Annotated in this window: 52 protein-coding genes (2 of these 52 cut by a window edge); 47 read left to right on the top strand and 5 right to left on the bottom strand. The window is 46.9% G+C overall.

Annotated elements, in window-relative coordinates:
- Both TES5_RS06260 and TES5_RS06255 read right to left on the bottom strand, forming a co-directional pair.
- Positions 1–212, bottom strand: the 5' portion of a protein-coding gene (locus TES5_RS06260) for an HAD family hydrolase (protein ID WP_068561001.1). Its footprint begins 445 nt before the window's first position; only the first 212 of its 657 coding nucleotides appear in the window; it begins with the start codon at positions 210–212; the stop codon falls past the left edge of the window.
- A 100-nt stretch (positions 213–312) separates the two neighbouring features.
- Positions 313–2,268 carry an ABC-F family ATP-binding cassette domain-containing protein gene (locus TES5_RS06255; RefSeq protein ID WP_068561000.1) on the bottom strand — a complete coding sequence of 652 codons (1,956 nt, stop codon included), beginning with the start codon at positions 2,266–2,268 and terminating at the stop codon, positions 313–315.
- A 349-nt stretch (positions 2,269–2,617) separates the two neighbouring features.
- Between TES5_RS06255 and TES5_RS06250 the strand changes: the two genes are divergently transcribed.
- Positions 2,618–3,250 carry a redox-sensing transcriptional repressor Rex gene (locus TES5_RS06250; RefSeq protein WP_068560999.1) on the top strand — a complete coding sequence of 211 codons (633 nt, stop codon included), beginning with the start codon at positions 2,618–2,620 and terminating at the stop codon, positions 3,248–3,250.
- Positions 3,251–3,319: 69 nt separating this feature from the next.
- Here the strand turns inward: TES5_RS06250 and TES5_RS06245 are convergent, their stop codons facing one another.
- On the bottom strand, positions 3,320–3,526 hold the full coding sequence (locus TES5_RS06245; protein WP_068560998.1) for a DUF4305 domain-containing protein: 207 nt from the start codon (positions 3,524–3,526) through the stop codon (positions 3,320–3,322).
- A gap of 41 nt (positions 3,527–3,567) precedes the next feature.
- The gene (locus tag TES5_RS06240; RefSeq protein WP_068560997.1) at positions 3,568–4,245 is read right to left on the bottom strand and encodes a CPBP family intramembrane glutamic endopeptidase; all 678 of its coding nucleotides are present in this window, start codon (positions 4,243–4,245) and stop codon (positions 3,568–3,570) included.
- Positions 4,246–4,437: 192 nt separating this feature from the next.
- On the opposite strand from TES5_RS06240, the gene groES reads away from it, so the two are divergent.
- The 15 genes from groES to TES5_RS06165 all read left to right on the top strand — a co-directional run bounded on the left by groES (position 4,438) and on the right by TES5_RS06165 (position 23,006).
- The gene (gene groES, locus TES5_RS06235; RefSeq protein ID WP_068560996.1) at positions 4,438–4,722 is read left to right on the top strand and encodes a co-chaperone GroES; all 285 of its coding nucleotides are present in this window, start codon (positions 4,438–4,440) and stop codon (positions 4,720–4,722) included.
- Between the two features lie 28 nt (positions 4,723–4,750).
- Positions 4,751–6,364, top strand: coding sequence for a chaperonin GroEL (groL, locus tag TES5_RS06230; protein WP_068560995.1), 1,614 nt, complete (start codon positions 4,751–4,753; stop codon positions 6,362–6,364).
- Between the two features lie 518 nt (positions 6,365–6,882).
- A complete protein-coding gene (locus TES5_RS06225) occupies positions 6,883–7,164 on the top strand; it encodes a metal-sensitive transcriptional regulator (protein ID WP_068560994.1) in 282 nt (93 codons plus the stop codon).
- A gap of 8 nt (positions 7,165–7,172) precedes the next feature.
- Positions 7,173–8,498, top strand: coding sequence for an MATE family efflux transporter (locus tag TES5_RS06220; RefSeq protein ID WP_068560993.1), 1,326 nt, complete (start codon positions 7,173–7,175; stop codon positions 8,496–8,498).
- A gap of 600 nt (positions 8,499–9,098) precedes the next feature.
- Positions 9,099–10,013 carry a group II intron reverse transcriptase/maturase gene (gene ltrA / locus TES5_RS06215; RefSeq protein ID WP_232309303.1) on the top strand — a complete coding sequence of 305 codons (915 nt, stop codon included), beginning with the start codon at positions 9,099–9,101 and terminating at the stop codon, positions 10,011–10,013.
- Positions 9,944–10,390, top strand: a complete 447-nt coding sequence (locus TES5_RS15530) for a group II intron maturase-specific domain-containing protein (RefSeq protein WP_232309302.1) — start codon at positions 9,944–9,946, stop codon at positions 10,388–10,390. The genes ltrA and TES5_RS15530 overlap by 70 nt, the downstream gene beginning before the upstream one ends.
- A 232-nt stretch (positions 10,391–10,622) precedes the next feature.
- Positions 10,623–11,372, top strand: coding sequence for a DeoR/GlpR family DNA-binding transcription regulator (locus TES5_RS06205; RefSeq protein ID WP_068560991.1), 750 nt, complete (start codon positions 10,623–10,625; stop codon positions 11,370–11,372).
- On the top strand, positions 11,372–12,286 hold the full coding sequence (gene pfkB / locus TES5_RS06200) for a 1-phosphofructokinase (protein ID WP_068560990.1): 915 nt from the start codon (positions 11,372–11,374) through the stop codon (positions 12,284–12,286). The genes TES5_RS06205 and pfkB overlap by 1 nt, the downstream gene beginning before the upstream one ends.
- A gap of 18 nt (positions 12,287–12,304) precedes the next feature.
- On the top strand, positions 12,305–14,206 hold the full coding sequence (locus TES5_RS06195) for a PTS fructose transporter subunit IIABC (RefSeq protein ID WP_068560989.1): 1,902 nt from the start codon (positions 12,305–12,307) through the stop codon (positions 14,204–14,206).
- A 238-nt stretch (positions 14,207–14,444) separates the two neighbouring features.
- Positions 14,445–15,704 (top strand): argininosuccinate synthase, encoded by a 1,260-nt coding sequence (locus TES5_RS06190; RefSeq protein WP_068560988.1) that lies wholly within the window; start codon positions 14,445–14,447, stop codon positions 15,702–15,704.
- A gap of 233 nt (positions 15,705–15,937) precedes the next feature.
- Positions 15,938–17,332 (top strand): sugar transferase, encoded by a 1,395-nt coding sequence (locus TES5_RS06185; RefSeq protein WP_068560987.1) that lies wholly within the window; start codon positions 15,938–15,940, stop codon positions 17,330–17,332.
- A gap of 239 nt (positions 17,333–17,571) precedes the next feature.
- A complete protein-coding gene (locus tag TES5_RS06180; protein WP_068560986.1) occupies positions 17,572–19,056 on the top strand; it encodes a nicotinate phosphoribosyltransferase in 1,485 nt (494 codons plus the stop codon).
- Positions 19,057–19,085: 29 nt separating this feature from the next.
- Positions 19,086–19,919, top strand: a complete 834-nt coding sequence (gene nadE, locus TES5_RS06175) for an ammonia-dependent NAD(+) synthetase (RefSeq protein WP_068560985.1) — start codon at positions 19,086–19,088, stop codon at positions 19,917–19,919.
- Positions 19,920–19,944: 25 nt separating this feature from the next.
- Positions 19,945–21,834, top strand: coding sequence for an LTA synthase family protein (locus TES5_RS06170; protein WP_232309300.1), 1,890 nt, complete (start codon positions 19,945–19,947; stop codon positions 21,832–21,834).
- 74 nt (positions 21,835–21,908) lie between these two features.
- Positions 21,909–23,006: a glycosyltransferase family 4 protein gene (locus TES5_RS06165; protein ID WP_232309298.1), complete on the top strand. Its 1,098-nt coding sequence runs from the start codon at positions 21,909–21,911 to the stop codon at positions 23,004–23,006.
- Between the two features lie 56 nt (positions 23,007–23,062).
- Here the strand turns inward: TES5_RS06165 and TES5_RS06160 are convergent, their stop codons facing one another.
- Positions 23,063–23,734: a YigZ family protein gene (locus tag TES5_RS06160; RefSeq protein WP_068560984.1), complete on the bottom strand. Its 672-nt coding sequence runs from the start codon at positions 23,732–23,734 to the stop codon at positions 23,063–23,065.
- Positions 23,735–23,895: 161 nt separating this feature from the next.
- Here TES5_RS06160 and TES5_RS06155 point away from each other — a divergent pair, with 161 nt between their 5' ends.
- From TES5_RS06155 to TES5_RS06000, 31 genes are all read left to right on the top strand, one after another.
- Positions 23,896–25,389 (top strand): UDP-N-acetylmuramoyl-L-alanyl-D-glutamate--2,6-diaminopimelate ligase, encoded by a 1,494-nt coding sequence (locus TES5_RS06155; protein ID WP_068561059.1) that lies wholly within the window; start codon positions 23,896–23,898, stop codon positions 25,387–25,389.
- A 7-nt stretch (positions 25,390–25,396) separates the two neighbouring features.
- On the top strand, positions 25,397–26,263 hold the full coding sequence (locus TES5_RS06150) for a DegV family protein (protein ID WP_068560983.1): 867 nt from the start codon (positions 25,397–25,399) through the stop codon (positions 26,261–26,263).
- Between the two features lie 320 nt (positions 26,264–26,583).
- On the top strand, positions 26,584–27,183 hold the full coding sequence (gene thpR / locus TES5_RS06145) for an RNA 2',3'-cyclic phosphodiesterase (RefSeq protein WP_068560982.1): 600 nt from the start codon (positions 26,584–26,586) through the stop codon (positions 27,181–27,183).
- Between the two features lie 80 nt (positions 27,184–27,263).
- Positions 27,264–28,634 (top strand): ATP-dependent helicase ComFA, encoded by a 1,371-nt coding sequence (locus TES5_RS06140; RefSeq protein WP_068560981.1) that lies wholly within the window; start codon positions 27,264–27,266, stop codon positions 28,632–28,634.
- Positions 28,606–29,298 (top strand): ComF family protein, encoded by a 693-nt coding sequence (locus TES5_RS06135; RefSeq protein WP_068560980.1) that lies wholly within the window; start codon positions 28,606–28,608, stop codon positions 29,296–29,298. The genes TES5_RS06140 and TES5_RS06135 overlap by 29 nt, the downstream gene beginning before the upstream one ends.
- Positions 29,299–29,424: 126 nt before the next feature.
- Positions 29,425–29,982 (top strand): ribosome hibernation-promoting factor, HPF/YfiA family, encoded by a 558-nt coding sequence (gene hpf, locus TES5_RS06130; RefSeq protein ID WP_068560979.1) that lies wholly within the window; start codon positions 29,425–29,427, stop codon positions 29,980–29,982.
- A gap of 302 nt (positions 29,983–30,284) precedes the next feature.
- Positions 30,285–32,828, top strand: coding sequence for a preprotein translocase subunit SecA (gene secA / locus TES5_RS06125; RefSeq protein ID WP_083546441.1), 2,544 nt, complete (start codon positions 30,285–30,287; stop codon positions 32,826–32,828).
- A gap of 162 nt (positions 32,829–32,990) precedes the next feature.
- A protein-coding gene (gene prfB / locus TES5_RS06120) for a peptide chain release factor 2 (protein WP_178137794.1) occupies positions 32,991–34,107 on the top strand; the annotation gives its coding sequence in 2 pieces (ribosomal slippage) (positions 32,991–33,062 and positions 33,064–34,107; 1,116 coding nt in all).
- A 182-nt stretch (positions 34,108–34,289) separates the two neighbouring features.
- Positions 34,290–34,976 carry a cell division ATP-binding protein FtsE gene (ftsE, locus tag TES5_RS06115; RefSeq protein WP_068561058.1) on the top strand — a complete coding sequence of 229 codons (687 nt, stop codon included), beginning with the start codon at positions 34,290–34,292 and terminating at the stop codon, positions 34,974–34,976.
- Entirely contained in the window at positions 34,966–35,853 is an 888-nt protein-coding gene (gene ftsX, locus TES5_RS06110; protein ID WP_068560977.1) for a permease-like cell division protein FtsX, read from the top strand. The genes ftsE and ftsX overlap by 11 nt, the downstream gene beginning before the upstream one ends.
- Before the next feature lie 354 nt (positions 35,854–36,207).
- Positions 36,208–36,939 (top strand): response regulator transcription factor, encoded by a 732-nt coding sequence (locus tag TES5_RS06100; protein ID WP_068560975.1) that lies wholly within the window; start codon positions 36,208–36,210, stop codon positions 36,937–36,939.
- Complete coding sequence (pnpS, locus tag TES5_RS06095) at positions 36,936–38,696, top strand: two-component system histidine kinase PnpS (protein ID WP_068560974.1); 1,761 nt, start codon at positions 36,936–36,938, stop codon at positions 38,694–38,696. The genes TES5_RS06100 and pnpS overlap by 4 nt, the downstream gene beginning before the upstream one ends.
- A gap of 218 nt (positions 38,697–38,914) precedes the next feature.
- Entirely contained in the window at positions 38,915–39,880 is a 966-nt protein-coding gene (locus TES5_RS06090) for a PstS family phosphate ABC transporter substrate-binding protein (RefSeq protein ID WP_198143298.1), read from the top strand.
- Positions 39,881–39,966: 86 nt separating this feature from the next.
- Positions 39,967–40,896, top strand: a complete 930-nt coding sequence (gene pstC, locus TES5_RS06085; protein WP_068560973.1) for a phosphate ABC transporter permease subunit PstC — start codon at positions 39,967–39,969, stop codon at positions 40,894–40,896.
- Positions 40,896–41,768 (top strand): phosphate ABC transporter permease PstA, encoded by an 873-nt coding sequence (gene pstA, locus TES5_RS06080; protein ID WP_068560970.1) that lies wholly within the window; start codon positions 40,896–40,898, stop codon positions 41,766–41,768. Before pstC (TES5_RS06085) ends, pstA (TES5_RS06080) begins: the two co-directional genes overlap by 1 nt.
- A 50-nt stretch (positions 41,769–41,818) precedes the next feature.
- Positions 41,819–42,568, top strand: coding sequence for a phosphate ABC transporter ATP-binding protein PstB (gene pstB / locus TES5_RS06075; protein ID WP_083546448.1), 750 nt, complete (start codon positions 41,819–41,821; stop codon positions 42,566–42,568).
- A gap of 66 nt (positions 42,569–42,634) precedes the next feature.
- Positions 42,635–43,309 carry a phosphate signaling complex protein PhoU gene (gene phoU / locus TES5_RS06070; protein ID WP_068560967.1) on the top strand — a complete coding sequence of 225 codons (675 nt, stop codon included), beginning with the start codon at positions 42,635–42,637 and terminating at the stop codon, positions 43,307–43,309.
- 595 nt (positions 43,310–43,904) lie between these two features.
- The gene (locus TES5_RS06065; protein WP_068560965.1) at positions 43,905–44,765 is read left to right on the top strand and encodes a phosphate ABC transporter substrate-binding protein PstS family protein; all 861 of its coding nucleotides are present in this window, start codon (positions 43,905–43,907) and stop codon (positions 44,763–44,765) included.
- Between the two features lie 98 nt (positions 44,766–44,863).
- The gene (pstC, locus tag TES5_RS06060; protein WP_068561056.1) at positions 44,864–45,781 is read left to right on the top strand and encodes a phosphate ABC transporter permease subunit PstC; all 918 of its coding nucleotides are present in this window, start codon (positions 44,864–44,866) and stop codon (positions 45,779–45,781) included.
- Between the two features lie 2 nt (positions 45,782–45,783).
- Positions 45,784–46,668, top strand: coding sequence for a phosphate ABC transporter permease PstA (gene pstA / locus TES5_RS06055; RefSeq protein WP_068561055.1), 885 nt, complete (start codon positions 45,784–45,786; stop codon positions 46,666–46,668).
- 33 nt (positions 46,669–46,701) lie between these two features.
- On the top strand, positions 46,702–47,508 hold the full coding sequence (gene pstB, locus TES5_RS06050) for a phosphate ABC transporter ATP-binding protein PstB (RefSeq protein WP_068560963.1): 807 nt from the start codon (positions 46,702–46,704) through the stop codon (positions 47,506–47,508).
- Positions 47,509–47,520: 12 nt separating this feature from the next.
- Positions 47,521–48,285: a phosphate ABC transporter ATP-binding protein PstB gene (gene pstB, locus TES5_RS06045; protein WP_068560961.1), complete on the top strand. Its 765-nt coding sequence runs from the start codon at positions 47,521–47,523 to the stop codon at positions 48,283–48,285.
- A gap of 43 nt (positions 48,286–48,328) precedes the next feature.
- On the top strand, positions 48,329–48,997 hold the full coding sequence (gene phoU, locus TES5_RS06040; RefSeq protein ID WP_068560959.1) for a phosphate signaling complex protein PhoU: 669 nt from the start codon (positions 48,329–48,331) through the stop codon (positions 48,995–48,997).
- Between the two features lie 184 nt (positions 48,998–49,181).
- The gene (locus TES5_RS06035; RefSeq protein WP_068561054.1) at positions 49,182–49,529 is read left to right on the top strand and encodes an ArsR/SmtB family transcription factor; all 348 of its coding nucleotides are present in this window, start codon (positions 49,182–49,184) and stop codon (positions 49,527–49,529) included.
- 105 nt (positions 49,530–49,634) lie between these two features.
- Positions 49,635–52,484 (top strand): excinuclease ABC subunit UvrA, encoded by a 2,850-nt coding sequence (uvrA, locus tag TES5_RS06030; RefSeq protein WP_068560957.1) that lies wholly within the window; start codon positions 49,635–49,637, stop codon positions 52,482–52,484.
- Positions 52,485–52,833: 349 nt separating this feature from the next.
- Complete coding sequence (gene liaX, locus TES5_RS06025; RefSeq protein ID WP_068560955.1) at positions 52,834–54,345, top strand: daptomycin-sensing surface protein LiaX; 1,512 nt, start codon at positions 52,834–52,836, stop codon at positions 54,343–54,345.
- A gap of 41 nt (positions 54,346–54,386) precedes the next feature.
- Complete coding sequence (locus TES5_RS06020) at positions 54,387–54,704, top strand: PspC domain-containing protein (protein ID WP_068560953.1); 318 nt, start codon at positions 54,387–54,389, stop codon at positions 54,702–54,704.
- Complete coding sequence (locus TES5_RS06015) at positions 54,704–55,048, top strand: phage holin family protein (RefSeq protein ID WP_068560951.1); 345 nt, start codon at positions 54,704–54,706, stop codon at positions 55,046–55,048. The genes TES5_RS06020 and TES5_RS06015 overlap by 1 nt, the downstream gene beginning before the upstream one ends.
- Positions 55,049–55,274: 226 nt before the next feature.
- Positions 55,275–56,213: an HPr(Ser) kinase/phosphatase gene (gene hprK, locus TES5_RS06010; protein WP_068560949.1), complete on the top strand. Its 939-nt coding sequence runs from the start codon at positions 55,275–55,277 to the stop codon at positions 56,211–56,213.
- A gap of 20 nt (positions 56,214–56,233) precedes the next feature.
- A complete protein-coding gene (gene lgt, locus TES5_RS06005) occupies positions 56,234–57,070 on the top strand; it encodes a prolipoprotein diacylglyceryl transferase (protein ID WP_068560946.1) in 837 nt (278 codons plus the stop codon).
- A 7-nt stretch (positions 57,071–57,077) separates the two neighbouring features.
- On the top strand, positions 57,078–57,671 hold the 5' portion of the coding sequence (locus TES5_RS06000) for an HAD-IA family hydrolase (RefSeq protein WP_068560944.1). Its footprint extends 57 nt past the window's final position; only the first 594 of its 651 coding nucleotides appear in the window; the start codon lies at positions 57,078–57,080; its stop codon lies beyond the right edge, outside the window.

The raw sequence follows: 57,671 nt of genomic DNA, 5'->3' as shown, positions 1-57,671 counted from the left end.
CGTTCCACCAATTCTCCTACCGGGGCATCCAGATTGAATTCATTTTTCATTGTTTCCCACATGTATTCGTGCGTGGTCCCTTGGTAGCGGAAATGATACTCCAACTCGGTGTCCACTCCGAATTCCTTCAATAGCATACTTTCTGATCGCAAAAAGTATGGTTCCGTATCGATGATGACACCATCCATATCAAATAAAACGGCTTCCAACATATTCGTACCTCCATATTCCTATTATGCGTACTTGTTCCAGTGCAACTTAGCAAAAGTTCCGGCATTCCTCAACTAAGACAGGAAACGCTTATCGGCTTCACTATTCACTCAGTTCCTCGAGAGCGGTTGTCTGATCTTCCCAATCCTGCATCAGCTCGTCCTGCCGTGCCTGTAGGGCGAGCAACTGCTGGTTGAACTGTTGGACTTTTTCATGGTCACCGTAGACTTCCGGTTCGGTCAATTGCAGCTCGATCGCAGCGATGGCCTCCTCGACGGTCGCCAATTCATCCTCCAAAGCCTCCACCTGCCGTGCCAGTTTTCTTTCCAATTTCAGTTTTTCCTTGGAAGAAACGTAATCCCCTTTGGCTTTCGAAAGAGGCTCAACGGCAGTGTTTGTTTCCGTGGCGTTTTCGGCCTGCTGCAGAGCTGCCAACGCCGCTTCTTGCTGTTTCTTTTCAATATAGTAATCGTAGTCCCCGAGGTATAATTTACTGCCCTCAGCGGAAAGTTCGACAATGCTTGTCGCAATCCGGTTGATGAAATAGCGGTCGTGGGATACGAAAAGCAGGGTGCCGTCATAATCGATCAAGGCATTTTCAAGCACTTCCTTGCTGTCGATGTCCAAATGGTTTGTGGGTTCATCGAGGACAAGGAAATTTTTTTGGTCCAGTGCCAGCTTGCAGAGCGAAAGCCTTGCCTTCTCGCCGCCGCTCAATGCCGGAATCGTTTTTTCGACATCGGCGCCGGAGAACAGGAAGCTCCCCAGGATACTGCGCACATCTTTTTCGTTCAGCGTGGGGTGAAGATCCCAGATTTCGGCGAGAACGCTCTTGTTTTTGGAAAGGTTGCCTAATTCCTGGTCATAATAACCGAGATCGACATTGGCGCCGAGCTGGACTCTGCCTTTCAAAAGTGGAATCTCGGAAATGATCGACTTCAGCAAAGTGGACTTGCCGATCCCGTTCGGCCCGACGATCGCAATCGCCTGCTGTTTGCGGATATCGAGATTGATCGGATCAGCCAAGATCTTATCGGCATAGCCGACAGCCCCGTTTTCCAGCGTCAAGACGACATTTCCGCTTTCTTTTGCGATATCGAAAGAGAAGCGAGCGGAACGCTCATCGCCTTTCGGTCTGTCCATCCGCTCCATTTTTTCCAGACGTTTGCGGCGGCTTTGCGCCATTTTGGTCGTGGAAGCGCGCGCCAGATTGCGGGCGACATAATCCTCCAGTTTGGATATTTCATCCTGTTGCTTCTCGTAAGCCTTCAATTCCTGCTCCAGGCGGGCGGCTTTCTCGGTCAGATAATAGGAGTAGTTGCCTTTGTAGTGCTGGATCTTGTGGCGGCTGATTTCATACACCTCCGTGGCGACTTTGTCCAGGAAGTATCGGTCATGGGAAACGATCAAAAGCGAACCGTTGTAACCGATCAGATAATTTTCCAGCCAAGCCAGCGTATCGATGTCCAGATGGTTGGTGGGCTCATCCAAAATGAGCAGGTCGTTCTTTTCAAGCAGGATTTTGGCCAAGGCAAGCCTGGTTTTCTGGCCGCCTGACAATTGGGAAATCGGACGATCGTAATCTCCTTCGTAGAACTGGAATCCGTGAAGCACCGAACGGATCTCGGATTCATAGCCGTACGCGTTCTTTTCGTGCAAAGTATGCTGGAGCTGGTCATAGCGTTCCAGAGCTTTTTGGTAGGCTTCTTCATCCTCGAGCAAGTCCGGATCCCCCAAAGCGACGGCGGCTTGTTCAGCTTCCTTACTTAATTGGATGAGCGGGGCAAAAATGGTCAACATTTCCTGCCAAATCGTGTTGGATGAATCGACCGCGCTATGCTGATCCAGGTAGCCGATCGTTACGTCCTTGCTCTTTGAAACAGAGCCGGCATCCGTTGCTTCGATGCCTGCCAAAATCTTCAGCAAGGTCGATTTGCCGGCTCCGTTTCGGCCGACGAGTGCAATACGCGAATGGTCTTGAACAGTAATTTGAATATTGTCGAATAAGACGCTAGCCCCAAAAAGGCGCGCCAAATTTTGTCCTTGCAGTAAAATCATATGTAGTGTCCTCTTTCTAAGCAAATGCTGGCATTTATCCCTTCCATTTTATCACAGCATGCAATGATTCGATAGGGACAAGCAAAGTTATTGCTATATTCACGTATTTGTACATGTGAAAAAATGTTGGCGACTCCGCTTACATTTGTTACAGTATTTCACATGTTGTTCAAAAAAGGCTTCACAATCAAGTCCGATTTCGAACAAATTAGTAGATTTTTCACAATCAGGTGATATAATAGGCAGTATGAAATGAAAGCTTAAGTATGTGAACATACTTTTTAAAGTTTGTCGGAATCGCACAAACACTATGGGTTACGAAATGAAAGAGGAAAGAAGAGGAGAAAAAATGTCGACGAATGATATTCCAAAAGCTACGGCAAGGAGGTTGCCGATTTACCACCGCTATTTGCGCTTTTTGCATAATGCTGGTAAAAAACGTGTTTCATCCACTGAGCTCAGTGAAGCAGTAAAAGTGGATAGTGCTACTATCCGTAGGGATTTTTCATATTTTGGCGCACTGGGTAAAAGAGGATACGGCTATGATGTCGAGTATTTGTTGGATTTCTTCAGCAAAACCTTGAATCAGGACCGTTTGACGAACGTTGCTTTGATCGGTGTGGGTAATTTGGGTCATGCCTTGTTGAACTACAACTTCCACGTAAGCAACAATGTGCGCATCAGTGCAGCATTTGATGTCAATGAAGGCATTGTTGGTAAAATCCTCAGTGGTGTACCGGTGTACCCCATGACGGATATGGTGGAGCAGTTGCGTATCCAACAGATTGATGTAGCCATTCTGACCGTTCCCCAAGAAGTTGCGCAGGATGCAACGAACCGTTTGACCGAAGCGGGCGTTCGCGGCATCATGAACTTTACCCCGATCCGTCTTTCCGTTCCGGAAAATGTCCGCGTTCAGAATGTGGATTTGACGAATGAATTGCAGACGTTGATTTATTTCTTGGACAATGATATCGGCTGAGCAAAGTCGGCAGTTGATGATAAGAAAACGCAAAAAGAAGGATGAGGCCGCCTCATCCTTCTTTTTTTCCTAGTTTTTATCGATGCTGTCTTTGATTTTCAAGTAGGCGTTGAACATGCGAACGCCTTTTACGACATCACTTGTTGCGAACAGCACGCTGATGATGGCCATGAATCCCCACCCCGCAGTATTCACTGCGTCGACTGCCAGCGAAATGAAGAGGATTGCAAAAACAAAACGGATGATTACTTGAATTAATAGATTTTTTAAAGTCATGTTATTCCTTTCTTTTTCCTAAATAGCGGACTTCACGTGCCTTACGAAATGAGTTGGGAGAGAATCGGCAAAGCGGATACGGCATTCATCAACGCATGCGCAATCATCGGAGTGGCTATGTTTCTTGTTCTGTAATAAAGGAAAGAAAACCATAGTCCCAAAGAGCCATAAACCAAATAGTGCCCATCATTATGCGCAATCGCAAAAAGCAAAGCACTGATAGTGGCTGCGCCGACGATCCCGATTGCATCAACCAGATGTGTGACAATCGCTTTACGGAATACAAATTCCTCCATCACAGGTGCAAAGATGATAATGTTAAAAATAAAGAATGGATAGCGGTTTGTCAAGTCCAGCAATACTTCCGTATTTTCGGAAATCACGGGCATCTTGAACAAAAGATACTCCACGTTCATCGCGACGATCTGAATCAGGATAGCTCCCAAGAAGCCAAATATTCCGATCGCGAGCGTTTTTCCGATTGGGGCGGCTGGTTGCTCTGTAAGGCTGTTTTGTGGTGTCCATTTTTTTCTGCTATTCCATGCTACCATAAGGACAGTCCCTAGGAAAGCGAAGAATAGCGAGAGATTCATAGCCGCTGCGATACGATCCGCTTCCGGAATGAAAAAAAGTATAACGACCGGCAGAAGCTGAGAAGCGAGATAGATGAGAATGATCTGTATGGCTAACGTTGACCTGGAACGTATTTTTTTATTCATATAATAGTACCTTTCTGAGAGAACTGACGTCTTACGCTTGATAAACAGTATAGCATAATAGCGTAAAAAAATAGAATCAGAAAAAATCGGCTTCCCTCTTGCAAATTAATTGGAGATTGATTAATATAGAAATGTAACTTAGCACTCTGAGTTGATGAGTGCTAAAATGAACTTATTTTTGGAGGGATCATCTTGTTAAAACCATTAGGAAACCGTGTTATTGTAGAAGTTGCCAAAGAAGAGGAAAAATCTGTAGGCGGCATCGTTTTACCGTCGTCCGCTAAAGAAAAATCCCAAACCGGTACCGTTATTGCTGTAGGAGCAGGCCGCGTGACGGATAACGGCGTAACCATCGAAATGACCGTAAAGGCGGGGGATACTGTCCTTTTCGAAAAGTATGCAGGCACAGAAGTCAAATATGCAGGCACAGAATACTTAGTGATCAAAGAAAGCGACATCGTAGCAATCCTGGACTAAAAATAAAATTCATGAGGTGAATCGATAAATGGCTAAAGACATTAAATTTTCAGAAGACGCAAGAGCAGCAATGCTTCGTGGTGTGGATATCTTAGCAGATACCGTAAAAGTGACATTAGGACCTAAAGGCCGCAACGTTGTTTTAGAAAAAGCGTACGGTTCTCCATTGATCACGAATGACGGAGTGACAATCGCCAAAGAAATCGAATTGGAAGACCGTTTCGAAAATATGGGAGCGAAATTGGTTTCCGAAGTTGCTTCCAAAACAAACGACATTGCTGGTGACGGTACAACGACTGCCACTGTTTTGACACAAGCGATCGTTCGTGAAGGTTTGAAGAACGTTACAGCAGGCGCAAATCCGGTAGGCATCCGTCGCGGTATCGAATTGGCTACTCAAGCAGCCGTAAAAGGCTTGGCAGAAATTTCCCAAACCGTAAATTCAAAAGAGTCGATCGCTCAGGTAGCTGCTGTATCGTCCGGATCGAAAGAAATCGGCGAATTGATTGCGGAAGCAATGGAGAAAGTCGGCAACGACGGAGTCATCACGATCGAAGAGTCAAAAGGGATCGAAACCGAGTTGGATGTTGTTGAAGGGATGCAATTCGACCGCGGTTACCTATCGCAATACATGGTCACCAACAACGACAAAATGGAAGCAGAATTGGAAGCACCTTATATCCTGATCACGGATCGTAAATTGTCCAATATCCAAGACATCTTGCCTTTATTGGAACAAATCCTGCAACAAGGTCGCCCATTGTTGATCGTTGCTGATGATGTTGACGGCGAAGCGTTGCCTACATTAGTATTGAACAAATTGCGCGGAACATTCAATGTAGCGGCAGTCAAAGCACCTGGTTTCGGTGACCGCCGTAAAGAAATGCTGCAGGACATCGCAATCCTGACAGGTGGTACCGTTATTGCTGAGGATTTAGGCTTGGAATTGAAGGATACTACCGTAGAACATTTGGGTCGTGCAGGTAAAGTTGTCGTAACCAAAGATTCCACAACCATCGTTGAAGGAGCCGGCGAAAAAGAAGCCATCGAACAGCGTGTTGCGGTCATCCGTGCGCAATCAGCCGAGACAACTTCAGAGTTTGACCGTGAGAAATTACAGGAACGTCTTGCGAAATTATCAGGTGGCGTCGGCGTCATCAAAGTCGGAGCTGCTACCGAAACTGAATTGAAAGAACGCAAACTGCGTATCGAAGATGCTTTGAATGCAACCCGCGCCGCTGTTGAAGAAGGTATCGTATCCGGTGGTGGTACAGCTTTAATCAACGTTCAAAAACGCGTTGAAGCGTTGGAACTGACCGGCGACGAAGCAACAGGTGCGCGCATCGTAGCGCGTTCATTGGAAGAGCCAGTGAGACAAATCGCTGAAAATGCTGGTAAAGAAGGCTCTGTTGTAGCCGATAAGATCAAAGGACTTGAAGTTGGTATGGGTTATAACGCCGCAACCGATGAGTGGGTGAACATGATCGAAGCAGGAATCGTGGATCCTACAAAAGTGACACGTTCCGCTTTACAAAACGCAGCCAGCGTAGCTGCCCTGATCCTATCGACAGAAGCGATCGTAGCCGACCGTCCAGCCCCAGCCACAGCCCCATCAATGGACCCAAGCATGGGCATGATGTAAAAAACAGTGTGTGATGAATCCTGAGCTCAGAGTTTGAGCACTAAGAGGAAATCACCACCACGACCTGGTTTTGGTCGAGGTGGTGATTTCAGCTTAGGCGGAGAACTCTAGGATTCAGAACCGTTCTAACAGGATGTGATGATTCGCATTTAGCCACCCGTACGTTGGAGCGAATCATGAAGGGAACCTCTTTTGTTCACTACGCAAGGACGCACTGTGACTGTAACGGTCAAGTTTATCATGTCTCTAAGCAATTAAAAATCGCAAGAGCCATGACAAAACGGGAGCGGTATCTGCGAATCAGAACTCAACTATAGGATACGATGAATCCCACTCTAGAAATCGAGCACTAACGAAATTAAGGACCAACCAGCCTGCTTTTGGCTGATTGGTCTTTTTTTCTGCAGATTTTTTAAAGTGAGAGTGCTTCAACTGTGGTATTGACTCCTGATGAATTTTTTTATATAATTTTATATGCCCTATGGGGGCATATCCTATATGAACAAGAGGTGCAACGTATGTCTCATTCACAGGAACACAGAACGGAAAGTCTGGTTAAACGTTTGAATCGGATCGAAGGACAAGTAGCAGGAATCAAAAAAATGATCCTCGAAGAAAAAGAGTACGTTGACGTCATCATCCAATTGAATTCGACCCGATCGGCCATCCAGAAAATCAGCCATATCCTTCTGGAGGCCCAAACAGAGCATGCTCTGATGCACGTAAGCGAAGGTGCTGACTTGGATGAAGAAATGAACAAACTGCAAAAAGTGATTGCGCAATACAATAAGATGAACTAGGTGATAATATGGAAGAAAGCACTGGAAAGAGAATTCTGAATTTGGCAATTCCTGCTACAATCGAAAATCTGCTGCAGACGTTGGTTGGCTTCGTTGATACGCTGCTGATAGCTAAGATAGGGCTTATGGCCGTTACGGCAGTCGGCGTTGCCAATACGATCCTGAATGTGTATTTGGCGATATTCATAGCATTAGGGGTCGGAACTTCTTCCCTGATAGCCCAGAAACTAGGGGCAAAGGACAGGGCCGGCGCTGTCCGAATTGCGGAACAGTCAACATTTTCCGCAGTGATCATCGGCTTGTTGTTTGGGTTACTGACGCTTACTTTCGGGAAAACGCTTTTGGGGCTGATGGGCGCCGCTGACCAAGTGATGGCTTATTCCACTGCGTTTTTCTACATTGTCGGGGGAAATTCAGTCTTTTTGGCGGTCATGACCATTTTCGGTAGCATCCTGCGGGCATCCGGAAATACTAAGTCCCCCATGCAGGTCAGCGTAATCGTAAATGTATTGAATGTAGGTTTGGACTATATTCTGATTTTTGGTATCGGACCGATTCCGGCTCTGGGCGTTGTCGGGACTGCGATAGGCACAACAGTGGCAAGAATGCTGGGGTGCGTGCTGTTGTACAAACAGATAAAGAAGTCCCCTGTTTCATTCGAGCTGAAATCCATTTTTGTGAAAAGTGATTATGCGCCATTAGTGAGGCTTTCGATTCCGGCAGCGCTTGAAAGGTTGGTCATGCGGGTGGGGCAAGTAGTCTATTTTGGATTGATCGTTGCGATCGGCGCAAAGACTTTTGCGGCGCATTCCATCGCGGGAAATATCGAAAGCTTTGTGTATATGCCTGCATACGGGTTGGCCACTGCTGCCACCACTCTTGTCGGCAACAGTACAGGCGCATTGGATTTCAAGGAGGCGAAACGTGTCGCGATCCTATCGGCAGCATTTGGTGTACTCATCATGAGTTTCTTGGGGATCATTCTGTTTGTGGGTTCACCTTATTTTGCCGCACTGTTCACCTCGGATGCTGAGGCAATCGATCAAATCGTGACAGCCCTGAGAATAGATGCATTCAACCAACCGGGACTTGCGATCAGCCTGATCACGACAGGTTCCCTGCAAGGCATGGGCGATACCAAATCGCCATTGTACAGCACAGCTTTTGGGATGTGGTGTTTGCGCATAATCGGTGTGATTATTTTGGGAAGAGTGTTGGGTTGGGGAATTGCCGGCGTCTGGGTTTCGATCGGGATCGATCTTTACATACGCTCACTGTTTTTGGCCTTCAGATTCAGGAAAAACATCTCAGCGCGTAGCCATGCATCTGGTTGAGGGATGACAAATAACCTTCAAGGCATCAAATTCAGCAACAAAAATATAAATACGGCCCTCAATTCAAACAGAATTGAGGGCCGTATTTATTTTTATAGTGTGCCCGGCATGGGTGATAACTTGGTGGTGAAAGTCCACTACAGGCTTTGCAGTAGGAACTGTTAGCGAATGACAATGGTGTCCACCGTGAGGTGGAATCTGAAGGAAGTCGGACGCAAATACTCGCACTGACGAACAGACATCTCATATAAGGCTGGATAGAGACGGACGAGCTTGCTGTACAAAGTAAAATCCTATACTGCACGAATCTCTTACAGTAAATGAGGCAGTGACACGAGTGGAAGGTTATCATTCTTACCCGGGGAGGTCTTATGGACATGAGGAATCATGGAGTAAAGCTTGTCATAAGAAGTCAGCAGAAGCCATAGTAGTGACCATAGGGTCACGAAGGGCTGAACAATAATAATCTTGATAGAAACAAGGAGGTGAATGTATCTCGGCACTACAGAAAACGTCGTGGTATAGACCGAAATGGCGGCTATCTCCAGAAGAGATAAGTTGGAAACGAAAGAGATATGGAGAAGCGTAGAGAGATACAGCATGGATATGAAGAAACAAGATGGTATCACGTTAATCGAGAGAATCGCAACACCAAGGAATTTAGTCATTGCCTGCGAGAAAGTCTACAAAAACAAAGGCGCTGCAGGTATTGATGGCATTACGGCTCAGGAAATAGATGAACATATGGGCAAGTACCAAAAGGCGATCATTGCAAAATTGTTGGATGGGACCTACAAGCCACAACCGGTCAAGCGGGTATCCATACCCAAGGAAAATGGCAGTATGCGTAATCTGGGAATTCCTGTAGTGAGAGATAGAGTTGTTCAACAGGCTATCTTACAGATAATTGAACCGCTGTTTGACCCAAACTTTTCCAGGTATAGTTTCGGTTTTCGAAAAGGAAGAAGCGCGCATGATGCAATTAAACAAGCTGAGAAATACATTGAAGAAGGATACAAAACAATCGTCGATTGTGACTTGAAGAATTATTTCGATACAGTCAATCATCAAAAACTGATGGTGTATCTGAGGGAATTCATACAAGACGAGATTGTACTGAAGTTAATCTGGAGTTTTCTTCGTTCTGGCATCATGGAACAGGATGTGTTTATCCAATCCTACAAAGGCACCCCTCAAGGAGGGGTAATTTCCCCGCTATTAGCCAATATCTATCTCAATCAGCTGGATAGGGAATTGGAAAAACGTGGCCATCGCTTCGTTCGTTATGCGGATGATTTCTGCATATACACCAAGACTCCTCGTGCGGGAGAACGGGTGCTAGCTAGTGTCACTACCTTCCTTGAGAAGAAACTGAAACTGACGGTGAATACCGATAAGAGTAAAGTCACTACCCCAGGTAGTGCTAAATTCCTTGGGTTCACCATTTGGAAAACGATGGGAAAGTCAGAAGCCGTCCACATAAGACGGCTAAACAGAAATTCCGAAAACGATTAAAACAGCTAACCAGTCGGAAACGACCAGGAACCTTTCAAGACATAGTAAAAGAAATCAATCAGTATACGCAAGGATGGATAAACTACTATGGCATTGGTGATATGAAAAACTTTATCAGGGAAACGGCTCAATGGCTGAATCATCGCCTAAGGCAGCTAATTTGGAAGAGATGGAAAAGAGTCTCTACCCGCTTCTACGGATTGATGTGTTATGGCATTGATAGAGAAGAAGTTTGGAAAGTTGCGAATTCCCGTAAAGGCTACTGGAGAATGTCTAAGAACCAGACCATTCACCGGGCCATTAACAAAAAAAGGCTGGCTAGTTGGGGTCTGAAAGACCTCAATCAACTATACCAGCGTAGATACTTAAGTTATTGAACCGCCGTGTACGGAACCGTACGCACGGTGGTGTGAGAGGTCGGAGCCTTTGGCTCCTCCTACTCGATTCGAAATGAATATATAATCATCCAATTTATTGATGAAAACATATCCAAATAATTTCAGTCCATCCCAGTCTGGATGCTTTTGAATGAAAATTAATGTTTTTGAAGGAAAATGATTGATTTATTCACGCGTTGGTGGTATATTTTTGTTCGAGAGGTGATAGAAAGTGCTTACAGATGAGCGGCATAAAATCATTCTAGACACTTTAGCCAGAGACAACATTGTAAAATTACAGGAGCTTGTTGATCAGACTGGAAGTTCTGAATCAACGATACGAAGGGATTTAAGCACTCTTGAAGAGGCTGGTTTCTTGGTTCGTGTCCATGGCGGAGCAAAGAGAAACTACAGTGTTTCCGCTGAAGATAGGATGGAAGATAAAACGTCCAAAAACGTTCGGGACAAACAACGGATTGCCGAAAAAGCCGCTCAATTAGTGAGCAATCAAGACATCATCTTTCTGGATGCCGGATCGACCACCTATGAGATGATTCCTTTCCTGAAAGGCAAGAGCATCCTCGTCGTCACAAATGGCGTCCCGCATGCCAGTTTATTATCGGATCTGCAACTCGAGACAATCCTTATCGGCGGCAAAATCAAGATGGAGACAAAAGCAGTCATCGGACCAGTCAGCCAAATGCAAATGAGAAATTACCGTTTCAGCAAAGCTTTTCTTGGCATCAACGGCATCGATAAGCAGTACGGATTCACGACGCCCGACACCGAGGAAGCGGCCATCAAACGGATAGCCATTGAGAATGCCGCACAAAGCTATGTCGTAGCGGATGCTTCGAAGTTCAAGCAAGTCAGTTTTGTGAAGGTCTGCGATATTGAGGATTGCGGCATCATCAGCCATAATGTCCCGTCGGAAATCAAACGTAACCTGAAAGACAGTACAACTATTTGGGAGGCTGAATAATGATCTATACAGTAACATTAAATCCATCCATCGATTACATCGTCCATTTGCCCGCTATCCAGTTGGGTGAGGTGAATCGTATCCAACAGGATTTCAAACTTCCGGGGGGCAAAGGCATCAATGTTTCCCGCATCCTGAATGAATTGGAAGTGGAAAACACCGCTTTGGGATTCCTGGGTGGTTTCACCGGAAAATACATCGAAGACTGGTTGGAAGCAGAAAACAGCAAAACACGCTTTACGCATGTGGATGAAGCGACCCGCATCAATGTCAAGATCAAGTCAGGAATGGAGACGGAAATGAACGGGCCGGGCCCGAATATCGAGCCTGCAGTCGCCGAAGAATTCCTGAAACAATTCGATACGCTTGATCCGGAAAACGACATCGTAGTCTTAGCGGGAAGCAAACCTACAAGCTTGCCTGACGATTACTATCAGACCATCATCCGCAGATTGACGGACAAAGGCATCCCGTTCCTGATCGATACGACCGGAGAGGAATTGAAGAATGCCTTGCCGTACCATCCGTTATTGGTAAAACCGAACCACCACGAATTGGCGGAATTGTTCGATACTACTTTCGAAACCGATGAGGATATCTTGCCTTACGGGAAGAAGCTGCTTGAAGCTGGAGCGCAGTACGCGATCATCTCGATGGCCGCTAAAGGAGCAATCCTTTTCACTCCGGAAGGTGTTTACCATGGGACAGTACCGAAAGGGGTACTTAAAAACTCAGTCGGATCCGGAGATTCGATGATCGCTGGATTTGTCGGGACATACACGAAGACGCACGACCCGTTGGAAGCATTCAAAGTCAGCATCGCTTGCGGAAGCGCGACCGCTTTTGCCGACGATTTAGCCAAACGCGAAGAAATTGATGCTCTAGTCAAACAAGTCACTATCAGTCAGCTATAGGGAGGAGAACTTATTAATATGAAAATCAATGATATTTTATTAAAAGAATTGATGATTATGGATTTGCAAGGAACAACCAAAGAGGGCGTCATCGATGAAATGATCGCAAGTCTTTCCGCCAACGGCATCATCAATGATGTTGCAGTCTACAAAGAGGGCATCATGAAGCGTGAATCACAAACGTCCACTGGTTTGGGCGATGGCATCGCAATGCCGCATGCCAAAAACAAAGCAGTCGTGAAACCAGCTGTTGTTTTTGCTAAAAGTGCAGCCGGTGTGGACTATGCTTCGTTGGACGGTCAACCAGCACATCTGTTCTTCATGATCGCGGCTCCGGAAGGCGCAAATAATGTTCACTTGGAAGTTTTGGCGTCATTATCCCGTTTACTCATCAATCCTGATTTCACTGCATCATTGAAAAAAGCTCAGACCCCAGAAGATGTGCAAGGGTTATTCGCAGCAGCAGAAGCTGCACGTGAAGCCAAAGAGCAAGCTGAAGCAGCTGCAAAAGCAGCCCCAGTAGCAGCAACCGAAACGAAAAAACCTTTTGTCATTGCGGTAACGGCATGTCCTACCGGGATTGCACACACCTATATGGCTGAAGATTCATTGAAACAAATGGCTGAAAAAATGGGCGTGGATATCCGCGTTGAAACGAACGGGTCAGACGGCGTCAAGAACCTATTGACTGCAGACGAAATCCGCCGTGCCGATGGGGTCATCGTGGCGGCTGATAAAAAAGTTGAGATGGCGCGCTTCAACGGCAAACACGTTCTGCAAAGACCGGTAAGCGATGGCATCAATAAAGCGGAAGAATTGATTACGAAAGCAATGCGTCAGGAAGCGCCGATCCTGAATGTCGAAGGAGATATCTTCGCTGTAAATGAAAGCGATGAGAAGCCTTCTATCATCGGAAGAGTCTACAAAGACTTGATGAACGGTATTTCACACATGTTGCCGTTTGTTGTCGGTGGTGGTATCCTGATTGCGATTTCCTTCCTGTTCGAAACTTCATTCGGTTCAGATAGTCCGTTGTTCATTTCCTTTATGGCAATTGGTGGAGCAGCATTCAGCTTCCTGATTCCGATTTTGGCTGGTTACATTGCAATGAGTATAGCAGATCGACCAGGATTACTCCCAGGTATGGCGGGCGGTTACTTGGCTGTGCAAGCAAATGCTGGATTCTTGGGCGGATTGATTGCTGGTTTCTTGGCCGGTTACATCATGGTTTATCTGAAGAAAGCCTTTAAAGGATTGCCTCGTACCTTGGATGGCATGAAGACAATTCTCTTATACCCTGTGTTCGGGCTATTGATCACTGGCTTGTTGATGTACTTCTTGGTAGGTCCTGTCTTCTCCACAATCAATACAGCTATGATCACTTTCCTGGAAAACTTGGGTACGGGTAACGCAGTACTGTTGGGTGCTGTTCTTGGCGGTATGATGGCAATCGATATGGGTGGTCCTTTCAACAAAGCAGCTTATGCCTTCTCAATCGGTATCTTCACGGATACTGGCGATGGCAGCTTGATGGCAGCTGTAATGGCTGGCGGGATGATTCCTCCGTTGGCAATCGGTATCGCAACCTTGCTTTTCAAAAATAAATTTACGGATATCGAACAAAAATCCGGTCTTTCCAACATCTTGTTGGGTCTGTCCTTCATCACTGAAGGTGCGATTCCATTCGCTGCAGCAGATCCGATGCGCGTTATCGGATCATCTATCGTTGGTTCAGCGATTGCAGGTGGTTTGACGCAGCTATGGGCCGTTTCGATCCCTGCACCACATGGTGGCTTGTTCGTAATCACATTGGCCAACCGTCCACTAATGTTCTTGTTGGCTTTATTGATCGGTACAGTCGTTTCAGCCTTGATGTTAGGTCTTTGGAAACAAGATAAGACACAAGAAGTCGTAAAATAAATTGAATCACTCATTTAGAGAACAGACAGGGTATTTCCCTAGCTGTTCTCTTTTTGCTGTTCGGAAAATAAGCCTTATAAATGAAAAGAGTATGACAGATAAATGAGAATAACGTAAAAAAATGGGATGATTTTCATGGCAGATATGCTATAATGCATATTGTTGAATAAACGAAAATGTAGATATCAGTTCATGCATAAAAGCAACGGATATTGAATCTGTATAAGGAGGTAAAAGCATGGCAGCAAAGGAATCAATCAAAAAAGTGGTTTTGGCTTACTCAGGTGGATTGGATACGTCCGTCATCATCCCTTGGTTAAAAGAGAATTACAACAACTGTGAAGTAATCGCCGTAGTAGGAGACGTAGGACAAGGTGACGACTACAGCCGATTGGAAGAAAAAGCCATCAACTGTGGCGCATCGAAGTTGTATGTTGCAGACTTGAAGAAAGAATTCGTCGAAGAATTCATTTGGCCGACATTGCAAGCAGGCGCTAAGTACGAAGGACAATATTTATTGGGGACTTCTTTCGCCCGTCCGATCATTGCCAAAAGAATGGTAGAGATCGCGCACTTGGAAAATGCTGATGCAATCGTTCACGGTGCAACAGGGAAAGGGAACGACCAAGTCCGTTTTGAAGTCGGCATCAGAGAATTCGATCCGAACATCACCATCATCGCTCCTTGGAGAGAATGGGAACTGACTTCCAGAGAAGATGAATTTGCGTATGCTGCTGCACATAACGTGCCGCTTCCGATTACTTTGGAAACAAACTACTCAAAAGATAAAAACTTGTGGCATCTATCGCATGAGGGCCTTGATCTGGAAATGACAGCCAATGAGCCTGATTACGATAAAATCCTGGAAATGTGTGTGACGCCTGAGAAAGCGCCTGACGAAGCAACTTATGTGACTCTGGAATTCAAGCAAGGCGTTCCCGTCAGTCTGAACGGGGAAGCAATGGACGGCATCGCATTGATTGAGAAATTGAACGTGATCGCTGGTGCGAACGGCGTCGGCATCATTGATATCGTGGAAAACCGCTTGGTCGGCATGAAATCAAGAGGCGTTTATGAAACGCCAGCCGGAACTGTGCTGTACCATGCCCACGACAAACTGGAACAACTTTGCCTGGACAAAGATACCTACCAATACAAACAATTGCTTGCCAACAAATATGCGGAGCTTGTTTACAACGGCTTGTGGTATACGCCATTGCGCAAAGCATTGGGTGCCTTTGTTGACGAAACGCAACAAAATGTTGAAGGCTTCGTAAAAATGAAGCTGTATAAAGGCAATATCACTGATGCTGGCGTTGTCAGCGCGAAATCATTGTACAGCGAAAGCTTTGCAACATTCGAAAGCGACGATGTATACAACCATACCGATGCAGCCGGCTTCATCCGCTTGTTCGGCTTGCCTACATCGATCCGCGTGATGAAAGAGCAGGCTGAAGGCCAAGCGACACATGAAGAATTGAAGGACCTATTAAAATAATCAACCGGTATTAGTGTTTGTCGACAACTGATCCGCTCAGGAACGTCCACATCAGGCAATAGAAGCTGATGTGGACGTTCTTTTTCAGTTGTCTGATATTCCTCCCTTAATCATATGCGCTTGTACACGGTTGGAGGGGTGTTGTCTGTCTAAACTTTCATATCGCAAAAGAATAAACTATGATAAAATGAATGCATTCATATCAAGCAAGTCTAAGGAGGAGGAGATTAAGCGTGAATCAAACAGGTGAATGGAATAAAGCCCGTAAAATTATCATAGGCATCGTTGATATGCTGTTGTTCATCGGATCATTGCTGCTATCTTTTTATTTAAAATTCGGAAGAAATATACCATTGATAAACTTCGATGCCTTTCAGGGAAGCATCGTCTATGTATCGGTGATCTTCATCATCGTCAACATCCTGTTCGGTACGTATATCTTTTATAACAAATCGATCAGTGACTTCTTGTTCATCACGGTCATCGGACAATTCGTCCTCTCATTGATCATCATGGCGCTGACTTTTGCCGGGCGTTGGTTGGCGTTCCCGCGGTCGGTCATCCTGATCAACTTCTTTGTGGGAACAATCATACTGTTCATCTTCCGCGTGATGGTATTCAAAATGTACCAACGCGTGAGCGGCAGCAAACGGGTCATGATTGTCGGGATGGAAAAGGAAGTATTCGCGGCAGTCGACAATTTTACGAATACAAAAAGCATACGCCATGTTGTGACACATGTTGTTTTGTCTGATTACTACGAAAATGTTCTGCGGCACCTGGAAGAAATGGATATCGTCTACTTAGCGAGTCAGATTGAGGAATCCGAAAAACTGAAAATATACGATTTGTTGACGAGCAAAGAGAAAAAGATGTTTCTGAATACCAGTTTCGAAAACTTGATCATGGTCAATCCGAATATGATGAATATCGAAGATGAAAGCATCATCGAAGTGTCCCCGTTCCGTATTCCGGCAGAAGATGGCCTTATGAAGCGGATCATCGATATCGCAGTTGCGCTCATCGGTATCGTCATTACCTCGCCGATTATGGTCGTTACGGCCATCTTGGTGAAGAAGAGTTCTGAGGGTCCCGTGTTCTACAAGCAGACACGCATCACCAAAGATGGCAAGGAATTCGAAATTCTGAAGTTCCGCAGCATGGGTGTGACCGCCGAGAAAGAGTCAGGACCGGTTTTGGCAACAAGCAACGATGTGCGCGTAACGAAAGTCGGTAAATATCTCCGCTCTCTGCGCATCGATGAGCTGCCGCAGTTGTTCAACGTATTGCTGGGCGATATGTCCCTGGTCGGTCCCCGGCCGGAACGTCCTTTCTTCGTTGATCAATTCAAGGAACTGAATCCGCATTATTATCTGCGCCACAATGTGCGTGCCGGAATTACCGGATATGCGCAAGTGTATGGGAAGTACGCTTCCGATTTCAACAGCAAGCTGAACTTCGATCTGATCTACATCAAGAAATATTCCTTGATACTGGATCTGAAAATCATGCTGCAGACCGTCAAAATCTTGTTTGATAAAGTATCATCCCGCGGAGTCGATGAAAGCGAACGGGAGATTCTGACCGAGCAAGAAATTGAAGCACGCGGCATCAGAGTCATTTATTAAATAGCAAACCATCCTGGCGGGCATTTTTCCGCCCGCCAGGATGGTTTTTTGTTTACGCAGAAATGCCGGTTGTATTTGCCGGAATGCGGGCCGATCACTATAATCAATCTGATGAATTTTGGACAAAAAAGCGGAAATGTGTGAGGAATTGCGTTACAATAGGTAAATAGAGCACTTCCTTCTGCTGTACCGCGACAGAATGCGGAGGCGTACGATCAAAGATGAAATGAGTGAGTTGGATGAGTTATGATTATAACGATGATAGTTTAGCTTTGCATACTGATTTGTACCAAATTAACATGATGAAGACTTATTGGGATGAAGGCATTACCGAAAAACATGCCATTTTTGAACTGTACTTCCGGAAGTATCCGTTCAATAATGGCTATGCCGTCTATGCGGGGCTTGAACGCTTCGTATCCTACCTTCAGAACCTGCGCTTTACGGACACCGACATCGCCTATTTGCGTGAACATGTCGGTTACGATGAAGGTTTTTTGGAGTATCTGAAAAATTTCCGTTTCTCGGGCACGATCCGTTCCGCCTTGGAGGGTGATCTCGTATTCGCGAATGAACCGATCGTCCAGGTGGAAGGTCCATTAGCGGAATGCCAATTGATCGAAACAGCCTTATTGAATATCGTAAATTTCCAGACGCTGATAGCGACAAAAGCCGCCCGACTGCGCTATGTCTGTAATGATGAGCCACTGATGGAGTTTGGTTCCAGGAGAGCGCAGGAAATGGATGCCGCCATTTGGGGCACCCGTGCAGCCTATATCGCTGGCTTCAATGCAACGAGCAATGTCCGGGCTGCTAAAATGTTCGGTATTCCCGCCTCAGGTACGCATGCGCATTCGATGGTGCAGGTCTACCGCAATGATTATGATGCCTTTATGGCTTATGCGCATTCCCACAAGGATTGTGTCTTCCTTGTGGATACCTACGATACGTTGAAATCAGGTGTGCCAAATGCCATCAAAGTGGCGAAGGAAATGGGCGATAAGATCAATTTCCTCGGCGTGCGCCTAGACAGCGGAGACATGGCCTACATTTCAAAAAAAGTCCGCCAACAATTGGACGAGGCAGGTTTTACCGATGCAAAAATCTACGCATCGAACGACCTGGATGAACTGACAATCTTGAACCTGAAGATGCAAGGCGCAAAAATAGATGTCTGGGGTGTCGGCACCAAACTGATCACCGCTTATGACCAACCTGCGCTTGGGGCGGTCTATAAATTAGTCTCGATCGCGGATGAGAACGGCCAAATGGTGGATACGATGAAAATCTCCAGCAATGCCGAAAAAGTCTCCACACCGGGCAAAAAACAAGTATGGCGGATCACCCGCAAGCGCGACGGTAAGTCGGAAGGAGACTACATTGCGCTTTGGGAAGAACAACCCGATCAAGAGTCGGAACTGTATATGTTCCATCCTGTCTTCACTTACATCAACAAAACCATCACCGACTTTGAAGCGCGCCCTATTCTGCAGGATATCATCGTAGAAGGTAAACTTGTATATGAATTGCCGTCGCTCCAAGAAGTAAAAGCATTCTCGGAAGCGCAGATGAGCGGCTTGTGGGATGAATACAAACGTATCCTGAATCCGGAAGACTATCCGGTCGACTTGTCCCAGAAGACATACGATCATAAGATGGCTACAATCAAGGAAATCAAAAAGCAAATAAAAGAAGAAGCATCATTATTGGAAAACACTAAATAACCAATCAGATCAATCAAGGGGGAATAGCGATGCGTCCATTACAAAAAGAAATTATTGCTGCTTTAAGAGTAAAACCGGAAATCGATCCTAAAGAGGAAATCCGCACCAGCATCGATTTCATGAAAGATTATTTAGCGGCACACCCATTCTTGAAGGCATTCGTTTTGGGAATCAGCGGAGGTCAAGACTCCACTTTGACGGGCAGATTGGCCCAGTTGGCGATCCAGGAAATGCGTGACGAAACCGGCGACGAAAGTTACCAATTCATCGCTGTGCGCCTCCCTTACGGTATTCAATTTGATGAACACGATGCTCAGGCTGCGCTTGACTTCATCTCACCTGACCAAAAATTGGTCGTCAACATCAAGGAAATGGCTGACGCTGCACTCGATGCGCTTGAGGAAGCGGGCCTTACGATCACCGACTTCAATAAAGGCAACATCAAAGCACGTCAACGTATGATCGTTCAGTTCGCGATAGCCGGCGACAGCAGCGGGGCTGTTCTGGGAACGGATCACGCGGCAGAATCCGTGACCGGTTTCTTCACAAAATTCGGGGACGGCGCAGCCGACTTATTGCCGATTTGGCGGTTGAATAAGCGTCAAGGTCGCCAACTATTACAGGAATTGGGTGCGCCGAAAAATCTCTATGAAAAAGTACCGACAGCGGATTTGGAAGAAAATCGTCCCGCTTTGCCTGACGAGGTAGCTTTGGGCGTGACATACGAGATGATCGATGCGTATCTGGAAGGAAGGGAAATACCGGAAAAGGACGCTGAAGTCATCGAAGGCTGGTACACGAAGACAGAACATAAACGTCATTTGCCGATAACAGTCTACGATAGTTTTTGGAAAGAAGCCTAATCTGCTCAGATAGTGGGGTTTTGCAGTGAAAATAAGCAAACGACTTAAAATGATGAAAGAAAAGCAAAAGCTGCAGTGCAAAAGCAGGGGGAATATCCTGCTCTTGCACTGCTTCAGCTTGTTGGTGACCGTATTCGTTGTCCATCTTTTTCTTCAATGGACTCAAAACGATCTGGACGCCGGACTGGTCGTGAATTTTGTATTCGCTTGGCATACCGAGAAGTTCTTGATCAGTACGGGCGTATTGGTGATGCTGGGTCTATGGCTTTGGGCGCTGGTAGGGAACATACGCTTGGCGAACGCCTTGCTGGTGCTGTCGGGAGGAATCCTCGGGATGGCGACCTATGAGAAGATGCTGCAGCGCAACGAGCCCGTTTATCCGAGCGATTTGAAGATGCTGACGGAGGCCACTTTCCTTTTGGAGATGCTGAACGGACGGACGTTGGCGGCATTGAGCCTGGTGTTCCTGCTGTTTCTGGCATTTGTGCTTTATTCCCTGCTTCAGGCCAAGTCCAAGAAAACCGTTAAATTGGGATGGAAATCGCGCGTGCTGATTCTGATAACAACAAGCATGGCGCTCGGCTATGCCGGCCAGTTCCAGCAGGAAGGCAACCTGCTGAAGAAAGCCTATGACCGGACGGCTTATTGGATTCCGTACAGCCAACAGATGAATTACTACAACACCGGCTTTGTTGCCGGCTTCCTATACAACCTTTCGGCTGCGCCAATGGAGCTGCCGGCGGACTATTCGCAGGAAAAAATCGATGTGTTGAAAGCAACCTATCAACAACTGGCTGACGAAATCAATACAAATAGAATGGTAGCTTTGCCTGAAACGAATGTCATCTACATCATGAATGAAAGTTTTGCGGACCCGCTTGAGTTGGTGGGCTTGGATCTTCAAACTGATCCGATTCCGTTCACGCGAGCTTTGATGGACACAAGCTATAGTGGCGAGCTGTTGTCCCAAGGCTATGGCGGCGGGACCGCCAATATCGAATTTGAGGCTTTGACGGGCTTTTCGATGGAACCTTTCGCCGCAAACATCACAACGCCGTATACGCAATTTCTGTCTTCCCGAGACAATTTCCCTTCCATCGTATCCCGTTTGGAACAGGCAGGCTTCAGGACTACCGCCATCCATCCCTACAATACGACCATGTACAAGCGGCTGGAGAACTATGAGGCTTTGGGTTTTGACACCTTCCTCTACGAGGACACGATGGCGAATACGGCAAAGTTGGACACCAATCCGTATATTTCGGATGCAGCAGCTTACGCTGAAATAACGGCTATCCTGAAAGCCAGCGCAGAAAAAGATTTTATCCACTTAGTGACGATGCAGAACCATACCCCTTACCAGGATAAATACACAGCTATCCCTTCTGTTGCTGAAACAGGTATAGCCAGCCAGTCGATCCGGAACTATCTGCAGGATCTTCAGTACAGCGATCAAGCCTTGGCGGAATTGCTGGCTACCCTCCAGGAGTGGGATGAGCCAACCATCGTTGTTTTTTGGGGGGATCATTGGCCAAGTGTTTTCGGCGAGGAACTTTACGCGCTGAATACACTTCAAAATATGCATGAGACGCCTCTGTTCATCTACAGCAATATGCAAGAAGTCCATAAGGATCTGGGGGTCACCAGTCCTATCTATTTCTTGCCGGAAGTGCTGGAATTGAGCAGCAGCCGTGTTACTGCTTTTGAAGCCCTGTTGATGGCGCTACAGGAACAGGTGCCAGCTTTTGAAAAGGCGCTTTATGTGAATGGCAACACCGGGGAATATGTCTCGAGCCGAGAGGGACTGTCCGAGCAGGCAAGAAGCCTGTTGGCGGATTATGACCTCATCCAGTACGACACGACCACTGGAAATCGATACGCGGAAGCAAATGGTTTTTATCGAATCGCCGATTGAAAAAGATGGCCGATTTGCATGTAGAACCGGAATCGCCTATGATTAAGGAAATATAGGATGAAAGGAGGGATCCGGTGAGTTTTTTTATATATTTTACGCTTCTTTTCGGTGCGACGATTCTGGCGAGTACGTTGTTCACCTATCTGTTCCGTGCGGCAGCGAGGCGGTTCCGCTGGATGGATAAACCTTCCGAAGCGAAAGTGCATATAAAGGAAACGCCGACTATGGGAGGCGTGGCTATATTTGCAGCTTATTGGGGCGCGTTTTTCCTTGGGGTTCCTCTGAGTAATCGTTCCGGTTTTGCGGAAGTCATGTTTTTGAGCTCGCTGATCATTCTTGTGACGGGTATCATCGATGATACTTATGATCTGAGGCCCTGGCAAAAAATGATCGGCATCCTCACTGCGGCGAATGTCCTCTATTTTTTTACAGACATTAAAATAGACAGCCTGACTTTGGATTATTTCGGAACAATCGAATTCCATGAAGCGGGTTACTTGGTGATGATGCTTTGGATTGTGGTCATCACGAATGCGGTGAATCTGATGGACGGGCTGGATGGTTTGGCGACGGGGACTTCGATCATTTCCCTCTCGACGATGGGTTTCGTCAGCTATTTTTTCACCTCGCATATGGGCATAACCGCTGTTGTCATGATCTTCCTTTTGGTCGCGAGTTTGTTGGGCTTTTTGCCATTCAACTTCTATCCGTCTTCGATTTTTCTGGGGGATACGGGATCTTTGTTCGTAGGCTTTATGATCGCAGTGCTGTCCTTGTTCGGTTTGAAACATGCCACCTTCGTATCGCTGCTGATACCGGTGGCCATTCTCGGCGTTCCCTTGACGGACACGATCGCTGCCGTCCTTCGCCGGACTTTGCATAAACGTTCCATCAGCGCGAAGGATAAAAGTCACCTACATCACCGCTTATTGCTACTTGGTTTTACGCACCGCCAGACTGTTTTGGTCATCTATGCTTTGGCGATCATCTTTTCTTTGACCGCTATCCTGTTCCCGATTTCTTCTTTCTGGGGAACGATGGTTTTGGTAGTCGGTTTGATCTATGGAGTGGTGCTCTTCATTGCCTCCTTCAATTTGTTGGACAGCAACCGTTCCAAATTGCGAAAAATGTTGTATCGCCTGCTGAGGGAAAAGGACGAAAAAAACAAATGAACAAGCTATGAGAGCCTAGGTGGCTGTCATGGCTTGTTCATTTTTTCGTTCAGATTCTATTCGATTTCGCCTTCATCAGCATCATTGTAGGCTGGAGAAATCGGACGCTCCACATAATCCTCTTCGCCGATTTCAAAGACAACACGGCCGTTCATCACGTCCGTAAGGGAGCTCTGAAATTGACTGATGTCTTCAGAAGGGATTCCGCACAAGAAACAAACTTGGTCGGTGTATTGTGCCTCAATCAGCGTGTACGCTGATTGCGCCAAGTAATTCTCTAATTTTCCGGATGCGGAATAGGAAACGATGCAGCCGACTTTAGTCTGGAGGCTGCGGACAACGATACTGATGTCCTTCAAGGCCGTCGATACCGATCGGCTGTAGGCACGGATCAATCCGCCCGCACCCAATTTTGTCCCGCCAAAATAACGGGTGACGACCGCAGCGACGTAACGCAAATCATTTTTCTTGAGTACTTCCAGCATCGGGACACCAGCTGTTCCGGATGGCTCGCCGTCGTCATGGGCGCGTTGGATTTCGTTCTGGTCGCCGATCAGGTATGCGGAACAGTTATGCGTTGCTTTCCAATGCTCTTTTTTGACGGCTTGGATGAATGCTTTGGCCTCGTCCTCGGAATGGACGCGTTTAAGGCTGCAGATGAAGCGTGAACCCTTGATGACGATCTCGGAAACGCCGCTCTTTGCGATAGTGTGATACGTTGTCAGCATAGCTATTATCCTCCAATAAGTTATTCAGTCCCATTTTACCACAGCAGCGGTAGGATGACAGCGCACGAACAAGGAAAGGGACTTTCCGAACATTTCCATTTGTGGTATTGTTAAAAGGAATATACCAAACGGCCCCAGAGGTCGATGGAAAGGTGATCTGCGTGAAAGTTACAGATTTAATCGATGTACTCAAAATGAAGAAACTTATCGGGAGCTTGGATCCCGAATTGAATATTGGAAAAATCAGTCAGGATTCCCGTGATATCCAATCAGGGGATCTGTTTATCTGCATCGACGGGACGCAAGTGGATGGCCACAATTACGTAGAGACAGCGGTCGCCAACGGTGCGGGTGTGATTGTTGCCCACAAGGATATTCAAAAAGCGGCAGCGAATGTCCCGGTTGTCTATGTTCCGGATACGGGTAAAGCGATGAGTCTGCTTGCGAATCACTTTTATGGTTATCCGAGTGAATCGATGAAAGTCATCGGCGTCACAGGGACAAACGGAAAGACGACAGTCACGTACCTTGTGGAAGCCATCCTTAAGGCGATGGACAAAAAAACCGGGTTGATGGGCACCATCGAAATGCATATCGGTGACGAGGTGCACAAAACGAAAAATACGACGCCCGACAGCATCACGATGCAAAAAGCCCTGCACCTCATGACAGAGCGGGAAACGGAATACTTCACTCTGGAACTGTCCTCGATCGCTTTGGAAATGGGCAGAGCATGGGGGCTGGACCTGGATGTCGCCGTCATGACCAACCTGACGCATGAACATATGGAATTCCATCACACGATGGCAGCTTATGCCGAAGCGAAAAAGTTGCTCTTCTCGCAACTGGGCAACGGCCGCAAAAACGGACGGACGAAAGCGGCGATACTGAATGCAGATGATGAAACGATCCACAGCTATCGCATCGCTACGGCGGCGGAAGTCATTTCTTATAGCGTGAAGGATGAGACAGCTGATTTCTTCGCGACGGATATCACCTACAGCCGCACCCAGACCCGCTTTAATCTGGTCGTCAATGGGGAACGCTATCCGGTCGTAACGAATCTGGTGGGACTTTATAATGTCTCCAACACCTTGGCTGCGTTGGCGGCGGTCTATGCTTTAGGCATTCCTTTGGAGGATGCTACAAAAGCGGTGACGTCATTGGCTGGCGTCATAGGCAGGCTGGAAATCGTTCCTGGCGCGAATGACATCGGTGTCTATGTCGATTTTGCCCATTCGCCCGACGCGATGGAAAAAGTATTGGGCGTGGTGCGCGAATTCACGCAAGGAAGGGTCATTTCCGTTTTCGGCGGTGCAGGGGAACGGGAGCATGAAAAACGTCCGATTATGGCCCGCATCGGTACGGAACTCTCGGACTATGTGATCCTGACGACGGACGATACCGGGAAAGAACCGCAGGAACAAATCATCGCGATGATGCTGGCCGGCATCGAAAAGGACAATTATGAATACATCGAAAACCGCAAGGAAGCCATCCAACATGCCATCGCCATCGCAGAACCGGGAGATACGGTTATCCTGTTGGGACGTGGACATGAGGCTGACTACAACGATAGAGGCACAATGATCCGCCTGTTGGACAGTGAAGTGGCGGCTGAAGCGATTGAATTGCGCAATGAGCAGAAAGTTTGAGGATTCTATGAAAATTGCAGTAGTTACGGACAGTACCGCATATTTGACGGCTGAAACACGCCAACAGCACCATATTCACATGCTGCCGTTAGTCGTGAATATTGGAGCAAAATCGTATCAGGAAGAAATAGATTTGGCTGCAGAGGACTTCTACTCCTTGATGAAATCTGCTGAAGATTTCCCGAAAAGTTCTCAACCCGCAGTGGGTGCCATGCATCAGCTGTATGAAGAATTGGCAAAGGAACATGATGCAATCATCAGCATCCATCTTTCAAGCGGCATCAGTGGCACATACCAGAATGCTGCTGCTTTAAGCAGGGAATACCCTGAATTCAACATTCACCCTTTTGATTCTGAAATCAGTTGCTATGTGCAGGCAAGATTCGTTTTGGAGGCAGCAAGGCTGGCTGCTGTCGATATCGGACCGGAGCAGATCATGGCGCGTTTAGAACATATGAAGAAACGTTCCCGTGCTTATTTTATGGTGGACGATCTGATGAACCTGCAACGTGGTGGCAGGCTTTCGGGTGGAGCGGCCGTCATCGGTTCCATCATGAAAATCAAGCCAGTGCTGCATTTTTCTGACAAAAAGATAGTTGTTTTCGAAAAAATCAGAACCAATGCACGGGCGTTGCGAAGGATAGAAGAACTTTTGGGTCAAGCGGCTTCAAAGGCTGATTATCCGATTATCGCAACTGTCATCCATGGGAATATTCCCGAAAAGGGGCAGGCTTGGTTGGAACACCTCCAGCAAGAGTTTCCGGATATCCGGTTTGAATTGAGTTATTTCGGTCCAGTCATCGGGACGCACTTAGGTGAAGGCGCGCTGGGGTTGACCTGGACGGAAGATACCGAATTGAGCTATCCGATATAAGCAACAAATAGGTGCGGCAATCACACATTCATTCGGGAGGAAGGGCCAATAAGGTTCTGTCCTTCCTGTTTTTTTAACATATAGGAATTTATAAAATTTTCCAGAGTGAAAAATGCATCACCATAGGTGTTTCATAAGTTTGTAAAATGTTTCATGCACCTAAAATGATGTCCAGCTTCACGGGTAAGCCCTTCGGAAATTAGATAAATCTGACCCATTGCGCTCTACGATGCTCATTCAGGGTCAGATTTCCTAAATTTCTTTCAGGGCTGAACGAACCCGTTCAGCTTTTCTCACAAAGCGGATAGCGGGGTGCAGTCGTGAAGGTATTCATCGGTGTCAAATTGCCTAGTGCCGTCAAAAAACAGTTGGTTGATTTCCAGAAGGAAGTGATCCGCGCCAGCATCAAAGGGTCATTCACGGATCCAAACAACTTCCACTTGACGATGCGGTTCATCGGGGAAGTGGACCCGGATCAGAGAAGTGCAATCGAAACGGGGCTGGCCCGCTGCGCTGAAAGTCAGCTGCCATTCTTGGTTGAAACGAATGGTCTGGGTTACTTTTCCAAAAGAAACAAGTGGATCGTCTGGCTGGGCACCAAAGAAAACAGCCGACTCCAGCAGCTCTACGAACAGCAGAACGATTCCTTGCTGGGGCAAAAAGTAGCAATGGCTGATGAGGTGGCGTTCATTCCGCACCTCACGCTCGGCCGGGGGATTGTATTGTGGCAAGAGTGGGAAGAGCTCAGCAAAGTTCCGCTGCCCCCGGATCAAAAAATAACCGTCGCTGCGCTGACGCTATTCGAAAGTGTTCGGCTGGACGGAAAACTTGTTTATCGCCCAATCGCTGATTTTCCTTTCGCCGGACAAGCTGCAGCAACCGACCGGATCGATTCCCGAGAGGAAACTGAAAAATCCTAAGCCGTCCCATTTCGCCGATCAGCGGAAGCGGAGCGGCTTTTTCTGCGTATGTTAATAAGGAAAGCGAAAGGGAGGATGATATGGACGGGAAGGAACTGTACGGCAGGGAATTGACGAGGAGCGAGTGCCGCAACGCCGAAGAAGCGCTGTTGATCCTGGCCGAGAAACGCCCCGGATTGACCAGCGCGAACGGGAAACGGATATGCAATCGCTGCGGAAACCAGGACCGGAAAAAAATGCAGGCAGCGCCGTGCTCCTGTGGAACGGATTGCTTTTATTGTTTAAGTTGCCTGAATATGGGGAAAATCAAAAGCTGTACAGTGCTCCATCATCTGCCGGAAATCAATGCTTTTGAACGGCCCATTGAGCCGATTCTGCAATGGCAGGGCCAATTGTCATCGGAACAGCAACGTGCATCGGAAGAAATCGTGGAAACGGTCCAGGCTGAAGAGACACGACTGATCTGGGCCGTCGCTGGTGCCGGAAAGACTGAGATGATTTTTGAGGGGATTGCAGCCTGCCTGCGCAAAGGTGGTAGAGTCTGTCTTGCCTCCCCGCGCGTGGATGTTTGTTTGGAACTGGCACCCCGGATCAAGCAGGCATTCCCAGCCGTTCCGATGGCCTTGCTGTACGGAGGCAATGAGGATGGTTACAGCTATACGCCGCTCGTCATCGCCACGACCCATCAACTGCTGCGCTTCCGCGAAGCGTTCGACCTACTGATCATCGATGAGATCGATTCCTTCCCGTATCACGATGATTTGGGCCTGCAGTTCGGGGCGCAAAAGTCCAGAAAAAAAGCGAGTGCGCTGATTTATTTGACTGCGACGCCTTCACAGATGATGCAAAACGACATCAAGCGAGACAAGTTGGCGGCGACAGTCTTGCCGGCGCGTTATCACGGCTTTGCATTGCCCGAACCTGAGTGTCTGTGGATCGGAGATTGGCGCAAGGCCATCAGTAAGAAGAAAATGGCCCCTTTCCTTAAGCTTATCCGCAGGCAACTCCAAACGGACAGGCGCTTTCTGCTGTTTTTGCCGCACATCCAGCTGATGGAAGAACTGGACGGTTGGCTGCGGGAACTTTTTCCGGACAAGCGCTTCACCTGCGTTTCGGCGAGCGACCCTGACCGCGAGGAAAAAGTAAAAAAAATGCGGTCCGAGGAATATGATTTTTTGATGACGACGACCATATTGGAGCGCGGGGTGACTTTCAGGGATATCGATGTCATCGTACTTGGAGCAGAAGATAGGGTCTTTACGGAAGCTTCGTTGGTGCAGATTGCCGGCAGGGCAGGCAGGCACAAAGATTATCCGACAGGCTGGGTCTGTTTTGCCCACTACGGCGAAACGAAAGCAATCCAGGGGGCGGTCCGTCAAATCCGCATGATGAACAGGGACGCAGGAAGAAGGGGGCTGCTGAATGGGACAATGTCTCTTCTGCCAAAATGAGATCCGGGAAGTATTGACACTTCAAGAACTTTTCGGTTTCGGGAAAAAGAATCGCGGAAGGGTCTGTAGATCCTGCGAGGAAAAATTGCCGCGTTTAGCCGGGCAAACCGTATGCCCGGGATGCATGCGGCCGCAAGCATCATCCGCGGACCCATGCGAGGACTGCCGAAGATGGGGCAACTGCTATCCGGAGCTGACGATTGCGCATCATGCCTGCTATGCCTATACGGGCATCGTGAAGGACTGGCTTCAACGCTACAAGTTCCAGGGTGATTACCGTCTTGCCGGTGTCTTCACGAATGATCTGCAGTCTCTCCAAAGTACGCATCCCCAAGCGCTTTTCCTGCCGCTGCCGATTTCAAACGCCAGTTATGAGGAAAGGGGCTTCAACCAATGCGAGGAGATGCTGAGACAAGCAGGCATCCGCTGCGTACAATTCTTGGGAAACCAACATGCCGGCGAAAAGCAGTCCGAAAAAAACAGACAGGAACGGCTATTGACGATGCAACCATTTTTATTGCTGGAGGGGTACGAAAAATATCTCCAGCAGGAAATTATCCTTTTTGATGACGTCTATACTACCGGAAGAACGCTCTACCATGCGAAAATACTCCTGTATAAGCATGGGTTCAGAATGGTCCGTTCAACTACTATTGCAAGATAATAAATCATAAACGTTGAAATGTTAAGGCGCTTACATTATAATGAAGTTAAAGAAACCCCCTATGAGTGGTCCATAGGCGAGGGTTGTCTTTATCTGACGATGCGTCAGACGAAAGGAGAGAGTGCTATGTTTAAGTATAATGTCCGAGGAGAAAATATTGAGGTTACAGAACCGATCCGCAACTACGCCGAGAAAAAATTAGGCAGACTGGAAAAATACTTTGAGAACGTGCCTGAAACAACAGCGCATGTCAACTTGAAAGTATATCCATTCCCAGCCGAAAAATCTGCTAAGGTGGAAGTTACGGTTCCGCTACCTTTCCTGGTTTTAAGAGCCGAAGAGACTTCTAGTGATCTATACGGAAGCATCGATTTGGTCGTGGACAAACTTGAACGCCAAGTCCGTAAGTACAAGACAAAGATTCACCGCAAATCCAGAGAGAGAGGATTTGATATCGGTAACGAGCCGAATCTGATCGAAGAAAAGATGGAAGACGATGAGAATCCACTTGAAATCGTCCGCACAAAACGTCTTTCCCTCAAACCGATGGACAGTGAAGAAGCTGTATTGCAGATGAATATGCTCGGACACAACTTCTTTATCTTCGAAGATGCTGAAACGAACGGCACAAGTATCGTGTACCGCAGAAAAGACGGCAAATTCGGTCTGATCGAAACTGACTAAATCTGAAAATAATGTCCCTCGCCCATAAACGGCGGGGGACTTTTTTTAATCTTCGAGACTGACAGCACTATAGACCGTGTCCTTCATTCATCCGTCTGCATTGTTCAACCGCAAATCCAGCGAGCGATAGACAATACAAGCTTTTGTTGACGGTGAGTAGTTCACATTAATTAAAAGTAATGATAGAATAGTAGAGATATAAGAATTATTTTTGCAGCAGCAAAGAACGACCTATACACACGCATACATACCCAGTAAATATGATTGCTGGAATGAAATCAGACAGCAAGAGGAGATATAGAATGGCCAACTTTTTAAAGAAACTCATTGAGAATGATAAGAAAGAGCTACGTTCCTTGGAAGGAGTAGCAGATAAGGTCATTTCCTACGCGGATCGAATGGCCGCGTTGGATGATGAAGAGTTACGCGATCTGACCAAATCCTATAAGGAACGCTACCAAAAAGGAGAGACTTTGGACGACCTTCTTCCGGAAGCGTTTGCCGTGGTCCGTGAAGGCGCAAAACGCGTCTTGGGACTGTATCCTTATAAAGTACAGATCATGGGTGGAATCACCCTGCATAAAGGCAATATCGCCGAAATGAAGACCGGTGAAGGTAAGACCTTGACCGCAACGATGCCGGTTTACCTGAACGCCTTATCTGGCGAAGGCGTGCACGTTGTCACAGTCAATGAATATCTGGCGAGCCGTGATGCGGTCGAGATGGGCGAATTGTACCGCTTTCTGGGGTTGACTGTTGGTTTGAACACAAACGGCAAGTCATCGGAAGAAAAAAGAGAAGCCTATAACTGCGACATCACCTACAGCACCAATAATGAATTGGGCTTCGATTATTTGCGGGACAATATGGTCGTCTATAAAAATCAAATGGTGCAGCGCCCGTTGAACTTTGCGGTCGTCGATGAAGTCGACTCTATCCTGATCGATGAAGCCCGCACACCATTGATCATTTCCGGACAAGCCGAAAAATCGACAGCACTCTATAACAGAGCCGATTTCTTCATCAAAGGATTGAAAGAGAATGAGGATTACACAATCGATTTGACCTCCAAATCAATCGCGTTGACGGATGAAGGCATCGAGAAAGCCGAGAAAACGTTCCACTTGCCGAACTTGTACGATGTGGATAACACGCGTCTGGTGCACCATCTGGATCAGGCCTTGCGCGCGAACTATATCATGCTTGTGGACATTGATTATGTGGTCGAAGACGGAAAAGTAAAAATCGTTGACCAATTCACTGGCCGGATCATGGAAGGCCGCCGTTACTCGGACGGGCTTCACCAAGCCATCGAAGCCAAGGAAAACGTCGAAATCGAAAATGAATCGAAAACAATGGCCACCATCACTTTCCAGAACTACTTCCGCATGTACAAAAAACTGTCCGGTATGACCGGTACAGCAAAAACGGAAGAAGAAGAGTTCCGGGAAATTTACAACATGAACGTCATTTCGATTCCGACTAACAGACCGATCGTCCGTCACGACTATCCGGATTTGTTGTATCCATCTTTGAAAAGCAAATTCAGAGCCGTTGTCGGCGACATTAAAGAACGTCACGCGAAAGGGCAGCCGATCCTTGTCGGTACCGTAGCCGTGGAAACATCCGAACTGCTTTCGCACATGTTGCGTCAAGAAAACATTCCGCACCAAGTATTGAATGCCAAAAACCATTTCCGGGAAGCGGAAATCATCATAGGGGCCGGTCAACCCGGAGCCGTCACAATCGCCACAAATATGGCCGGTCGTGGTACCGACATCAAGCTGGGTAAAGGCGTCAAGGAATTAGGCGGTCTTTGCGTCATCGGTACCGAGCGTCACGAATCACGCCGGATCGACAACCAATTGCGTGGCCGTTCCGGACGTCAAGGGGATCCCGGCGAAACGCAATTTTACCTGTCGTTGGAAGATGACTTGATGAGACGCTTCGGATCGGAGCGCATCCAGCAAGTCTGGAGCAAATTGAATTTGGATGATGAAGCAGAAGATGTGGTCATCCAAAGCAAAATGCTTTCCAAACAAGTGGAATCCGCACAGAAACGAGTGGAAGGCAATAACTATGATACCCGTAAAAACGTACTGGAATACGATGAAGTCATGCGTGAACAGCGTGAAATCATTTATGGACAGCGTCTGGAGGTCATCAATGAAACCGAATCGTTGAAGTATGTCGTGACAGCGATGATCAAGCGTGCGATTGCGCGTGTGGTCGAAACGCATACCGTCGGTGAAAAGACGACCTGGAACCTGCAAGGGATCCGTGATTTTGCCGGAGCTGCCCTCGTGCATCCCGACAGCATCAGCTTGGCCGATCTGGAAGGCAAAACTGCGCATGAAATCGAGGAATACTTGGTGGAACGCGCAATGGAAGTGTACAAGACAAAAGAGAAACAATTGAGTCCCGAACAAATTTTGGAATTTGAAAAAGTCGTTATCCTGCGGGTTGTCGACAGCAAATGGACCGATCACATCGACAATATGGATGAGCTGCGCCAAGGAATCGGCTTGCGTTCATACGCACAGAACAATCCGTTGACCGAGTACCAAACCGAAGGCTATGATCGTTTCCAGGAAATGATTGCGACCATCGACTATGACGTCACCCGGATCGTGATGAAATCAGAAATTCGCCAAAATCTGCAACGCCAATCAGTAGGCCAAGGCTCGAACATCATGCCGACGCGTGAGACAGTCGCTTCCCAAACGGAGCAACAGGAACAAGCGCGCAGAGCCCAGATTGCGGCAATGAGAATGCAAAAACTGATGGAAATCCAAAAAGCCAAACAAGCGGCTGAAGCAGCCGAAAAACAAGAATCTCAAACTTAAGAGTAACAGGCAGCGCATCCGCAAGAGATACTTCAAACAGTAAAACCAATTCAAACACACACTAATCGGATACAATGCCAATCGAGGAGGGTCGGGATAAAAAACAGTCGCTTGTTTTTATCCCGACCCATCCTTCTTTAGTCGAATCTAGGAGGAAATCAAATGGAATTAAGTGAAATCAAAGCCATATTGGAAAGTTCAGAAACAAAAATTGCAAGCTTCAGGAGGTCTCTTTGACTTAGATGGCCTCGAAACGGATATCGCAGAATTCGACGATCGCATGTTGGATCCGGAATTCTGGAACAATGCCGAAGCGGCGCAGGAAGTCATCAATCAATCGAACCAATTAAAAGCGGTCTACAATACGTTCAAGAGTCTGGAAGCGCAATATGAAGACCTCGAAGTCTTATATGAAATGGTAAAAGAGGATGAAGATCCGGAATACCTGGAAGAGTTGAACGAAAAAACGACAGAATTTACAGAAGCACTGGAAAAATATGAATTGACGATGCTGTTGAACGGACCGCACGACAAATCGAACGCTATTTTGGAAATCCATCCAGGTGCTGGCGGAACGGAATCCCAGGATTGGGGAAGCATGCTTTTCCGCATGTACACACGTTGGGCCGATAAAAAAGGCTTTGAAGTGGAGACGCTGGATTATCAAAGCGGGGACGAAGCCGGAATCAAAAGTGTCACAATCCTGATCAAAGGGATGAACGCCTACGGCTACCTGCGTTCGGAAAGGGGCGTCCACCGTTTGGTCCGCATCTCGCCGTTCGACTCTGCCGGAAGAAGGCACACCTCGTTTTGTTCGATCGATGTGATGCCGGAGATAGCTGCCGACGATGCGGATATAGAAGTGAATCCGGATGACATCCGGGTGGATACTTACCGCGCCAGCGGAGCCGGTGGACAACACATCAATAAAACATCATCAGCCATCCGGATCACGCATATTCCGACCGGTATTGTTGTGGCAAGCCAGGCGCAACGTTCGCAATTCCAGAACAGGGATACCGCTATGGGAATGCTGAAGGCGAAACTGTATCAACTGCAGGAGGAAGAGCGCGAAAAAGAGCTGGCAGCCATCCGTGGCGAGCAAAAAGAGATCGGTTGGGGTTCACAGATCCGTTCATACGTGTTCCATCCGTACTCCATGGTTAAGGATCACCGAAGCAGCTACGAAACGGGTAACGTACAGGCCGTCATGGACGGGGATCTCGACGCCTTCATCGATGCTTATCTGAAAATGACGATGGATCAGGAAGAACTTTAAAAGCAGCAGCCCAAATAAATAGGATCAGTCACGAGCGAGAATACTGAGAAACTATTGACACATACTTGTAAAGAAACTAAAACAGACACAGTTGTGCAACGTGCTATAATAGGGAAGCATTCTTGCAGCCTCTGAAGGTTTCAGAGCGGAAGCAAGGAAAAAAAGAAAAGACAGGTGATAAAATGATTGAAATGCTGAATGTCTCCAAGAAGTACAACAACGGCATTACGGCGGTCAATAATCTGAGCGTGAAGATTAATCAAGGCGAATTTGTGTATATTGTGGGCCCCAGTGGAGCAGGCAAATCAACCTTCATCAAAATGATGTATCGCGAAGTAAAACCAACCTCAGGAACAGTTCAAGTAGGCAAATATAATTTAACGACCATGAATGAAAAAGAAGTCCCATTATTGCGCCGTTTTGTGGGTGTGGTCTTCCAGGATTTCAAATTATTACCTAAACTGACCGTATACGAAAACATCGCCTACGCGATGGAAGTAGTCGAAAAAAGTCCGAAAGTCATCCAGAAGCGCGTATTGGAAGTGTTGGATTTGGTCGGACTGAAGCATAAAGTGCGGATGTTCCCGAATGAACTTTCCGGTGGGGAACAGCAACGGATCGCGATTGCACGTGCGATTGCGAATATGCCAGGCGTCCTGATTGCGGATGAGCCGACAGGTAACTTGGATCCGGATACGTCGATGGAAATCATGCGGATTCTGGAAGAAATCAACAACCAAGGAACAACAATCCTGATGGCCACCCATAACAGCCAAATCGTTAATGACATCAAACACCGTGTATTAGCAATAGAGAATGGCCGTATTGTCCGAGATCAACAAGAAGGAGAATATGGATATGAAATTTAGAACATTTATGAGACACATAAGGGACGCATTCAAAAGTCTGTTCCGGAATGGCTGGATGTCGATAGCTTCAATCAGTGCAGTGGCACTGACTTTGTTGCTTGTGGGGTCTTTTACCGGGATTCTTTTGAACGTGAACAAGTTGGCTTCCGATGTCGAAAATGATGTGAGCGTAAAAGTTTACATCGATCTGGCTGCTGATGCAGCCGCCCAGGAAGCCTTAAAGACGGAACTGGAGAACATCGCCAATGTCGAATCCATCACTTTCTCAAGTAAGGACGAGGAATTGGATAAGATTATCGGCAGCTACGGTGATGAATTCGATCTTTTCGGCGGAGATGCCAATCCGTTGTATGATGCTTATGTCTTGAATACAACTGCACCAGAGCAAACGAAAGCGGTAGCTGAAGCAGCATCCGCCATGCAGTATGTCACTCAAGTCGAATACGGCGGTGCCACAGCGGATAAATTATTTGAGACGATTGCGACGATCCGCACGATAGGACTCGTCATCATCATCGGCTTACTGCTGGTTGCCGTATTCCTGATTTCCAATACAATCCGGATTACCATCTTTTCACGTAGTACGGAAATCGAAATCATGCGTTTGGTGGGTGCAAAAAACAGCTTCATCAGATGGCCATTCCTGATTGAAGGAGCCATCATCGGATTGATCGGGGCATTGATTCCCATGACTTTCCTAGTGTTCCTTTACCGCTTCATCTTTAATGTGAGCGGGGACTACTTGGCCGGCACAAACTTTGGTCTTTTGACTCCGAATCCGTTCCTCCTCTACATCAGCCTTCTGATGGTGGGTATCGGTATCTTCATCGGGGCATTCGGTTCCGTTTTCTCGATGCGCCGCTTCCTGAAAGTTTAACAAAAAATTTTTGATCCATAAGGTTCCAGTCATACAAAACGTATGGCTGGAACCTTTTTTTGTCGTTCGCATAAGCCGGCTCATCCTGAAAACCGATAAACTGAAACTATTATTTTGTATGCATTTATTTCTCTTTTACCTTGTGGAATCTCCTGTACAGCGCACTTTTGGAGTCTTTTCGGTTGATGGATAAAAATCGGCCGGGAAAATCTGAATTGCCGTTTTCCAACATTTTTAGTATGCTGAAAAGGAAACGAGCCGAGCAGGAAACCGAGGCTCTCAAAAATACGGCCATTCGTAAAATACATGGGGGGCATACGCCATCCCGGACCCTAATCGGTCAGAGGAGGACACATGAAAAAGGTATTGCTAGTGGATGATGAACCATCGATCGTTACATTATTGGCTTTCAACTTAGAAAAAGACGGCTACGAGGTGACAACTGCCACAGACGGAGCGGAAGGTTACCGTTTGGCTATCTCGAATCCTTTTGACTTCATCATTCTGGATCTGATGCTACCGTCGATGGACGGAATGGATATCTGTAAACGCCTGAGGCAGGAAAAATTTGATACACCGATCATGATTTTGACGGCGAAGGATGATGAGCTGGAAAAGATTATCGGACTTGAGTTGGGCGCGGATGATTATATGACAAAGCCATTCAGCCCGCGTGAAGTATTGGCCAGGATGAAAGCTATCCTAAGAAGGACGAACAAAGCTGTTCCGGCTGAACCGGTTGCGACTGCCCAACCGGAACCGACGGAGGACGAAACAGACAAAATCGAAGTCGGCGAGATCACCATTTTTCCGCAACTGTATGAGGTTCATGTAGCGGGAGAACTGATTGAAGTGACGCCGAAAGAATTTGAATTGCTGCTTTACATGGCGAAGCGCGCCAATCGTATCCTGAGCAGGGAACAGTTGTTGAATGCCATCTGGAATTTTGATTACGCCGGAGAAACGCGCATCGTCGATGTACACATCAGCCATCTCCGCGAAAAAGTTGAAAAAGACACTAAAAATCCGCAATACATCCGTACGGTCCGGGGCTTCGGGTATAAATTTGAGGTAGCGAAGACATGAAGCAACTGCAATTGCGGATGCTTGCCACTTTTGTGTTGATCTTTGCGCTGTTCAGTGTGGCTTTCGGGATATTCCTGGAGACTGTGTTAGGGAACTACACGCGGAGTCTGCACAGTGAACTGTTGGTTGAACAGACGCAAATCGTGGGTACACTGCTCCAAAACAGTGCTGTCGGCAGTGACTGGACCTTTGTTGAAAAAGAATTGGATAAAATTGACTCTTTCACGGAAGATAGAATCACTTTAGTCGCCAGCGATGGGGTTGTGATTTATGATTCGCAGCTCACTGCGGTCAATCTGGAAAATCATCTGCGGCGGGAAGAAATTCAGGAAGTTCTGTCCGGAGAGCCTTACGGAACTGGGCAAAGAAAGAGCGAAAGCACAAATCAGGAGCTTTATTATGTAGCTGTGCCGATTTTTGACGAATCAGGCACTATCGCTGCTGTTATCCGACTGTCGAGACCACTGAGCGCCTTGACGGTCAGCCAACGCATCGAACAGTCCCTTTACGTTTTTATCCTGTTGGCTCTGGCAGTAGCCTTCGTACTTACTTATGCTTTGACGAAACGCATCGGCAGACCGATCGATGCGGTGATGGATGTCGCCAAAAAACTTTCGGATCACCAGTATGATGCGCGATATAAAGGCAAAGGCTTCGGTGATTTCCAAAAATTGGGCGAAACCATCAATGAACTTGCCGAAAGTCTGGATAATCAAATGAATGAAATCAAGCAGAATGATGAACGGCTTACTGGCTTGATCAATCATCTGGTCATTGGCGTGATGCTTCTGGATGAGAACAAGGAAATTACAATGGTCAATCCCGTCATGCAAGAAATATTGAGTGAAAGTGAAGAATCGCTGATCGGTCAATCCTATGTCGAGGCTGTAAGCAGTTATGGACTCAGCCATATGATTGAGCGAGCGTACACGTACAGAGAGCCGCAGAATGACGAAATCTATTTTTATTATCCAAAAGACAGAATAGTCGATGTCAATATTGTCCCGATCACAAGCAAGAAACCGGGTGAAATGAATCTGATTGTGCTCCTCTATGACATAAGTGAAATCCGACGCTTGGAGAAAGTCCGTACCGACTTTGTCGCCAATGCATCCCATGAGCTTCGGACGCCTGTTACAGCCCTGAAAGGATTCGCTGAAACATTATTGGACGGTGCAATGGAAGATCCCGTTATCCTGAAACAGTTTTTGGAAATCATTCTGGCCGAAAGCACCCGGTTGAATCTTTTGGTGAATGATATTTTGGAACTGTCGAAGTTGGAGCAGCGGCAAGTCCCGCTCGCTCTGCAGCAAGTGAATATTTCCGAAGCGGTGTTGGCGACCTTTCAGTTGGTCGATCAGAAAGTGAAAGAGAAAAACATGACACTGGAATTAGTGGAAAAGGATTTCGTAACGTTGCATACAGATCCGAATCGCTTGAAGCAAATACTGGCTAATCTGATCAACAATGCCGTCGTCTATACGCAAGCCGGAGGGCATATCACGGTCACTGTCGAGAAGACTGCGGATCAAGTCCATCTGCACGTTGCCGATAACGGAATCGGGATACCGGAAGCCGATCTGGGAAGAGTATTCGAGCGGTTCTATCGCGTCGATAAAGCGCGGAGCAGAAACTCCGGAGGTACCGGCTTAGGATTATCGATTGTGAAGTATTTGGTTGAAAACATGAACGGAACGGTCACTGTAGCCAGCAAACAGGGCAATGGAACAACTTTTACAGTGACATTGCCTATATAAGAATGGATTCGAATGCAAAAGCTTTACAGGCGGAAACGTACCTGTAGAGCTTTTTTTCTTGTATTCTAAAGCCCCGTTTACAAAACATTTACAAAAAAAGAGGTAAATCAACGGAAAATTTACATGAAACCGCAAGGAAATTAACAATCGACCGTTAATATTAAGGTTGTGAACAGGCAATGGCGTTCAAATAACCTCAACATAAAGGATGGTAAAAAATGAACTTTGGCAAATTATCTAAATTCGCAATGGCTTTAACAATCGGCGCTACCTTGGCGGCTTGTGGTAACGGAGACGGCACAACTGCAGAGAGCGGTGCAGAAACGGGAAGCACGACTGCAACCGGAAGCGGAACAGTTTTAGTCGATGGATCTTCTACCGTATTCCCGATAATGGAGGGAGTAGCAGAAGAATTTTCAATCGCTAATCCGGACGTAAAAGCGACTATCGGTGTATCCGGTACGGGTGGCGGATTCGAGAAATTCATCGCAGGCGAAACAGACATCAGCAACGCTTCACGTCCGATCAAAGACGAAGAAATCGCCTTGTTGGAAGAAGCCGGCATTGAATATACAGAGTTCCAACTTGCCTTGGACGGTTTGACAGTCGTTGTGAACAGCGAGAACGACTGGGTGGATCAATTGACCATCGAAGAATTAGCGATGATCTGGACAGAAGGAACCGGCGTAGAAACATGGGCGGATGTCCGTGAAGGCTGGCCGGAAGAAAAGATCGAGTTGTTCAGCCCAGGTACCGACTCAGGCACATACGATTACTTTGATGAAGTGATCTTGGACGGCGAACAAATCAACAAAGCAGCTTCTTTATCCGAAGATGACAACGTATTGGTACAAGGTGTTTCCGGTTCCGCAAATGCCATCGGCTACTTCGGTTACGCATACTTCCTGGAAAACAGTGACATCGTCAAGGCTGTTCCGATCGTGAACGGTGAGGGCGTTGCAGTCACGCCTAACGATGTGACCGTTCAAGATGGATCGTATGAGCCGCTTTCTCGCCCGTTGTTCATCTACGTGAAGAACGAAGCGTTGGAAAACGAGAGCGTCTACGAATTCACAAAATACACATTGGAAATGGCAGCCGAAATGGCAGCTGAAGTCGGTTATGTAGCACTACCGGCTGAATCTTATGAAGCAGCATTGACTACGCTTGAAGGTTTGAAATAAGCAAAATCAAATAAATGACTAAGGGATGTGAGGGAAGAGCGCGTTTTGCTTCCCTCGCATCTCATCTTTATTAGAGGAGAATCAATATGTCCAAATCTGTCAAAGACTTGATGAAAGAAAAAAGTTCACGACAAAAATCTTTGCAATTCACAGAAAAAGCCATGCCGCTTTTTTTTCTGGCTTGTGCGATCATTTCGATCCTGACCACGTTCGGAATCGTGTTCACGCTGGCCAAAGAAACAGTCACATTTTTCGATGAGGTTCCGATTCGGGAATTCCTGACAGGAAAAGAGTGGTATCCTTTCTTCAAAAACGATCCCAGTTTTGGGATTTTGCCGCTATTGAGTGGAACCTTCCTGATAGCCGGCGTTGCGATGCTTGTTGCCGTACCGATCGGCTTGAGCTCAGCCATCTATTTGAGCGAATATGCGACCGAACGGACAAGAAAAATCGTCAAGCCGATTCTGGAGGTATTGGCCGGAGTTCCTACGGTGGTATACGGACTGTTCGCCTTGACGTTCGTCACTCCGTTGCTGCAGACGGTTATCCCGAACCTGCCGATATTCAATGCGCTTAGCCCTGGTATTGTCGTGGGGATCATGATCATCCCGCAGATCACGTCCTTATCGGAAGAGGCGATGGGTGCAGTGCCGAACGCGATGCGTGAGGGGGCTTTAGCTTTAGGGGCAACCCGTTTGGAAGTGGCGCTGAAAGTCATTTTGCCGGGATCCTTGTCTGGTATCATTTCATCCGTTGTTTTGGGTATTTCCCGTGCAGTGGGAGAAACGATGATCGTATCCACAGCCGCTGGATCCACCCCTAAATTTACGCTTGATGTAACAGAATCGATCCAGACGATGACATCCTATATCGTTCAGGTCAGCATGGGGGATGCCACATACGGTTCCACGATTTACTACAGTATCTATGCAGTAGGGATGACGTTGTTCCTCTTCACCTTGTTGATGAACTTGTTGGCGAATTACATGTCCCGTCGTTTTAGGGAGGAATATTGATGAAATTAGTGGAAAAGAACAACAAAAGAATCAACAACCGGCTGATGCTGAATAACGTATTCAAGGGACTCTTTTTTCTGGCAACCTTCTTCGGAATCGTCGTCTTGGCCATCCTGGTCATGCGGATCGTTTCGCAAGGAGCCAGCTATCTTGATTGGGATTTCTTGAGCAACTATGCTTCGAGAAGACCGGAAGACGCCGGCATCAAAGCTGCCATCTATGGAACGGTCTGGATCATGGCCATAGTCGCTCCGGTATCACTCATTCTGGGTGTCGGAACGGCGATTTATCTTGAAGAATACGCGCCCGACAATAAATTTACGCACTTCATCGAGTTGAACATTTCGAATCTTTCCGGCGTTCCGTCGATTGTTTTCGGGCTCTTGGGACTGACGGTATTCGTCCGCTTGCTTGAAATGGGCCGAAGCGTCCTAGCGGGCGGATTGACCATGAGTTTGATGATTTTGCCTGTCATCGTGGTTTCCAGCCAAGAAGCGATTCGCGCCATTCCAATGGAACAATATGAGGCCTCTTATGCGATGGGGGCCACCAAATGGCAGACGATTCGGACGGTCGTTCTGCCGGCAGCTGTGCCAGGCATCCTGACCGGTTCGATTTTGGCGCTATCAAGGGCTGTCGGAGAGACTGCACCGCTGTTGATGATCGGAGCGATGACCTTTATCGCTTATATCCCGGAGAGTATCTGGTCCGGGTTTACGGCAATGCCGATCCAAATTTTCAACTGGGCAGGGCGTCCCCAAGAGGAATTTCAGGCAGTCGCTGCAGCAGGAAGTATTGTCTTGATGCTTATGTTGGTCATCATGAACTCATTGGCGATCTACATCCGCAACAAATTCTCGAAGCGTTATTAAATTAGGAGGTTACTCATTTGAACCCAGAAGTGAGCTTAAAAGATAAAAAAATGATCTACAGTGTGAAAGATTTCAATCTATGGTACGGAAATACCCATGCCTTGAAGAACATCCAACTAGATATTCCCACTAAGGAAGTCACAGCGATCATCGGACCATCAGGCTGCGGAAAGTCCACTTTCATCAAGACCTTAAATCGGATGGTAGAATTGGTTCCAATCGTAAAAATGACGGGATCGATCAATTACAATGAACAGAACATTTTTGATCCGCGGTACAAAGTGGAGCAGTTGCGTACAGATGTGGGCATGGTTTTCCAAAAGCCGAACCCTTTCCCGAAATCAATCTATGAAAATATCGCCTACGGACCAAAAATCCATGGCGTAAAAGACAAAAGCGTACTGGACGAGGTCGTTGAGAAAAGCTTGAAAGGCGCAGCGCTTTGGGATGAAGTAAAAGATCGTCTGAAAGAAAATGCCTTCGGGTTATCCGGTGGACAACAACAGCGTTTGTGCATCGCCAGAAGTCTGGCGGTCGAACCAGAAGTCCTTTTAATGGATGAGCCGACTTCCGCTTTGGATCCTATTTCGACATCCAAAGTCGAAGAACTTATCCAGACTTTGAAAAAAGACTACAGCATCATCATCGTCACCCATAATATGCAACAGGCAGCTCGGATTTCGGACCAAACGGCCTTCTTTTTAAATGGAGAAGTGGTAGAATATGATAAGACGGAAATCATTTACTCCAATCCGAACGATAAACGCACAGATGATTATATCTCTGGCAAATTCGGTTAAGACTGGGCTATAATGGAATGAGAGATGCACTGTGATGCATAATGACATGTAACAGGGGGCGAAAAGATGAGAAAAATTTTTGAAGAAGAATTGCAGGATCTGCACGTACTTTTCTCTGAAATGGGAAAAATGGTGAACGAAGCAATCTACATATCTGTTAAAGGTTTTGTGAATCATGATAAAGAGCTTGCTGCAGAAGTGATTGCGCATGATGTCGCCATCAACCAAAGAGAAGCGGAAATCGAGAAAAGATGCTTTGAATTGATTGCGTTGCATCAACCGGTCACCGGCAATCTCCGCAGAATCGTCACCATTATGAAGGCGTGCGCGGACTTGGAGCGTATGGCAGATCATGCCGTCAGTATTGCGAAGTCGACTATCCGCGTTAAAGGCAACAAGCGCAATTCCGATATCGAAGCCGCGATAGCCGAGCAGTCGGAAAAAGTAAAAGTCATGGTGGAGGAAGTACTTGCCGCCTACATCAAAACGGACATCGAAAAAGCCAAAGAGGTTGCCCTGAGCGACAAAATGGTCGATCAAGCTGCCGAACACATCTACGGACGCGCCATCGAAGAGATGAAGTTGGATCCGGAACTTGTTCTGGGTGCGACCGATTACATCATGGTTGCCGGCTATCTCGAGCGGATTGGCGATTATGTAACAAATATTTGTGAATGGATCATTTATTTGGGTACAGGGAAAATAATCGAATTGAACACAAACAACAAGTTTGAAGACTAACACATTTGTGGATGCAGGATGAGAAAAGATAAAGCCAGGAAGGCCACGCAATCGAACCCGATTACGTGGTAGCTTCCTGGTTTTTTTATATAACAAGGAAAGTATAAATTTTTTCGAATTTAATAGTGCGTCACCATAGGTGTTTTACAGATTTGCAATATGTTTCATGCAATCAAATTTGATGGCCAGCTTCTCGGGTTAGCCCTTCGGAAATTAGATAAATCGTACCTATTGCGCTCTACGATGCTCAGTCGGCACGATTTCCTAAATTTCTTTCAGGGCTGAACGAACCCGTTCAGCTTTTCTTATGCGTTTTTTGATCACGGCAGTCAACTGCAGGTCATTGAAAATACTCATGAAAATGTAATATATATTTCTGCACCAGATATAAGACAAGCGTTCCGCCAATTTGTTATAATGTGGATAATCAGAGCGTAAATTTACAGAAAAAAAACGTTAAATCAACGTTAAAATGTTCCATCGATAAAATATATGGTGGATTTACATAAAATTTACAAAAGAGATACGAAACATTTACAAACATTCGTTACGATGGATAAGTATGTGTTCAAGGTAAATAAATGGGAGGTACACAATGAAATTAAAATACGTTTCAGCCATAGTCAGTCTCGCTGCCGTTTTCGCTCTGTCAGCCTGCGGCCCCGTAGTCGATGAGGAATCCATCACGGCGGTCGGTTCTTCTGCGCTGCAACCGTTAGTCGAGGCCGCTGGGGAACAATTCAGTGCGGAAAATCTGGGGAAATTCGTCAATGTCCAAGGCGGCGGTACCGGAACAGGCTTGAGTCAGATTGCCGCAGGTGCGGTTGACATCGGCAATTCGGATATTTTTGCTGAAGAGAGGGAAGGCATCGATGCCAGCCAATTGGTCGATCATCGTGTCGCCATCGTCGGCATCACGCCTATCGTGACACTAGGCGTCGGTGTGACCGATCTTTCCATGGAGGAGTTGCGCGGCATTTTTACCGGCAAATACAGCAATTGGTCCGAGTTGGGAGGAAAAGATCTCCCGATCGTCGTCTTGAACCGAGCCAAGGGCAGTGGAACCAGGGCAACATTCGATAAATGGGTTCTGGCCGGAGAAGAAAGCATCATCACCCAAGAGCAGGAATCCAACGGAACCGTCCGTCAGATTGTTGCTTCAACACCGGGAACCATCAGTTATGTATCGTTCTCGTACGTCAATGAAGATGTCGAGGCGCTTTCCGTCGACGGGGTGAAGCCGACGCCTGAGAACGTTACGACAAACGCATGGGTCATCTGGGCATATGAACATATGTACACGAATGGCGAACCGACAGGCTTGACGAAAGAATTCCTGGATTACATGCTGTCGGAAGATGTCCAAGGAAGTCTGATTGAAGCGTTGGGATACATTCCTTCCACAGATATGAAGGTCGACAGGGACCTTGAAGGAAACGTAACACCGATCGAATAAAACAACTGAAATATCATTGTGATGAATGGCATCCGCCTTTTCATAGGAAGGCGCCTTTCGTCGCGGCTCAAAGTTTAAGAGGAGGGTTTCTCTTGGAAATGACACCAGGAAACTTAATGAAAAAGTCAAGTAAACGCAGATTGGAATCGTTTGGACGCACCATCAGTCTGATCAGCACGACAGTCATCGTCTTCATCGTGCTGTCCATTCTATATTTTGTCATCAGCAAAGGGATATCCACCTTTGTCACGGATGGTGTATCATTAGGGGATTTTTTGACGAAAAGCATCTGGAATCCCGGCACCGTCGCTGATGACGGCACACCCTTGGTCGGAGCCTTACCGATGATCGCAGGCTCATTTTTGGTCACTTTGATTTCCGCAGCCTTGGCGACACCTTTTGCCGTTGCTGCAGCTTTGTTCATGACGGAAATTTCACCGAAGTCCGGGAAAAAAATTCTGCAGCCGGTCATCGAACTGCTTGTCGGTATTCCGTCCGTTGTATATGGTTTCATCGGCTTGACTGTTGTTGTGCCGTTTGTCCGTTCCTTGTTCGGCGGTACCGGATTCGGTATTTTATCTTCTACTCTGGTTCTGTTCGTTATGATTTTGCCGACTGTGACCAGTATGTCAGTGGATGCTTTGAATGCTGTTCCGCGTCATTACCGTGAGGCTTCACTCGCTATGGGCGGGACACGGTGGCAGACCATCTATAAAGTGGTTCTGCGGGCAGCGACCCCCGGATTGTTGACGGCAGTCGTCTTCGGGATGGCGCGTGCGTTCGGAGAAGCCTTGGCGGTTCAAATGGTCATCGGAAATGCGACTTTGATGCCGAACAGCCTGGTGACCCCAGCTTCGACATTGACAAGTATTTTGACGATGAGCATGGGGAACACCGTAATGGGAACTTTGGAAAACAATGTCCTCTGGTCATTGGCGACCATCCTCCTTTTGATGGCTCTATTCTTCAATATTTTGACACGTTACATCGGTAAGAAAGGAGCCGTTAAAAAATGAATCTGAATCCCAAAAAAGTAGACAAATTTATGGTCGGCCTGATTTATTTTTTTTCCGGAACGATCATCCTTATTTTGGCCAGTCTGCTGCTCTTTATTCTATGGCGCGGCTTGCCCCAGTTTTCGTGGGAATTTTTGACGGCTCCAGCAAAATCCTTCCAGGTAGGCGGAGGAATCGGAATTCAGTTGTTCAATTCGTTCTATTTGTTGGTCCTGACCTTGTTGATCAGTACGCCACTTGCCTTGGGCGCGGCGATTTATCTTTCGGAATATGCACCTCAAAATTGGTTTACCGACATCATCCGTACTGCTATCGAAGTTTTGAGTTCTTTGCCATCCGTTGTCGTCGGTCTCTTCGGATTCCTGATTTTCGTCATCCAGTACGGTTTTGGCTTCTCGATCCTTTCGGGAGCTTTGTCCCTGACTATCTTTAATCTGCCGCTTTTGACGCGTACGATCGAAGATTCCTTGCGGGCGATCCCGTCTTCCCAGCGTGAAGCTGGCTTAGCGTTGGGCCTTTCCCGTTGGGAGACAGTGACGTTGATCATTCTTCCGGCTGCCTTGCCGGGTATTTTGACTGGAATGATTTTGGCGGCAGGACGTATTTTCGGTGAAGCTGCCGCTTTGATTTATACAGCCGGGCAGAGCGCGCCGGCTTTGGATTTCACAAACTGGAATCCACAATCCATCACAAGTCCTTTAAATATTTTCCGGCCTGCCGAAACATTGGCTGTGCACATCTGGAAGATCAACAGTGAAGGCGTAAAACCGGATGGAGCGGAAGTGTCAGCTGGTGCCTCAGCAGTACTGGTATTGGCTGTCCTCATCTTCAATCTGACTGCCAGAAGTTTGGGCAGAAGATTGCAGAAGAAGGCTACTTCAGCATAGAAACGGAAAATTGACTTGAAGGAGGGACCCTTGATGGGAAATGAAAAGATATTGGCAACGAACATCATCCAGATGCGTCCTGAGGCCGAAGTCGCCCTCAAAACAAATGATCTTCACGTTCATTATGGCGATTTTGAAGCGATCAAAGGCGTTTCCATGGAATTTGAAAAGAATAAAATCACCTCGCTGATCGGACCGAGCGGGTGTGGGAAATCGACTTATCTCCGTTCGTTGAACCGAATGAACGACACTGTTCCCGGTGCAAAAGTGACTGGAGAAATCATTTATCAAGGCATCGATGTGAACGTGCCTGAAGTTGATGTGTTCGAGATGCGGAAAAATATTGGGATGGTATTCCAAAGGCCGAATCCTTTCAGCAAATCGATTTATGAGAACATCGCTTTCGCACTGAGAAGGCATGGTCTGAAGGACAAGGCGACATTGGACGAAATCGTCGAAACCAGCCTGAAACAAGCTGCTCTTTGGGACCAAGTGAAGGATCAGTTGAACAAGAGCGCCTTAGCGCTCTCTGGTGGTCAACAGCAGCGGCTCTGCATCGCAAGGGCGATCGCTCTGAAGCCGGATATCCTGCTTCTGGATGAGCCAGCCAGTGCGTTGGACCCGATCTCGACTTCCCAAGTCGAAGAGACGTTGTTGGAGCTGAAGGAGAAGTATACAATCATCATTGTTACGCACAATATGCAGCAGGCATCCCGAATCAGTGATTATACAGCGTTCTTCTATTTGGGCAATGTCATTGAATATGATGAGACCAGAAAAATCTTTACTCGTCCGAAGATCCAACAGACGGAAGATTATGTTTCTGGGCATTTCGGCTAGGAGGAAAGCAACGTGAAAAGCACTAAACCCATTATTGAAACGCGTGATGTACATTTATATTACGGAAAGAACGAAGCGTTGAAGGGCATTTCGCTTGATTTTCATAAAAAAGAAATCACGGCTTTGATAGGGCCGAGCGGATGCGGAAAATCCACCTATTTAAGGACCTTGAATCGGATGAATGATCTGATTCCGGATGTGACGGTCACCGGGAAAATCAGTTTCAATGATCAGGATATCTATAGTCCGCAAATGGACACGGTAGAACTGAGAAAAAAAGTCGGTATGGTTTTCCAACAGCCGAATCCATTCCCGTTTTCAGTTTTCGATAACGTGGCGTATGGTCTGCGCATCGCCGGGATGAAGGATAAGGAAAAAATCGCCCAAATCGTGGAAGAGAGCCTGAAGAAAGCAGCTGTATGGGATGATGTCAAAGATAAACTGGATCAGAGCGCCTTATCTTTATCTGGTGGCCAGCAACAACGTGTCTGCATCGCACGGGTCTTGGCGATCGAACCGGAAGTCATTTTGTTGGATGAACCGACGAGTGCCTTGGATCCGATTTCCAGTGCACAAATTGAACGGATGCTTATGGAATTGAAAGAAGATTACACGATGATCATTGTTACGCATAATATGCAACAAGCATCGCGGATCTCTGATAACACCGCCTTTTTCTTGAACGGTGAACTGATCGAGTACGGGGAAACAAGCCAAATTTTCACGAATCCAAAAGAAAAACAAACGGAAGATTATATATCTGGACGTTTCGGCTGATCCATTGCATAATGAAATATATTTACAAAGGGGTTGGTTTTTGATGAGACGAGTGTTTGAAGAAGAATTAGAGAGTTTGCACGCTCACTTTTTGAAGATGGGTGTATTGGTCAATGCTGCAATCCATAAGTCAATCGATGCTTTTGTAACGCACGACAAGGAACTGGCGCAGCAAGTCATCGATGAAGATGCAGCCATCAATAAGCTTGAGAACGATCTGGAAATCGAATGCTTCGAGCTGATTGCTTTGCAGCAGCCTGTGACTACGGACTTGCGCAAAATCGTGACCGTGATGAAAGCCAGCGCAGACTTGGAGCGGATCGGCGATCATGCAGTCAGTATCGCAAAATCGACGATCAAGGTGAAGGGCAAGAAGCATGATGCCGATATCGAAACGGCCATTGCAGAAACAGCTTTGAAGGTCATGGATATGGTCAAGGAAGTCCTGGACGCTTATGTCGTCCTTGATGTCGAACGTGCGCGGGAAATTGCGGCGCGGGATACGGAGATCGACGCGGCCGCCAAAAATATCTATGAAAACTGCATCGAACAAATGAAGCAAGATCCTGAGATCGTTTTGGGCGGAACAAACTATATGCGTATCTCCACTTATTTAGAAAGAATCGGAGATTACGTAACAAATATTTCCGAGTGGATCATTTACTTGGACTCCGGAGAAGTAGTAGAATTGAATGTCCATCATAAAATTTAATGATAAAAGCGTTGTGATACCCAAAGCGGTGTTGCAACGCTTTTTTTCTGTGTCAGTCAGAGCTTGAGCCAAGCCGGATTGCATACAGTTGCTTGATTTTGGCAGCAAGGGCAATGGCTTTCATAGAACGGATGAATTTGCTAAAATAAGGATTGAAGTAAGGGATAGGGGTCTAAGTGAGATGATGTCAGACTTGAATACAGAAACGATACAGGCAGTTACAAAAATATTCAAATTGATCGGCGATCCAACGCGTTTTTTGATTCTCCATGTACTGGAAAATCGGGAACTGAACGTAAATGCTATTGCGGAGGAACTGGACTTGGAGCAATCCGCGGTGTCGCACCAACTGAAAAAGCTGAGGGAAGCAAAGTTGGTGAAGAGCAGAAGAAACGGGAAAAACATCCTGTACAGCCAAGAGGATCAGCATGTCTACGCAATTCTCCACATGGCTGTCGAACATGCCGAACACGGCCGGGAGGATGCAAAAATTAAAACAAGTACAACAGCATCAGATAAGAAACCGCATTGAACAGGGGAGCGAACTAGTGTTCTTTTCAGGGCTGGATATGGTATACTACAGTCAAACAGGAAATCGACGAAAACCAAAGAATAAGTCAAAAAAGGATCTGAAATTATGGCAAAAGACCAAATCATGGTACGGGGAGCCCGTTCGCATAACTTGAAAAATATAGATGTCACCATCCCCAGGGACAAACTTGTCGTCATGACCGGTCTTTCTGGGTCGGGTAAGAGCTCATTAGCTTTCGATACGCTTTACGCAGAAGGTCAAAGGCGGTATGTGGAAAGCCTGTCAGCCTATGCGCGCCAGTTTCTGGGTCAGATGGACAAGCCGGATGTGGACAGTATCGATGGCTTGAGTCCAGCCATTGCAATCGATCAAAAGACGACGAACCGCAATCCCCGTTCGACAGTCGGAACAGTCACGGAAGTCAATGATTTCCTGCGCCTGCTTTTTGCACGTGTGGGTCATCCCATTTGTCCGAATGATGGCACCCCGATCAGCAGTCAATCGCCCGAGCAGATGGTGAATCAGGTGCTTGAGTTTCCGGAACGCACGAAAATGCAGATATTGGCACCGATCGTCAAAGGGAAAAAGGGACAGCACAAAAAAGTATTCGAGGACATCAAAAAGCAAGGCTATGTCCGTGTCCGCGTTGATGGGGAACTGTTTGATATTTCCGAAGATATTGAATTGGAAAAGAATAAAAAACATGACATCGCGATTGTTGTGGATCGGGTAGTCATCAAGGAGGGCATCCGTTCGCGCATCTTCGATTCGATCGAAGCGGCGTTGCATTTGGCTGATGGCTACGCCATTGTTGATGTCATCGGCAGTGAAGAACTTTTATTCAGCGAACACCATGCTTGCCCGTATTGCGGATTTACGATTGGCGAGATCGAACCGCGGCTGTTTTCTTTCAACGCGCCCTATGGAGCCTGTTCCGAATGTGACGGGTTAGGAATGAAGTTGGAAGTCGATCTTGATTTGATCGTTCCGGATAAGCAACTTTCTTTGAATGAAGGGGCTTTGGTACCGTGGAACCCGATCAGTTCAAATTACTATCCGGAAATGCTGCGTCAATTTTGTGCACAGAACGGCATCGATATGGATCTTCCGTTTGCCGAGCTTGGCCCCGACACCCAGCAAAAACTGCTGTATGGCGCTGGAGGCGACTTGTTCCATTTCCATTACCAGAATGAATTCGGTGGTGTCCGCGATGTCGATATCCCCTTTGAAGGGGTCATCACTAATGTCAATCGACGCTACAAAGAAACATCGAGCGATTTTACGCGCGAAGCGATGCGCCAGTACATGACCGAGTTGCCCTGCCATACTTGCCACGGCTATCGTCTCAATGAGCAAGCCTTGGCGGTGAAGGTGGCCCAACACGACATCGGGCAAGTAACGGAGTTTTCCATCGAAAATGCTGTAGCTTTCTTCGAGGGAATTTCTCTTTCGGAACAAGAGCAGCAGATTGCGGCACCTATACTGAAGGAAATCTTGTCACGCTTGACTTTCCTCAAGAATGTCGGCCTCGATTATTTGACGTTGAGCCGGACGGCGGGCACACTTTCTGGAGGAGAGGCGCAGCGGATCCGCTTGGCTACACAAATAGGCTCCAATCTGTCCGGCGTGCTCTACATCTTGGATGAGCCGTCCATCGGGTTGCATCAACGCGACAATAATCGGTTGATTGAATCGATGAAAAATATGCGCGACCTTGGAAACACGCTCATCGTCGTGGAGCACGATGAGGACACGATGATGCAGGCGGATTATCTGATCGATATCGGACCGGGTGCTGGCGAACTCGGTGGTGAAATTGTGGCTGCCGGAACGCCCGAGCAAGTCATGAAAAATAAGAAATCCTTGACCGGAAAATATCTGTCAGGGAAATTGTTCATCCCGGTTCCGGAGACGCGAAGGACAGAGGAAAAAGGTGCCGTGAAAATCACCGGTGCTACTGAGAATAACCTGAAGAATGTGGATGCTGCCTTTCCTTTAGGGAAAATCGTGGCAGTCACCGGTGTTTCCGGTTCAGGAAAAAGTTCTTTGGTCAACAATGTCCTGAAGACGGCTCTTGCCAAAGAATTGACCCGTACGAAAGAAAAACCGGGCAAGTTCAAAACAATCAGCGGGTTCGAAGGTCTGGAGAAAATCATCGATATCGATCAAAGCCCGATCGGACGGACGCCGCGAAGCAATCCGGCAACCTATACCAGCGTCTTCGATGACATGCGCGACCTATTTGCCAGCACCAATGAAGCCAAAATACGCGGCTACAAAAAAGGCCGCTTCAGCTTCAATGTCAAGGGCGGACGTTGTGAAGCTTGCCGCGGCGATGGCATTCTGAAAATTGAGATGCATTTCCTGCCGGATGTTTACGTGCCTTGCGAAGTTTGCCACGGCACACGCTATAATTCCGAAACGTTGGAAGTGCAGTACAAAGGCAAGAATATCGCCCAAGTATTGGATATGACCATTGAGGAAGCTCTGACATATTTTGAAGCTATCCCTAAAATCAGGCGCAAACTACAGACCATCGTCGATGTCGGACTCGGCTATGTGACATTGGGACAACCCGCAACGACTTTATCCGGTGGTGAAGCCCAGCGGATGAAATTGGCCAGTGAACTGCAGCGCGTATCAAGCGGCAAGACATTCTACATACTGGATGAACCGACCACAGGGTTGCATACGCATGATATCGCCAGATTGTTGCAGGTTTTGGACCGTCTGGTGGAAGCCGGCAACACGATCGTCGTGATCGAACACAATCTGGACGTGATCAAAACAGCCGATTACATCATCGATATGGGACCTGAAGGCGGAGCCGGCGGGGGAACCGTGCTCGCTACCGGCACTCCGGAAGAAATCGCTGAGGTAGAGGGCAGCTATACCGGCCAATTCTTGAAACCTATTCTCGAACGGGATAAAGTAAGGGATAAAAAAAAGAAATAGCCAAAACAGGCTGCCTCATCTAATGATGAGACAGCCTGTTCGTCGTTGCTGTCAGATAATTTATTTGAGGCAATTCTCTATAATTTGGAAATGTAGCATTCTTCTCCGGTGAACTGCCCTCGCTGGAGCTTAGGACAGCTTATACGCACTTTCTTTTTTCAGCAGGCAACCCTACTGTGTCCGCTAGCTTCTAGTCATTTCTGCTGAAGAGAAAATCAAACTTAAGACCTATGACAAGAGGAACGAACTTGGGCATAATAAGGACATAAGCAATAGATATCCAGAAATAGGCAAATTGAGTCCCCTGTCAGCGAATAGATAAATGGATAATCATCAAGGAGGAACTACCATGAATGAAAGAGACCGAATTTTGGCGTTGGTAAGAGAAGGCATCATCACTACAGAAGAAGCCTTGGTACTTTTAGAGAACTTAGCGAAGCGCGAAGGAAAAGATGCAGTGAAGTTCAATCAGCAGCAAGATTTCACAGATGTACCCGATACTTCATCAGAATCCTCAGAGCAAACGGCTCCAGTTTCCGATAAGGAACGGGAAGACCGCAGAAATTTGGAAAAGATTTTGGATGAGCTGGCCAGCGAAATTTCCTATTTCTCCTCTCAGATCGATGCGAAAGGCGAAGCACTCCAGTCATTGCAAAAACAAATCAACGACAAATCCGAAAAAAGGCAGGAACTGGCCACAGCAGATGAATTGGGCGATTTGACTGGCGAACAAGAAATTACGTTGATGCGTTTGGATGAAGAACTGGAGGCTCTTCGCGGACAAGTTGCCGCGCTGGAAGCCGAAAAAAGCGAGATGGAACAAAAAATGCGCAGCCTCAAGAAGGAGCATGTGGAAAATAGCGTGAAATCTTTTGGTGAGAAACTGGGCAATAAAGAGGAATGGAAAGACACAGCCACCAATTTCGCGGAACGTCTCACTAAAGCAGGCACCCAACTAAGCAAATTTTTGGTCGATACGGTCCAGACGGTCGCAGAGAATGTCGATTGGAAAGACACTGATTTCAACATCAAGATCCCAGGCTTGATCACAAGTAAATTCCAGCATGAATTCATATTCGATCAGAATACCGCGACAATCCTTGATTTTCAATTGGCAAACGGGAATGTGACGTTGCAGAGTTGGGATAACGAAACCATTTCGGTCGCTGCAGATGTGAAGATTTACGGAAAAACGGAAGAAGCGACAGCGAAGGAAGCTTTCGACGCCCGAAGTACGATTGTGATGGATGAGGATAAACTCACTTTCCGCGTTCCGAACAAACGGGTGAAATGCGATATCGTCGTCTCCTTGCCGAAACGCGAATACGATTACGTCGCAATTAAGATGTTGAACGGGAATGCGACCTTGAAAAACATTGAAGGAAAAGATTTTTACATCAAATCCACGAACGGCAATATGGTCATTTCAGGTCTCAAGGCCATCATGCTGGAGACGGATGGAGTCAACGGGAATCTGGACGTTTCGGAAAGTACGATCGTTGATGTGTTGGCGAAAACAATCAACGGCAGTCTGACGATCAAAAGCGATGTCGTCAGTGCAACTGTTTCCGTGGTGAATGGGGATGTGAAACTGTCCTATCCAGGAACAAACGCCAAACAGATCCAAGCTAGTTCCGTCAACGGTTCTGTCAAGCTGTCTTTGCCTGCTGCCAAAAGCGCAGAAGTGAGAGCAAGCAGTTCGTTGGGGAAAATCATGAACCGGATGGAGAATATCGAAATCATCCGCCAAAAAAATGAACACACAAACAAGTATCTGGAATTCAGACGAATGGACGAGGAATCTCCGGTTATGGTAGAATTAAAGACAACAACAGGAAACATATTTTTAAAAAATAACTAAAAATAGCGATAATAAATGGCACAAATAAGGAGAGAACGAACATGAAAAAATTAACCAAATCTGCTACAGACAGACAAGTCAGCGGTGTTCTGGGAGGTATTGCCGAATACTTCGGCATCGATTCGACGATTGTGCGTGTGATCTTTCTGATTGCCGTCTTTGCGGGAGTCGGATCGCCCGTATTGCTGTATATCCTGATGGCGATCCTGATGCCTGAACCGGGCCAAAGCGGCAGCGGACAATCATTCGGAGGAACGTATGGATCATCATCTTCCCGCCGCAGTTCCGACGCTTCAAGACCAGTAAAGGAAGCAAAACCAGTGGATAAACAAGAAGAGGACGACTGGAGTGATTTCTGATGGGATTCTGGAAAAAAGCAGCGGTCAACTCGCTAGTGTTCATCGCCTTAGCTTATTTCATGGCACCTTCCTTCTATGTGCATAGCCTTTGGACAGCGTTCTGGGCCAGCATTGTCTTGGGTATCGTCAATTTTCTGATCAAACCAGTGTTTTTGATCCTCTCGTTCCCGATTACGCTCCTTACTTTCGGTTTGTTCAGCTTCGTGATCAATGGATTCATGCTGTATCTGACGTCTTGGTTGGTGGGACCGGGATTCCACTTCACAAGCTACGGTACAGCGTTTCTGGTGGCTTTGATCATGTCGATCGTGCATATGTTCCTGAGCAGGGACGATGCGCATTAGTTGAGTGGGGTCAACATTGACAGTCAGTATCAAATAACCTAAATGAAGGCAGCTGAAACGATTGTTTCAGCTGCCTTTTGTTCTTTCGTATGCATGGATAAAATGTTATGATGGATAGGAATACAATAAACCACAAGCGATTCAATCGTTGTTTGAGGCGAGATGAAAAAGAAAAAATCCTGTCTGATCGAGGTCAGGAAATTAAATGATAGAGTGAGGGATAAGAATGGCGAATACAGTCACTGTAAAGGAATTAGTGGATTCTTCAGGTTATGTTGTGCTGAGCGGAGAAGAGTTCTTGGGAAATAAAATCACAACCAGCGAAATCTCCAGACCCGGCGTCGAGTTGACCGGTTTCTTTAATTTTTACCCGTCGGCCCGTATCCAATTGTTGGGGAAAACGGAACTGACATTTATCGAGCGGATGACTGCAGAAGAGCGCCTGATCGTTATGAGACGCCTCTGCAGCAAAGAAACACCGTGCTTCGTTATCGGACGCAGATTGCCTGCGCCCTCAGAATTGACGAAAGCCGCTCAAGAAGCTGGTATACCGATTCTTTCGGCGCAATCCAGAACGACAAGAGTTTCCAGCAACATCACCAATTTCCTTGAGGGCAAGTTGGCGGAACGGGTTTCGATGCACGGTGTTTTCGTGGATGTATTTGGAATGGGCGTCATGATTACAGGGGACAGCGGCGTCGGGAAGTCGGAGACGGCTTTGGAATTGATCCAAAAAGGACACCGGTTGGTCGCTGATGATCGTGTTGATCTGTATCAGCATGACGAAAATACGCTGATAGGTGAGGCACCAGGCATTCTTCGCCATCTGATCGAAATCCGCGGAATCGGAATTATTGATGTGATGACGCTGTTCGGGGCCGGCGCGGTCAAACAGGCTAATGAAGTCAATCTGATTGTTAACCTGGAACTTTGGAGCAAAGACAAGAAATTTGAACGTCTGGGCAGTACCGAGGAAATCGTGAACATTTTGGATGTCGGCATCCCTAAAATCACAATTCCGGTAAAGACAGGGCGAAATCTTGCTATCATCATCGAAGTGGCTGCCATGAATTTCCGTGCGAAAACGATGGGCTATAATGCCGCTGAGACTTTCGAAAGAAATCTGGAAGCTTTGATTAAAGAGAATACCCAAAAAGGCGAATAGCTTGAACAAAGGAGATTAACATGACTAATTTGATAGCCGCATTAAACCCCGTCGCCTTGTCGTTCGGCGGTTTGGAGATCCGTTGGTATGGTGTCATCATAGCGGCAGGGATACTTGTTGCCATGGCATTGGCTACGAAAGAGGCCGAGAAAAAAGGACTGGATCCGGACTTTATCGTCGACATGATGTTCTGGACGATACCGATAGGAATCATCGGCGCCCGCATTTACTATGTATTGTTTGAATTGGATTATTATTTGCAGAACCCAGGCGAAATCATTCAAGTCTGGAATGGTGGCATCGCCATTTACGGTGCGTTGATCGCCGGTATTTTGACGATCTATTGGTACACAAAACGAAAAGGAATTTCCTTTGCATTGACGATGGATATTTTGGCACCCGCAGTTCTGATTGCACAATCCATCGGCAGATGGGGGAATTTCATGAACCAGGAAGCGCATGGTGAGGAAGTCAGCCGCGTCTTTTTGGAGAATTTATTCCTGCCTGAATTCATTATTGAACAAATGAACATCAATGGGATTTATTACCACCCGACCTTCTTGTACGAATCGCTCTGGTCGTTGGCCGGTTTTGTGCTGATTCTGTTCCTGCGCAGAAAAGAACAACTGTTGCGTGTCGGTGAAGTGATGTTCACTTATGTCATGTGGTACTCGTTCGGCCGCTTCTTCATCGAAGGCATGCGCACGGACAGTCTGTATCTTTTCGGGCCTATCCGGGTTTCACAGGCGCTGTCCATCCTGCTGTTCCTCGGAGCGATGGGAGTCTGGGCTTACAGACGCCGAAATAATTATCCGCTTGATCCCTACTACACGGATATCAGTAGAAAGAGAGTATAATAGACGAATGGAATTTAAAACAATATTATTTGATTTTGATGGTACTATCGCCGATACGAACCGGCTCATAAGCGAAAGCCACTTTGTCGTCCTGGAGGAAAATTTCCCGGGCCGGTTCAAAATGAAGGAAATGGCTCAGTTCAACGGTCCCAGTTTAGAGGAAATATATGGGCGACTTGATCAGGACAGAAAAGATGAGTTGGTCGCACGGTACCGGGAAGTGATGCTGGAGAAGCATGATGAAATGATCGGACTTTTTCCCGGCATCAAAGAAATGCTTGGAAATCTCAAACAAGAAGGCTTGCGCTTAGGCGTCGTTTCGACAAAACGTACCGATGTGCTGAAAAGAGGCATATCCATTTTAGGCATCACGGATTATTTTGATACGATCATTGGGTCAGGCGATTTTTCACAACCCAAACCTGATCCGGAGTCGCTCTTTCTGGCTATGGAACGTTTGGAAGCAAAAAGAGAGACCAGCGCGATGGTCGGGGACAATCACCACGATATAGTCGCAGGCAATAATGCGGGAATCACAAGTATTTTTGTGGGCTGGTCCGAAAAAACGACTGCTTTTATCCAACCCTATCAACCAACAAAA

The organism is Trichococcus sp. ES5 (assembly GCF_900067165.1).
GTDB classification, from domain to species: Bacteria; Bacillota; Bacilli; order Lactobacillales; family Aerococcaceae; genus Trichococcus; species Trichococcus flocculiformis.
This window is presented reverse-complemented; position numbering and strand designations above follow the sequence as displayed.

Excerpts from the sequence above, each read along its gene's own strand:
- uvrA (WP_068560957.1), top strand. The coding sequence starts at position 49,635 with ATGGCAAAAGACCAAATCATGGTACGGGGAGCCCGTTCGCATAACTTG.
- pstB (WP_068560963.1), top strand. The coding sequence starts at position 46,702 with ATGGGAAATGAAAAGATATTGGCAACGAACATCATCCAGATGCGTCCT.
- TES5_RS06180 (WP_068560986.1), top strand. The coding sequence starts at position 17,572 with ATGAGTTATGATTATAACGATGATAGTTTAGCTTTGCATACTGATTTG.
- ftsX (WP_068560977.1), top strand. The coding sequence starts at position 34,966 with ATGAAATTTAGAACATTTATGAGACACATAAGGGACGCATTCAAAAGT.
- TES5_RS06240 (WP_068560997.1), bottom strand. The coding sequence starts at position 4,245 with ATGAATAAAAAAATACGTTCCAGGTCAACGTTAGCCATACAGATCATT.
- hpf (WP_068560979.1), top strand. The coding sequence starts at position 29,425 with ATGTTTAAGTATAATGTCCGAGGAGAAAATATTGAGGTTACAGAACCG.
- pstB (WP_083546448.1), top strand. The coding sequence starts at position 41,819 with ATGATCTACAGTGTGAAAGATTTCAATCTATGGTACGGAAATACCCAT.
- pstC (WP_068560973.1), top strand. The coding sequence starts at position 39,967 with ATGTCCAAATCTGTCAAAGACTTGATGAAAGAAAAAAGTTCACGACAA.
- TES5_RS06220 (WP_068560993.1), top strand. The coding sequence starts at position 7,173 with ATGGAAGAAAGCACTGGAAAGAGAATTCTGAATTTGGCAATTCCTGCT.
- nadE (WP_068560985.1), top strand. The coding sequence starts at position 19,086 with ATGCGTCCATTACAAAAAGAAATTATTGCTGCTTTAAGAGTAAAACCG.
- hprK (WP_068560949.1), top strand. The coding sequence starts at position 55,275 with ATGGCGAATACAGTCACTGTAAAGGAATTAGTGGATTCTTCAGGTTAT.
- pstC (WP_068561056.1), top strand. The coding sequence starts at position 44,864 with ATGACACCAGGAAACTTAATGAAAAAGTCAAGTAAACGCAGATTGGAA.
- TES5_RS06150 (WP_068560983.1), top strand. The coding sequence starts at position 25,397 with ATGAAAATTGCAGTAGTTACGGACAGTACCGCATATTTGACGGCTGAA.
- TES5_RS06245 (WP_068560998.1), bottom strand. The coding sequence starts at position 3,526 with ATGACTTTAAAAAATCTATTAATTCAAGTAATCATCCGTTTTGTTTTT.
- TES5_RS06160 (WP_068560984.1), bottom strand. The coding sequence starts at position 23,734 with ATGCTGACAACGTATCACACTATCGCAAAGAGCGGCGTTTCCGAGATC.
- TES5_RS06065 (WP_068560965.1), top strand. The coding sequence starts at position 43,905 with ATGAAATTAAAATACGTTTCAGCCATAGTCAGTCTCGCTGCCGTTTTC.
- TES5_RS06015 (WP_068560951.1), top strand. The coding sequence starts at position 54,704 with ATGGGATTCTGGAAAAAAGCAGCGGTCAACTCGCTAGTGTTCATCGCC.
- TES5_RS06225 (WP_068560994.1), top strand. The coding sequence starts at position 6,883 with ATGTCTCATTCACAGGAACACAGAACGGAAAGTCTGGTTAAACGTTTG.
- TES5_RS06090 (WP_198143298.1), top strand. The coding sequence starts at position 38,915 with ATGAACTTTGGCAAATTATCTAAATTCGCAATGGCTTTAACAATCGGC.
- TES5_RS06100 (WP_068560975.1), top strand. The coding sequence starts at position 36,208 with ATGAAAAAGGTATTGCTAGTGGATGATGAACCATCGATCGTTACATTA.
- pfkB (WP_068560990.1), top strand. The coding sequence starts at position 11,372 with ATGATCTATACAGTAACATTAAATCCATCCATCGATTACATCGTCCAT.
- TES5_RS06020 (WP_068560953.1), top strand. The coding sequence starts at position 54,387 with ATGAAAAAATTAACCAAATCTGCTACAGACAGACAAGTCAGCGGTGTT.
- lgt (WP_068560946.1), top strand. The coding sequence starts at position 56,234 with ATGACTAATTTGATAGCCGCATTAAACCCCGTCGCCTTGTCGTTCGGC.
- pstA (WP_068560970.1), top strand. The coding sequence starts at position 40,896 with ATGAAATTAGTGGAAAAGAACAACAAAAGAATCAACAACCGGCTGATG.
- secA (WP_083546441.1), top strand. The coding sequence starts at position 30,285 with ATGGCCAACTTTTTAAAGAAACTCATTGAGAATGATAAGAAAGAGCTA.
- TES5_RS06035 (WP_068561054.1), top strand. The coding sequence starts at position 49,182 with ATGTCAGACTTGAATACAGAAACGATACAGGCAGTTACAAAAATATTC.
- groL (WP_068560995.1), top strand. The coding sequence starts at position 4,751 with ATGGCTAAAGACATTAAATTTTCAGAAGACGCAAGAGCAGCAATGCTT.
- ltrA (WP_232309303.1), top strand. The coding sequence starts at position 9,099 with ATGGATATGAAGAAACAAGATGGTATCACGTTAATCGAGAGAATCGCA.
- phoU (WP_068560959.1), top strand. The coding sequence starts at position 48,329 with ATGAGACGAGTGTTTGAAGAAGAATTAGAGAGTTTGCACGCTCACTTT.
- TES5_RS06195 (WP_068560989.1), top strand. The coding sequence starts at position 12,305 with ATGAAAATCAATGATATTTTATTAAAAGAATTGATGATTATGGATTTG.
- liaX (WP_068560955.1), top strand. The coding sequence starts at position 52,834 with ATGAATGAAAGAGACCGAATTTTGGCGTTGGTAAGAGAAGGCATCATC.
- ftsE (WP_068561058.1), top strand. The coding sequence starts at position 34,290 with ATGATTGAAATGCTGAATGTCTCCAAGAAGTACAACAACGGCATTACG.
- pnpS (WP_068560974.1), top strand. The coding sequence starts at position 36,936 with ATGAAGCAACTGCAATTGCGGATGCTTGCCACTTTTGTGTTGATCTTT.
- TES5_RS06250 (WP_068560999.1), top strand. The coding sequence starts at position 2,618 with ATGTCGACGAATGATATTCCAAAAGCTACGGCAAGGAGGTTGCCGATT.
- TES5_RS06140 (WP_068560981.1), top strand. The coding sequence starts at position 27,264 with ATGGACGGGAAGGAACTGTACGGCAGGGAATTGACGAGGAGCGAGTGC.
- phoU (WP_068560967.1), top strand. The coding sequence starts at position 42,635 with ATGAGAAAAATTTTTGAAGAAGAATTGCAGGATCTGCACGTACTTTTC.
- TES5_RS06190 (WP_068560988.1), top strand. The coding sequence starts at position 14,445 with ATGGCAGCAAAGGAATCAATCAAAAAAGTGGTTTTGGCTTACTCAGGT.
- TES5_RS06255 (WP_068561000.1), bottom strand. The coding sequence starts at position 2,268 with ATGATTTTACTGCAAGGACAAAATTTGGCGCGCCTTTTTGGGGCTAGC.
- TES5_RS06135 (WP_068560980.1), top strand. The coding sequence starts at position 28,606 with ATGGGACAATGTCTCTTCTGCCAAAATGAGATCCGGGAAGTATTGACA.